This is a genomic window from Streptomyces sp. NPDC020422 (assembly GCF_044386705.1).
Lineage (GTDB): Bacteria > Actinomycetota > Actinomycetes > Streptomycetales > Streptomycetaceae > Streptomyces.
This window is the reverse complement of sequence record NZ_JBIRVJ010000015.1, coordinates 1-57,191: the sequence shown is the minus strand read 5'-3', so window position 1 is coordinate 57,191 and position 57,191 is coordinate 1. Positions and strand designations below refer to the sequence as shown.

Annotated in this window: 51 protein-coding genes (1 of these 51 running past the window's edge); 26 read left to right on the top strand and 25 right to left on the bottom strand. The window is 72.4% G+C overall.

Features of this window, described 5'->3' with window-relative positions; translation table 11 throughout:
• A protein-coding gene (locus ACH414_RS32010) for a Maf family protein (RefSeq protein WP_386568070.1) crosses the window boundary here: on the top strand, positions 1–143 show its 3' portion. Its footprint begins 463 nt before the window's first position; only the last 143 of its 606 coding nucleotides appear in the window; its start codon lies off the left edge, out of view; it ends in the stop codon at positions 141–143.
• A gap of 9 nt (positions 144–152) precedes the next feature.
• Here ACH414_RS32010 and ACH414_RS32005 read toward each other — a convergent pair whose 3' ends face one another.
• Positions 153–578, bottom strand: coding sequence for a hypothetical protein (locus ACH414_RS32005; protein WP_398944549.1), 426 nt, complete (start codon positions 576–578; stop codon positions 153–155).
• 374 nt (positions 579–952) lie between these two features.
• On the opposite strand from ACH414_RS32005, the gene ACH414_RS32000 reads away from it, so the two are divergent.
• On the top strand, positions 953–2,707 hold the full coding sequence (locus ACH414_RS32000) for an acetyl/propionyl/methylcrotonyl-CoA carboxylase subunit alpha (RefSeq protein ID WP_382548593.1): 1,755 nt from the start codon (positions 953–955) through the stop codon (positions 2,705–2,707).
• A 98-nt stretch (positions 2,708–2,805) separates the two neighbouring features.
• Entirely contained in the window at positions 2,806–3,351 is a 546-nt protein-coding gene (locus ACH414_RS31995; RefSeq protein WP_382548591.1) for a TetR/AcrR family transcriptional regulator, read from the top strand.
• 39 nt (positions 3,352–3,390) lie between these two features.
• Here ACH414_RS31995 and ACH414_RS31990 read toward each other — a convergent pair whose 3' ends face one another.
• Together ACH414_RS31990 and ACH414_RS31985 are read right to left on the bottom strand one after the other, a co-directional pair.
• A complete protein-coding gene (locus tag ACH414_RS31990) occupies positions 3,391–4,314 on the bottom strand; it encodes a DeoR/GlpR family DNA-binding transcription regulator (RefSeq protein ID WP_382548683.1) in 924 nt (307 codons plus the stop codon).
• Positions 4,315–4,550: 236 nt separating this feature from the next.
• Complete coding sequence (locus tag ACH414_RS31985; protein ID WP_382548589.1) at positions 4,551–5,990, bottom strand: NAD(P)H-quinone dehydrogenase; 1,440 nt, start codon at positions 5,988–5,990, stop codon at positions 4,551–4,553.
• A 194-nt stretch (positions 5,991–6,184) separates the two neighbouring features.
• Here ACH414_RS31985 and ACH414_RS31980 point away from each other — a divergent pair, with 194 nt between their 5' ends.
• The 6 genes from ACH414_RS31980 (at position 6,185) to ACH414_RS31955 (ending at position 18,176) form a co-directional block, all read left to right on the top strand.
• Entirely contained in the window at positions 6,185–6,622 is a 438-nt protein-coding gene (locus ACH414_RS31980; RefSeq protein WP_382548587.1) for a gamma-glutamylcyclotransferase, read from the top strand.
• A gap of 243 nt (positions 6,623–6,865) precedes the next feature.
• Positions 6,866–7,669, top strand: coding sequence for a purine-nucleoside phosphorylase (locus ACH414_RS31975; protein WP_382548585.1), 804 nt, complete (start codon positions 6,866–6,868; stop codon positions 7,667–7,669).
• Between the two features lie 208 nt (positions 7,670–7,877).
• A complete protein-coding gene (locus tag ACH414_RS31970) occupies positions 7,878–9,533 on the top strand; it encodes a phospho-sugar mutase (protein ID WP_382548583.1) in 1,656 nt (551 codons plus the stop codon).
• A gap of 321 nt (positions 9,534–9,854) precedes the next feature.
• Complete coding sequence (locus ACH414_RS31965; protein WP_398944545.1) at positions 9,855–11,036, top strand: hypothetical protein; 1,182 nt, start codon at positions 9,855–9,857, stop codon at positions 11,034–11,036.
• A 148-nt stretch (positions 11,037–11,184) separates the two neighbouring features.
• The gene (locus ACH414_RS31960) at positions 11,185–14,586 is read left to right on the top strand and encodes a FlgD immunoglobulin-like domain containing protein (RefSeq protein ID WP_386568063.1); all 3,402 of its coding nucleotides are present in this window, start codon (positions 11,185–11,187) and stop codon (positions 14,584–14,586) included.
• A 284-nt stretch (positions 14,587–14,870) separates the two neighbouring features.
• On the top strand, positions 14,871–18,176 hold the full coding sequence (locus tag ACH414_RS31955; protein ID WP_398944543.1) for a hypothetical protein: 3,306 nt from the start codon (positions 14,871–14,873) through the stop codon (positions 18,174–18,176).
• Positions 18,177–18,263: 87 nt separating this feature from the next.
• Here ACH414_RS31955 and ACH414_RS31950 read toward each other — a convergent pair whose 3' ends face one another.
• The 3 genes from ACH414_RS31950 to ACH414_RS31940 form a co-directional block, all read right to left on the bottom strand.
• Positions 18,264–18,911, bottom strand: a complete 648-nt coding sequence (locus ACH414_RS31950; protein WP_382549050.1) for a PH domain-containing protein — start codon at positions 18,909–18,911, stop codon at positions 18,264–18,266.
• 34 nt (positions 18,912–18,945) lie between these two features.
• Entirely contained in the window at positions 18,946–19,587 is a 642-nt protein-coding gene (locus ACH414_RS31945) for a class F sortase (protein WP_382549048.1), read from the bottom strand.
• Positions 19,588–19,679: 92 nt separating this feature from the next.
• Complete coding sequence (locus ACH414_RS31940) at positions 19,680–21,194, bottom strand: hypothetical protein (RefSeq protein ID WP_398944542.1); 1,515 nt, start codon at positions 21,192–21,194, stop codon at positions 19,680–19,682.
• Positions 21,195–21,457: 263 nt separating this feature from the next.
• Here ACH414_RS31940 and deoC point away from each other — a divergent pair, with 263 nt between their 5' ends.
• The 3 genes from deoC to ACH414_RS31925 are packed head-to-tail and all read left to right on the top strand — an operon-like array spanning position 21,458 to position 24,742.
• Positions 21,458–22,417 (top strand): deoxyribose-phosphate aldolase, encoded by a 960-nt coding sequence (deoC, locus tag ACH414_RS31935; RefSeq protein WP_382549044.1) that lies wholly within the window; start codon positions 21,458–21,460, stop codon positions 22,415–22,417.
• Positions 22,418–22,422: 5 nt separating this feature from the next.
• Positions 22,423–23,859 carry an aldehyde dehydrogenase family protein gene (locus tag ACH414_RS31930; RefSeq protein WP_382549042.1) on the top strand — a complete coding sequence of 479 codons (1,437 nt, stop codon included), beginning with the start codon at positions 22,423–22,425 and terminating at the stop codon, positions 23,857–23,859.
• Positions 23,852–24,742, top strand: coding sequence for an aldehyde dehydrogenase family protein (locus ACH414_RS31925; protein WP_382549040.1), 891 nt, complete (start codon positions 23,852–23,854; stop codon positions 24,740–24,742). The genes ACH414_RS31930 and ACH414_RS31925 overlap by 8 nt, the downstream gene beginning before the upstream one ends.
• A 73-nt stretch (positions 24,743–24,815) precedes the next feature.
• Here ACH414_RS31925 and ACH414_RS31920 read toward each other — a convergent pair whose 3' ends face one another.
• Positions 24,816–25,208: a hypothetical protein gene (locus ACH414_RS31920; protein WP_382549038.1), complete on the bottom strand. Its 393-nt coding sequence runs from the start codon at positions 25,206–25,208 to the stop codon at positions 24,816–24,818.
• Positions 25,209–25,264: 56 nt separating this feature from the next.
• Between ACH414_RS31920 and ACH414_RS31915 the strand changes: the two genes are divergently transcribed.
• Positions 25,265–25,960: a uridine kinase gene (locus tag ACH414_RS31915; protein WP_382549036.1), complete on the top strand. Its 696-nt coding sequence runs from the start codon at positions 25,265–25,267 to the stop codon at positions 25,958–25,960.
• Positions 25,961–26,076: 116 nt separating this feature from the next.
• On the opposite strand, the gene ACH414_RS31910 is transcribed toward ACH414_RS31915, so the two are convergent.
• A complete protein-coding gene (locus tag ACH414_RS31910; protein WP_123954574.1) occupies positions 26,077–26,799 on the bottom strand; it encodes a SigE family RNA polymerase sigma factor in 723 nt (240 codons plus the stop codon).
• Positions 26,800–26,968: 169 nt separating this feature from the next.
• On the opposite strand from ACH414_RS31910, the gene afsQ1 reads away from it, so the two are divergent.
• The 5 genes from afsQ1 (at position 26,969) to ACH414_RS31885 (ending at position 30,806) form a co-directional block, all read left to right on the top strand.
• Complete coding sequence (gene afsQ1, locus ACH414_RS31905) at positions 26,969–27,646, top strand: response regulator transcription factor (protein WP_205628185.1); 678 nt, start codon at positions 26,969–26,971, stop codon at positions 27,644–27,646.
• On the top strand, positions 27,643–29,184 hold the full coding sequence (locus tag ACH414_RS31900) for an ATP-binding protein (RefSeq protein WP_382549033.1): 1,542 nt from the start codon (positions 27,643–27,645) through the stop codon (positions 29,182–29,184). Before afsQ1 ends, ACH414_RS31900 begins: the two co-directional genes overlap by 4 nt.
• Positions 29,181–29,804, top strand: coding sequence for a hypothetical protein (locus tag ACH414_RS31895; RefSeq protein WP_386568051.1), 624 nt, complete (start codon positions 29,181–29,183; stop codon positions 29,802–29,804). The genes ACH414_RS31900 and ACH414_RS31895 overlap by 4 nt, the downstream gene beginning before the upstream one ends.
• A gap of 197 nt (positions 29,805–30,001) precedes the next feature.
• Complete coding sequence (locus ACH414_RS31890) at positions 30,002–30,517, top strand: VanZ family protein (protein ID WP_382549030.1); 516 nt, start codon at positions 30,002–30,004, stop codon at positions 30,515–30,517.
• Positions 30,518–30,605: 88 nt separating this feature from the next.
• Positions 30,606–30,806 carry a PspC domain-containing protein gene (locus ACH414_RS31885; protein WP_132912694.1) on the top strand — a complete coding sequence of 67 codons (201 nt, stop codon included), beginning with the start codon at positions 30,606–30,608 and terminating at the stop codon, positions 30,804–30,806.
• A gap of 119 nt (positions 30,807–30,925) precedes the next feature.
• On the opposite strand, the gene ACH414_RS31880 is transcribed toward ACH414_RS31885, so the two are convergent.
• Both ACH414_RS31880 and ACH414_RS31875 read right to left on the bottom strand, forming a co-directional pair.
• Positions 30,926–31,366, bottom strand: coding sequence for a hypothetical protein (locus ACH414_RS31880; protein ID WP_382549028.1), 441 nt, complete (start codon positions 31,364–31,366; stop codon positions 30,926–30,928).
• 138 nt (positions 31,367–31,504) lie between these two features.
• Positions 31,505–32,659 carry an adenosine deaminase gene (locus ACH414_RS31875; RefSeq protein ID WP_386568049.1) on the bottom strand — a complete coding sequence of 385 codons (1,155 nt, stop codon included), beginning with the start codon at positions 32,657–32,659 and terminating at the stop codon, positions 31,505–31,507.
• 186 nt (positions 32,660–32,845) lie between these two features.
• Between ACH414_RS31875 and ACH414_RS31870 the strand changes: the two genes are divergently transcribed.
• Both ACH414_RS31870 and ACH414_RS31865 read left to right on the top strand, forming a co-directional pair.
• Positions 32,846–33,649, top strand: a complete 804-nt coding sequence (locus ACH414_RS31870) for a GNAT family N-acetyltransferase (RefSeq protein ID WP_382549024.1) — start codon at positions 32,846–32,848, stop codon at positions 33,647–33,649.
• Between the two features lie 194 nt (positions 33,650–33,843).
• Positions 33,844–34,521 (top strand): alpha/beta hydrolase, encoded by a 678-nt coding sequence (locus ACH414_RS31865; RefSeq protein ID WP_382549052.1) that lies wholly within the window; start codon positions 33,844–33,846, stop codon positions 34,519–34,521.
• A gap of 16 nt (positions 34,522–34,537) precedes the next feature.
• On the opposite strand, the gene ACH414_RS31860 is transcribed toward ACH414_RS31865, so the two are convergent.
• A complete protein-coding gene (locus ACH414_RS31860; protein ID WP_398944535.1) occupies positions 34,538–35,491 on the bottom strand; it encodes a LysR family transcriptional regulator in 954 nt (317 codons plus the stop codon).
• Positions 35,492–35,553: 62 nt separating this feature from the next.
• On the opposite strand from ACH414_RS31860, the gene ACH414_RS31855 reads away from it, so the two are divergent.
• The 3 genes from ACH414_RS31855 to ACH414_RS31845 all read left to right on the top strand — a co-directional run bounded on the left by ACH414_RS31855 (position 35,554) and on the right by ACH414_RS31845 (position 38,652).
• Complete coding sequence (locus tag ACH414_RS31855) at positions 35,554–36,813, top strand: MFS transporter (RefSeq protein WP_398944534.1); 1,260 nt, start codon at positions 35,554–35,556, stop codon at positions 36,811–36,813.
• Positions 36,814–36,903: 90 nt separating this feature from the next.
• Complete coding sequence (locus ACH414_RS31850) at positions 36,904–37,599, top strand: L,D-transpeptidase family protein (protein WP_382549019.1); 696 nt, start codon at positions 36,904–36,906, stop codon at positions 37,597–37,599.
• Positions 37,600–37,689: 90 nt separating this feature from the next.
• Entirely contained in the window at positions 37,690–38,652 is a 963-nt protein-coding gene (locus ACH414_RS31845; RefSeq protein ID WP_382549017.1) for a sigma-70 family RNA polymerase sigma factor, read from the top strand.
• A 3-nt stretch (positions 38,653–38,655) separates the two neighbouring features.
• Here the strand turns inward: ACH414_RS31845 and ACH414_RS31840 are convergent, their stop codons facing one another.
• The gene (locus ACH414_RS31840) at positions 38,656–38,925 is read right to left on the bottom strand and encodes an STAS domain-containing protein (protein ID WP_382549015.1); all 270 of its coding nucleotides are present in this window, start codon (positions 38,923–38,925) and stop codon (positions 38,656–38,658) included.
• A gap of 70 nt (positions 38,926–38,995) precedes the next feature.
• On the opposite strand from ACH414_RS31840, the gene ACH414_RS31835 reads away from it, so the two are divergent.
• Positions 38,996–39,652 (top strand): HAD family hydrolase, encoded by a 657-nt coding sequence (locus ACH414_RS31835; RefSeq protein ID WP_386568042.1) that lies wholly within the window; start codon positions 38,996–38,998, stop codon positions 39,650–39,652.
• A 54-nt stretch (positions 39,653–39,706) separates the two neighbouring features.
• Here the strand turns inward: ACH414_RS31835 and ACH414_RS31830 are convergent, their stop codons facing one another.
• The 11 genes from ACH414_RS31830 to ACH414_RS31780 form a co-directional block, all read right to left on the bottom strand.
• On the bottom strand, positions 39,707–40,984 hold the full coding sequence (locus tag ACH414_RS31830; RefSeq protein ID WP_382549012.1) for a thymidine phosphorylase: 1,278 nt from the start codon (positions 40,982–40,984) through the stop codon (positions 39,707–39,709).
• A 92-nt stretch (positions 40,985–41,076) separates the two neighbouring features.
• Positions 41,077–41,466 (bottom strand): cytidine deaminase, encoded by a 390-nt coding sequence (locus tag ACH414_RS31825; protein ID WP_386568039.1) that lies wholly within the window; start codon positions 41,464–41,466, stop codon positions 41,077–41,079.
• Positions 41,463–42,728, bottom strand: a complete 1,266-nt coding sequence (locus tag ACH414_RS31820) for an ABC transporter permease (protein WP_382549008.1) — start codon at positions 42,726–42,728, stop codon at positions 41,463–41,465. Before ACH414_RS31820 ends, ACH414_RS31825 begins: the two co-directional genes overlap by 4 nt.
• The gene (locus ACH414_RS31815) at positions 42,725–43,843 is read right to left on the bottom strand and encodes an ABC transporter permease (RefSeq protein ID WP_382549006.1); all 1,119 of its coding nucleotides are present in this window, start codon (positions 43,841–43,843) and stop codon (positions 42,725–42,727) included. Before ACH414_RS31815 ends, ACH414_RS31820 begins: the two co-directional genes overlap by 4 nt.
• On the bottom strand, positions 43,840–45,552 hold the full coding sequence (locus ACH414_RS31810) for an ABC transporter ATP-binding protein (RefSeq protein WP_382549004.1): 1,713 nt from the start codon (positions 45,550–45,552) through the stop codon (positions 43,840–43,842). Before ACH414_RS31810 ends, ACH414_RS31815 begins: the two co-directional genes overlap by 4 nt.
• A 184-nt stretch (positions 45,553–45,736) precedes the next feature.
• On the bottom strand, positions 45,737–46,795 hold the full coding sequence (locus ACH414_RS31805) for a BMP family protein (RefSeq protein ID WP_382549002.1): 1,059 nt from the start codon (positions 46,793–46,795) through the stop codon (positions 45,737–45,739).
• 264 nt (positions 46,796–47,059) lie between these two features.
• On the bottom strand, positions 47,060–48,301 hold the full coding sequence (locus ACH414_RS31800) for an amidohydrolase (RefSeq protein ID WP_386568036.1): 1,242 nt from the start codon (positions 48,299–48,301) through the stop codon (positions 47,060–47,062).
• A gap of 116 nt (positions 48,302–48,417) precedes the next feature.
• Positions 48,418–49,581 carry a hypothetical protein gene (locus ACH414_RS31795; RefSeq protein ID WP_398944528.1) on the bottom strand — a complete coding sequence of 388 codons (1,164 nt, stop codon included), beginning with the start codon at positions 49,579–49,581 and terminating at the stop codon, positions 48,418–48,420.
• Positions 49,578–50,471: an N-acetylneuraminate synthase family protein gene (locus tag ACH414_RS31790; protein WP_382548996.1), complete on the bottom strand. Its 894-nt coding sequence runs from the start codon at positions 50,469–50,471 to the stop codon at positions 49,578–49,580. The genes ACH414_RS31795 and ACH414_RS31790 overlap by 4 nt, the downstream gene beginning before the upstream one ends.
• Positions 50,472–50,480: 9 nt before the next feature.
• A complete protein-coding gene (locus ACH414_RS31785) occupies positions 50,481–51,680 on the bottom strand; it encodes a cytidylyltransferase domain-containing protein (RefSeq protein WP_398944526.1) in 1,200 nt (399 codons plus the stop codon).
• Positions 51,680–52,978: a DUF6716 putative glycosyltransferase gene (locus tag ACH414_RS31780; protein ID WP_398944524.1), complete on the bottom strand. Its 1,299-nt coding sequence runs from the start codon at positions 52,976–52,978 to the stop codon at positions 51,680–51,682. The genes ACH414_RS31785 and ACH414_RS31780 overlap by 1 nt, the downstream gene beginning before the upstream one ends.
• 199 nt (positions 52,979–53,177) lie before the next feature.
• Here ACH414_RS31780 and ACH414_RS31775 point away from each other — a divergent pair, with 199 nt between their 5' ends.
• A complete protein-coding gene (locus tag ACH414_RS31775; protein WP_386568031.1) occupies positions 53,178–54,167 on the top strand; it encodes a glycosyltransferase family 2 protein in 990 nt (329 codons plus the stop codon).
• On the top strand, positions 54,164–55,465 hold the full coding sequence (locus ACH414_RS31770; protein ID WP_382548989.1) for an alpha-2,8-polysialyltransferase family protein: 1,302 nt from the start codon (positions 54,164–54,166) through the stop codon (positions 55,463–55,465). The genes ACH414_RS31775 and ACH414_RS31770 overlap by 4 nt, the downstream gene beginning before the upstream one ends.
• Before the next feature lie 32 nt (positions 55,466–55,497).
• Here ACH414_RS31770 and ACH414_RS31765 read toward each other — a convergent pair whose 3' ends face one another.
• Both ACH414_RS31765 and leuE read right to left on the bottom strand, forming a co-directional pair.
• A complete protein-coding gene (locus ACH414_RS31765) occupies positions 55,498–56,319 on the bottom strand; it encodes a MerR family transcriptional regulator (RefSeq protein WP_386568029.1) in 822 nt (273 codons plus the stop codon).
• Positions 56,320–56,356: 37 nt separating this feature from the next.
• Positions 56,357–57,010: a leucine efflux protein LeuE gene (gene leuE, locus ACH414_RS31760; RefSeq protein WP_382548985.1), complete on the bottom strand. Its 654-nt coding sequence runs from the start codon at positions 57,008–57,010 to the stop codon at positions 56,357–56,359.
• Positions 57,011–57,191: the final 181 nt, after the last annotated feature.

The following is a 57,191-nucleotide window of genomic DNA, read 5'->3' as shown; positions in this document are numbered from 1 at the left end:
GCGCCTTCACCCTCGACGGCCGCTCCGCCCCCTTCATCGAGGGCATCGACGGCGACCCGGGCAACGTCATCGGCCTGTCCCTGCCCCTCCTGCGCACCCTGCTCGGCAAGCTCGGCGTCTCGATCACCGACCTCTGGGCCTGAGCCTCGTCCTCACGCGGCAGCCGCCGCCCCCCGTGCCTCGCCCCGTCCCTCCCCGTACGCCACCAGCGTGAGCACGATCAGCGCGACGACCGTCATCAGGAAGGCGAACGAGGGCCAGCCCAGCAGGCCCACCGCGACCGCGCCGAGGATGCCGTGCACCACCGCGCAGCCGATCAGGAGGGCCCGGCCCGCGCGGCCCGGGCGGCGGTCGCGGAGGGCGGCGGTCAGGGGGACGAGGGCGCACAGGAGGAGGAGGGCGCCGGAGGCGAGGCCGAGGGCCCAGGTGCCGGCGTACATGAGCTCCGGGTCCATGCCGTCCAGGGACATCGACTGGGCCTTGACGAAGCGCGCCATCACGGCGTTGACGGCGACGATGCCGGGCGCTTCGAGGAAGAGCACCGCGGCCGTCACGAGCGCTATCGGTCTGCGGGCCACCTCGGCCACCCCCTGGGGTACGGCTGTTACCAACGGTACGTGCGACAGGGCGAAGGCTACTGGCCGGTAAAACCCCGGACAAGGGTTCGTGCCGCGCCGGGGAACGACGGCGCTCGGGCAAAGAATGATTGAGCCATTCGTAGGGACTCCACAAAGAAACCCGTTTGGCGACTGGTCCCACGAACAGAGACCTGCGCCACACCTCGGAGCTACTGTGCCGTAAAGAAACCCTGCGTACCGTGGTGCGACAAGGGATTTCACGACCCGAGCAGGCCTCGTATCACGCTCCGTGTGGGCAAGCTCACCACTGGGGACGGGTCGAAAGGCCGTGTCGGCAGTCCCTAAACTCAGCTTGTTTCAAGGAGGGAGCCATCGTGCGCAAGGTGCTCATCGCCAACCGTGGCGAAATCGCTGTCCGCGTCGCCCGGGCCTGCCGGGACGCCGGGATCGCCAGCGTAGCCGTCTACGCCGATCCGGACCGGGACGCTCTGCACGTCCGCGCGGCCGACGAGGCGTTCGCCCTGGGCGGTGACACCCCGGCCACCAGTTATCTGGACATGGCCAAGGTGCTCCAGGCCGCGGCCGACTCCGGTGCCGACGCGATCCACCCGGGCTACGGCTTCCTCTCCGAGAACGCCGACTTCGCCCAGGCCGTCCTCGACGCCGGTCTCATCTGGATCGGCCCGCCGCCGCAGGCCATCCGCGACCTCGGTGACAAGGTCGCCGCCCGCCACATCGCGCAGCGCGCCGGCGCCCCGCTGGTCGCCGGCACCCCGGACCCGGTCTCGGGTGCCGACGAGGTCGTCGCCTTCGCCGAGGAGCACGGCCTGCCGATCGCGATCAAGGCCGCCTTCGGTGGCGGTGGCCGCGGTCTGAAGGTCGCCCGCACCCTCGAAGAGGTGCCGGAGCTCTACGACTCGGCCGTCCGCGAGGCCGTCGCCGCCTTCGGCCGCGGCGAGTGCTTCGTCGAGCGCTACCTGGACAAGCCGCGGCACGTCGAGACCCAGTGCCTGGCCGACAGCCACGGCAACGTCGTGGTCGTCTCCACCCGTGACTGCTCGCTCCAGCGCCGCCACCAGAAGCTGGTCGAGGAGGCCCCGGCCCCGTTCCTGTCGGAGGCTCAGAACGCCCAGCTGTACGCGGCGTCCAAGGCCATCCTGAAGGAGGCCGGCTACGTCGGCGCCGGCACCGTCGAGTTCCTGGTCGGCCTCGACGGCACCATCTCCTTCCTGGAGGTCAACACCCGTCTCCAGGTGGAGCACCCGGTCACCGAAGAGGTCACCGGCATCGACCTGGTCCGCGAGATGTTCCGGATCGCCGACGGCGAGGAGCTCGGCTACGGCGACCCCGAGATCCGCGGCCACTCCTTCGAGTTCCGCATCAACGGCGAGGACCCGGGCCGCAACTTCCTCCCGGCCCCCGGCACCGTCACCGCCTTCGCCGCGCCCACCGGCCCCGGTGTCCGCCTGGACGCGGGCGTCGAGTCCGGCTCGGTCATCGGCCCCGCCTGGGACTCGCTCCTCGCGAAGCTGGTCATCACCGGCGCCACCCGTGAGCAGGCGCTGCAGCGCGCCGCCCGCGCGCTCGCCGAGTTCAAGGTCGAGGGCATGGCAACCGCCATCCCGTTCCACCAGGCCGTCGTGGTCGACCCGGCGTTCACCGCCGACCCGTTCCGCGTCCACACCCGGTGGATCGAGACCGAGTTCGTCAACGAGATCAAGCCGTTCGCCCCGGCGGGCGCCGAGGCCGAGGAGGACGAGGCCGGTCGCGAGACGATCGTCGTCGAGGTCGGCGGCAAGCGCCTCGAGGTCTCCCTGCCGTCCTCGCTCGGCATGTCGCTGGCCCGCACCGGTCTCGCCGCCGGCGCCAAGCCGAAGCGTCGCGCCGCGAAGAAGTCCGGCCCGACCGCCTCCGGCGACACCCTCGCCTCCCCGATGCAGGGCACCATCGTCAAGGTGGCCGTCGAGGAGGGCCAGGAGGTCAAGGAGGGCGACCTGATCGTCGTCCTGGAGGCCATGAAGATGGAGCAGCCGCTGAACGCGCACCGTTCCGGCACCATCAAGGGCCTGACCGCCGAGGTCGGCGCCTCGATCACCTCGGGCGCCGCGATCTGCGAGATCAAGGACTGAACCGGCCCCCGGTCACCGGGGTACGGTACGAAGGGCCCGCAGGCATCCACCGCCTGCGGGCCCTTCGCGGTGGCAGGCAGCGGGCGGGAGGAGTACGGATGCGAGCCGATGCGCGCCGGAACCACGAGCGGCTGCTCGCCGAGGCCCGCGCCGCCTTCGCCGCGCACGGCACGGACGCGTCCCTGGAGGACATCGCCCGGCGCGCCGGGGTCGGCATCGGCACCCTCTACCGCCACTTCCCCAACCGGGAGGCGCTGCTCGGGGCCGTCTTCCAGGACGCCCTGGCCGCGCTCCTGCGCTACTCGGCGGAGCTCGCCGGAGCGCCCGATCCGTGCGCGGCGCTCGTCACCTGGCTGCGCACCCTGATCGCCCATGCGGGCGAGTACCGCGGCCTGTCCATCGCGCTCATGTCCGCGTCGTACGACCGGAGTTCGGCGCTCGCCGAGTGCAGCGAGCCGCTCCGGGCGGCGGGCACCCGTCTCCTCGCCCGCGCCAAGGAGGCGGGCGCGGTGCGCGGGGACGTGTCGATCGGCGACCTGATGCAGCTCACCAACGCCATCGCCCTGGCCGCCGAACGCTCGCCGGAGGAACCGCAGTTGGCGGACCGGCTGCTCTCGCTGACGCTGCGCGGCATCAAGAGCTGAGCGGCGGGACGAGCCGGGTGGCCGCGCCCCTCCGGCCGCTCAGCGCCGGCGCATGTCCGCGACCCGCACCGGGCGTTCGGGCGCGAGCACCTCGCCGGCCAGACCGCCGGGGCCGCCCCGGAACTGCCCCGCCGGGACCCGGCCGCGCTGCCCCGGCAGCGGGACGTCACGGCGCGGGCGGCCGCCTGGGGGGTGCGCCTCGCCTCCGTGCGCCGCGCCCGTGCCGGCCACCGCGATCTGCACGCCCTGGTCGGCCAGGGCCTGGAGCTCGGTGGCGGCCCGCTCGTCGTGGGCGGGGGGCTCGTCGGTGACCAGGCGGGTGATCACGTCCGTCGGCACCGTCTGGAACATGGTGTCGGTGCCGAGCTTGGTGTGGTCGGCGAGGACCACGACCTCCGCCGCCGCCTGCACCAGCGCCCGGTCCACGCTCGCGGAGAGCATGTTGGACGTGGACAGGCCGCGCTCGGCGGTGAGACCGCTGCCGGAGAGGAAGGCGCGGGAGACCCGCAGTCCCTGGAGCGACTGCTCGGCCCCGCTGCCCACCAGCGCGTAGTTGGAGCCGCGCAGGGTGCCGCCGGTCATGACGACCTCCACCCGGTTGGCGTGGGCGAGGGCCTGGGCGACGAGCAGCGAGTTGGTGACGACGGTGAGCCCGGGCACCCGGGCGAGCCGGCGGGCCAGCTCCTGCGTGGTGGTACCCGCGCCGACGACGATGGCCTCGCCCTCTTCGACGAGGCTCGCGGCCACGTCGGCGATGGCGGTCTTCTCGGCGGTCGCGAGATGGGATTTCTGCGGGAAGCCGGACTCGCGCGTGAATCCGCCCGGCAGCACCGCACCGCCGTGGCGGCGGTCGAGGAGTCCTTCTGCCTCGAGCGCCCGCACGTCTCGCCGTACGGTCACTTCTGAGGTCTGGACGACGCGGGCGAGCTCACGGAGCGACACAGCTCCATTGGCCCGCACCATTTCGAGGATCAACTGGCGACGTTCTGCAGCGAACACGAAACTGACAGTAACGTGGACGGCCGATACTTTTCAGCACTATGCGCCGAATTGCAGAAGATGCACACAGGCGGGGCCCCCAAGTGGTATGGGAGGCCCCGCCGTTGATCCACTGCGTGCCAGGACATGCCCCGCCTTGCCGGGGGTTGTCCGAGTCGGCGAACCGTTCCCGCAGGCGGGAGCGGTGCCGGGCCCCGGCCTCAGGCCTCGCCCGCGACCTTTCGGGTGTGCAACTGCCGTGCCACTTCCGCGATCGAGCCCGACAGGGAGGGGTACACGGTGAAAGCATTTGCGATCTGTTCGACGGTCAGATTGTTGTCGACCGCGATCGAGATCGGGTGGATCAGCTCGCTCGCACGGGGGGCGACGACACAGCCGCCGACCACGATCCCGGTGCCCGGGCGGCAGAAGATCTTGACGAAGCCGTCCCGGATGCCCTGCATCTTCGCGCGGGGGTTGCGCAGCAGCGGCAGCTTGACGACCCGGGCCTCGATCGTGCCCGCGTCCACGTCGGCCTGGGTGTAGCCGACGGTGGCGATCTCGGGGTCGGTGAAGACGTTCGAGGAGACCGTCTTCAGGTTGAGCGGGGCCACCGCGTCGCCCAGGAAGTGGTACATCGCTATACGGCCCTGCATGGCGGCCACCGAGGCGAGCGCGAAGACGCCGGTGACGTCACCGGCCGCGTACACGCCGGGGGCGGAGGTGCGGGAGACCCGGTCGGTCCAGATGTGCCCGGAGTCCTTCAGCCGGACCCCGGCCTCCTCCAGACCCATTCCGGCCGAGTTCGGGATGGCGCCGACGGCCATCAGGCAGTGCGTGCCCGAGATGACCCGGCCGTCCGAGAGGGTGACCTCCACCCGGTCGCCGACCCGCTTGGCGGACTCCGCGCGGGAGCGGGCCATGACGTTCATGCCGCGGCGCCGGAAGACGTCCTCCAGGACGGCGGCGGCGTCGGGGTCCTCGCCCGGGAGCACGCGGTCGCGGGAGGAGACGAGGGTGACCCGGGAGCCGAGCGCCTGGTAGGCGCCGGCGAACTCGGCGCCGGTGACGCCGGAGCCGACCACGATGAGCTCCTCGGGGAGCTCCTTGAGGTCGTAGACCTGGGTCCAGTTCAGGATCCGCTCGCCGTCCGGCTGGGCGTCGGGCAGCTCGCGCGGGTGCCCGCCGGTGGCGATCAGCACGGCGTCGGCGGTGAGCGTCTCCTCGGTGCCGTCGGCGGCGGTCACGACCACCTGGCGGGAGCCGTCCATGGCCTGCCGCCCGGAGAGCCGGCCGCGGCCGCGCAGCACCCGGGCGCCGGCCCGGGTGACGGAGGCGGTGATGTCGTGCGACTGGGCCAGGGCGAGCCGCTTCACACGCCGGTTGACCTTGCCCAGGTCGACGCCGACGACGCGGGCCGCCTGCTCGATGTGCGGGGTGTCGTCCGCGACGATGATGCCCAGCTCCTCGTAGGAGGAGTCGAAGGTGGTCATCACCTCGGCGGTGGCGATCAGGGTCTTGGAGGGGACGCAGTCGGTCAGGACGGATGCGCCGCCGAGGCCGTCGCAGTCGACGACGGTCACCTCCGCGCCGAGTTGGGCGCCCACGAGGGCCGCCTCGTAGCCGCCGGGTCCGCCGCCGATGATCACGATCCGGGTCACTGGGATCTACGCCTCGCGCTCTCGTTCTGCCGGGGGGTCCCCCGCTGGGCTGCAGTGCGTACGCCATTGTCCCGCACGCTTCAAGTGCGTACCCCATTGTCCCGTACGCGCGGCCAAGCCACGCGCCGGGGGCCGCCAAGCCCGCCACCACGGACTTCGTCATCCACCCCGCCCCCTCCCGTACCCTCGATCCCATGTCGCTCTACGCCGCCTACGCCGGCAACCTCGACGCGCGGCTCATGACGCGCCGCGCTCCGCACTCGCCGCTGCGCGGCACCGGCTGGCTGAACGGCTGGCGTCTGACCTTCGGCGGGGAGCAGATGGGCTGGGAGGGGGCGCTGGCCACGATCGTGGAGGCCCCGCGCTCCCAGGTCTTCGTCGCGCTGTACGACGTCGCGCCCATGGACGAGGACTCCATGGACCGCTGGGAGGGCGTCGGCCTCGACATCTACCGGCGGATGCGGGTGCGGGTGCACACCCTGGACGGCGAGGAGCCCGCCTGGGTGTACGTGCTCAACGCGTACGAGGGCGGTCTGCCCTCCGCCCGCTACCTGGGCGAGGTCGCGGACGCGGCCGAGTCGGCCGGTGCGCCGCACGACTACGTGATGGAGCTGCGCAAGCGCCCCTGCTGACGCCGGGCGCCGGCCGCGCCGCCTCCGGCGGCCTTCGTCGGCTCCTTCGGCGGCTTCCCCGTCGCTCGGTCCGCGGCTCCCGCGTCGGGCCGGTCGGGGACTTCGTCTGAAACGACAAGACAACGATCGCAGCTCCGTCCGCAACGTCATCTACGCGCGTAGGGATTCTCCGGCTAGGCTGCTGCGCGTAACAAATCCGTCCGGGGCTCCCCTCGGACCCCCCTCCCCGAGGCGAGAGAGTCAGTGAACGCAACTGCCACCCCGTACGAGGCCGCCGAGGCCGCTGCCGCGCGCCTTCGCGAGCTGACCGGAGTCGAGAACCACGACGTCGCCCTGGTCATGGGCTCCGGCTGGGCACCGGCCGTCGACGCGCTGGGCGCCCCCGAGGCCGAGTTCCCGGTCACCGATCTGCCCGGCTTCCCGCCGCCGGCCGTCGAGGGCCACGGCGGCAAGGTCCGCTCGTACAAGATCGGCGAGAAGCGCGCCCTGGTCTTCCTCGGCCGCACCCACTACTACGAGGGCCGCGGCGTCGCCTCCGTCGTCCACGGCGTGCGCACCGCCGTCGCCGCGGGCTGCAAGACCGTCGTCCTGACCAACGGCTGCGGCGGTCTGCGCGAGGGCATGCGCCCCGGCCAGCCGGTCCTGATCAGCGACCACCTCAACCTGACGGCCGCCTCCCCGATCGTCGGCGCCAACTTCGTCGACCTCACCGACCTGTACTCGCCGCGGCTGCGCGCGCTGTGCAAGGAGGTCGACGCGACGCTGGAGGAGGGCGTGTACGTCCAGTTCCCCGGCCCGCACTACGAGACCCCGGCCGAGATCAACATGGTCCGCGTGCTGGGCGGCGACCTGGTCGGCATGTCCACCGTCCTCGAGGCCATCGCGGCCCGTGAGGCCGGCGCCGAGGTCCTCGGCATCTCCCTCGTGACCAACCTGGCCGCGGGCCTGTCGGGCGAGCCGCTGAACCACGAGGAGGTCCTCCAGGCGGGCCGCGACTCGGCGGCGCGCATGGGCGAGCTGCTGACGCGGGTCCTGGACCGGATCTGAGCCACTCCCCCACCCCGCCCCCTCCCGAGGCCGGGGCTCCGCCCGGGACCCCGCGCCTCGACACGGCCGCAGGCCGTTCGGGGGCCTGGGGCCCGCCCCCCGTTCGGGAAGGTGCGGGGTGGGGAAGGAGAACGCCCGCAAACGCCCGCGGACGCCAGCGACCGCCCGTGGGCGCCCGCCCCCGCCCCACCCTGAAAGGCACATCACCGTGACGACGCAGGACGACCTCCTCGCCCGGGCCCAGGCGTGGCTCGCCGAGGACCCCGACCAGGAGACCCGCGACGAGCTCGGCGCGCTGCTCGACCGCGGCGCCACCGCCGAGATCGCCGAGCGCTTCGCCGGCACGCTGCAGTTCGGCACCGCCGGCCTCCGCGGCGAGCTGGGCGCGGGCCCGATGCGGATGAACCGCGCCGTGGTCATCCGCGCGGCAGCCGGCCTCGCCGCGTACCTGAAGGCGAAGGGCCACTCCGGCGGTCTCGTCGTCGTCGGCTACGACGCCCGCTACAAGTCGGCCGACTTCGCCCGCGACACCGCCGCCGTGATGACCGCCGCCGGGCTGCGCGCCGCGCTGCTGCCGCGCCCGCTGCCGACGCCCGTCCTCGCGTACGCCATAAGGCACCTGGGCGCGGTCGCGGGCGTCGAGGTGACCGCGAGCCACAACCCGCCGCGCGACAACGGCTACAAGGTGTACCTGGGCGACGGCTCGCAGATCACGCCGCCCGCCGACGTGGAGATCGCCGCCGAGATCGACGCCGTCCGCTCCCTGAACGACGTGCCCCGCGCGTCCGAGGGCTGGGAGGTGCTCGGCGACGAGGTCCTGGAGGCGTACCTGGCGCGCACGGACGCCGTGCTGACCCCCGGCTCCCCCCGTACCGTGCGGACCGTCTACACGGCCATGCACGGCGTCGGCAAGGACGTCCTGACGGCGGCCTTCGGCCGGCACGGCTTCCCGCCGCCGGCACTGGTCGCGGAGCAGGCGGAGCCGGACCCGGCGTTCCCGACGGTCGCGTTCCCGAACCCGGAGGAGCCGGGCGCGATGGACCTCGCGTTCGAGGCCGCCCGGGCCGTGGACCCCGACATCGTCATCGCCAACGACCCGGACGCCGACCGCTGCGCGGTGGCCGTGCCGGACGCGGGCGTCGAGGGCGGCTGGCGGATGCTGCGCGGCGACGAGGTCGGCGCGCTGCTCGCGGCGCACCTGGTGCACAAGGGCGCGACGGGCGTGTTCGCCGAGTCGATCGTGTCGTCCTCGCTGCTCGGCCGGATCGCGGAGGCGGCGGGCGTCGGCTACGAGGAGACGCTGACCGGCTTCAAGTGGATCGCCCGGGTCGAGGGCCTGCGCTACGGCTACGAGGAGGCGCTGGGCTACTGCGTCGACCCGGAGGGCGTGCGCGACAAGGACGGCATCACGGCGGCGCTGCTCGTCGCCGAGCTGGCCTCGGAGCTCAAGGAGCAGGGCCGCACCCTGACCGACCTCCTGGACGACCTGGCGGTGGCCCACGGGCTGCACGCGACGGACCAGCTGTCGGTGCGGGTGCAGGACCTGGGCATCATCGCCGACGCGATGGCCGCCCTGCGCGCGAAGCCGCCGGTGCACCTGGCGGGCCTGACCGTCGTCTCGGCGGAGGACCTGGCGAAGGGCACGGAGTCGCTGCCGCCGACCGACGGCCTGCGCTACCACCTGGAGGGCGCCTACAAGGCCCGGGTGATCGTCCGTCCCTCGGGCACCGAGCCCAAGATCAAGTGCTACCTGGAGGTCGTGGTCCCGGTCGCCGACGCGAGCGAGCTGGCGACGGCCCGCGCGACCGGCGCCGACGTGCTGGCCGCGCTGAAGAAGGACCTGGCGGAGGCCGCAGGCCTGTAGCGGCCGCTCTGCGGCAGCCGCTTCGGCGGCAGCGGCTTCCGGGAGAGTCGCTCCCGGCGGCAGCCGCTCCCGGAACAGCCGCTCCCCGGACAGTTGCCGAGGGCCCGTACGGAATCGTTTCCGTACGGGCCCTCCGGCTTTCCCGACCCTCCGGCTTTTCCGGCCCCCGGCTTTCCGGCCCCCGGCTTTCCCGACCCTCCGACCTTCCCCGCCCTCCGGCCTTCCCGGCCCTCCGCGCGCGCTCCCCTTTCGAGTGAACCGGGTACGGCAGGTGACGTAACGCGCGCCCCGCGCCCGGGTGCCCGGGGCGAGGGTGACCCGGTGTCCCCCGTGCCCTCCCAGCTGACGCCCCGCCGTGCCGTCCCCGCCGCGCGCGGGCCCTCCCCCGCACCGTCCCGGCGGCTGCCGCGCCCGCTGCGGCAGGCGGCCCCGGCGCTGCTCGGCTATCTGGCGGTACGGCTGCTCGGCCTGCTGGTCCTCGCCCGCTGGGCGCACCTGAGGGGCCACGGGGTGTGGCCGACGCTGGCGACCTCCTGGGACTCGGGCTGGTACCTGGGGATCGCCGACCACGGCTACGACGCCGAGCTCGGCACCCGCACCAACCACAACAACCTGGCGTTCTTCCCGCTGTACCCGGTCCTGGTCAAGGCCTTCGCGGCCGTCACCCCCGGCTCGCGCGCCTCCGTCGGCCTGGTGCTCGCGTGGGTCTGCTCGCTGCTCGCCGCCTGGGGGGTCTTCGCCGTGGGCGAGCGGCTGCACGGGCGCCGTACGGGCACGCTCCTCGCGGTGCTGTGGGGGGCGACGCCGGTCGCGCTGGTGCAGTGGATGGGCTACACCGAGTCGCTGTTCGCGGCGCTGGCCGCCTGGGCGCTGTACGCCGTCCTGACCGGCCGCTGGGCGTGGGCGGCGGGCCTGGCGGTGGCGGCGGGGCTCACCCGGCCGACGGGGGTCGCGGTCGCGGCGGCGGTGGCGGCGGGCGCCCTGCTCGCCGTCCGGCGGGGTGAGCGCCGGGCGCTGCCGGCCGCCCTCGCGGCCCCGCTGGGCTGGCTGGGCTACGTGGCCTGGGTCGGGGTGCGGCTCGGGCGCTGGGACGGCTACTTCGCGGTGCAGCGGACGTGGACCAACCAGTGGGACGGCGGCGCGGAGACCCTGCGGCAGCTGCGCGAGCTCCTGGTCTACGCCCGCCATCCGCATCTGTTCCTGGTGGTGGTGTCGGTCGTCCTCGTGGTGTCCGCCGGCCTCTTCCTGCTCTGCCTGGCGGACCGTCAGCCGCTGCCGCTGCTGGTCTTCTCGGGGGTGCTGCTCCTGGTGGTCCTGGGTAGCGGCGGTGTCTACTTCCCGCGCGCCCGCTTTCTCGTTCCCGGCTTCCCGCTGCTCCTCCCGGTGGCCCTGGCGCTGGCCCGCGCGCGGCGCCCGGCGGCGGGTCTGGTCCTGGCGGGGGCGGCGCTGTCGTCGGCCTGGCTGGGCGGCTACATGCTGCTGGTCTGGCCGGGGCCGCCGTGACGGCAGTGACGGCAGTGACGGCAGCTGTCACAGGACTGTGACAAAGGGGACGAGGTTGTGACGGCTGCAGAAGGTTCCTGACACGGACGGAGGTTTTAACCTCGGAGGGTTGACACGTGAACCACTAGTGACTCTGAGGGGGGACACGTTGCGTGACACACGAACAAGCGGGGCCCTGAAGACCGCGGGCGGCAGACGCCTGACGGCGACCGCGGTCGCCATGACGGCGGCCGTCGCCACGCTCGCACCGCTCACCGGGGGGACGGCGGCAGCGGCGGAGGCACCCACGGCGCAGGCGCCGCTGACGATTCCGGCGGAGCACTTCCGGGACCCGGGCAAGCTCCGTTTCGCCGGCGCCACCGGCTTCCTGCACGAGGACACCTTCGGCGTCTCCTGGGTCTCGTACGCGGACGGCAAGGCCACGAAGCTCGGCTCGGAGGGCCAGTTCGCGGTCCACGGCGGCGGCGGAGACGTCATCGCCCGCGAGTACGCCGCGAAGGTCGTCCTCCAGGACGGGCCCACCGGCGCCCAGCGGACCGTGACGATCCCGCAGGGGCAGCACTTCCACAGCGTCCAGGCCGGCCGCGTCATCACCTCGGGCAGCAGCACGCACGTCCTGTCCATCGAGAACGGCGTCCAGAAGGACCGCGTGGTGGTGGCCCCGGCCGGTGCGGCCTGGGCCTCCCCGATCATGCTGGACGAGCGGCAGGGCAACGGGCAGGGCTTCTTCATGGCCTACTCCCTGAACGGCAAGACGCTCGTGGGGTGGGTCGACGACTTCACCGATCCGGTGATCAAGCCCACCGCCATCCCGTGGGACCAGACCGGCCACGGGCCGGGCGTCTCCGGAACCCGCGCCTTCTTCTGGGACTACCGGGCCAAGCGCGTGAGCGTCTGGGACCTGACCGGCGACCTGACCAAGCCGGTGGCGGAGATCGCGGTGGACGACGGCTACCCCAAGGCCGTGGTGGGCCAGGACGTGCTGGTGGAGAGGGCCAGGACGGGCAACAGCCCGTACGTGCTCTACCCGTTGTCGGGCGGCGAGCCCCGGCCGGCCTTCGAGGCGGTCGACGTCGCCACCCTGGCGGACGGCAGTGTGCTCGCCACGGTCAGCGGCGCGGAGAAGGAGGCCGCCGTCCACAAGGTCTCCTTCCCCACGGACGGTTCGGCGCCCACCCTCACCAAGGTGTACGACGTTCCGGAAGCGGTCTGGCAGACGCGGCGGTTCGCCCTCGCCCAGGGCGAGCTGCACGCCGCGGAGCACTCCGGGCTCCGCGACGACTACTACGGGCGGGTCACCAGCCGGAAGCTCACCCTCAGCGGCGAGCTCGCCGCGGGCCCGAAGACCGACCGGGGCTTCGAGCACGAGAGCCCCACCCCGGGCTACTGCAACCCGGACTGCGTCCCGGTCCTGCCCACCGGTGACGGCCGGCTGGTCTTCTACGCGTACCCGGGCTACCTGCACGTGGTCGACGAGGGCCAGGGCATGGACGACGGCACCTACGCCGGTTCCGAACCCGACTGGTACTACACGGGATACCAGGCCTCGGGCCGGTACACCGCCTACAAGGTCAAGGACCAGTACACGTCGAAGCCCGGCCTGCACGAGGTCTACGACCTCGACGCGAAGAAGATCGCGTTCAGCCCTGTGCTCGGCGACCGAAAGACGTCGCTGAACGGCGGCACCCTGTGGGCCGAGTCCACCACCACCGGCACCGTCGACGCCATCGACGTCCGCACCGGCGCGACCAGGCGCTCGGTGAAGGTGGCCGGCTGCGACCTCACCGGGCTCCAGGTCGTGGGCTCCTTCGCGTACTGGAAGTGCGCCACGGGCGCCGGGGTGAAGAACCTCGACACCCTGGCGGACGTCACCCTGCCCGCGCACACCAGCGCGCTGCTCGGTGACGGTTACGTGGCCCACGAGAAGGGCGGCACGCTCTCCGTCACCCCGCTGCGGGGCGGCGGCGCGACCCGCGCGATCGGGACCGTGGCCGACTCCCGGCCGGACTACGGCTGGACGGTCGACAAGTTCGGCGGTCACGTCGGCTACGTCGACGCCGACCAGGCCGTCCACGTCGTGCCGACCGGAGTGCCCGCCTCGCCGCTGGGCCTGCTGGACGCCGAGGAGTCCCCGATCGTGGACCGCAAGGCGGAGAAGCCGGTGTGGGCCGCGAAGTGGTGGCTGAACAAGCCGGCCGCCTCCTGGCGGATGGACATCCGCGACAGCGCGGGCACGGTCGTGCGCACCCTCCAGGGCGGCGAGACCCGCGGTGTCGTCAAGCCCGCCTGGGACGGCAAGGACGCGCAGGGCAACGCCCTGCCCGACGCGCTCTACTCCTGGTCGCTGACGGCCGCTCCGGCGGACGGGGCGGGCCCGGCGCTCACCCGGGCCGGCGATGTCGCCCTGGTCCGCGGGCAGTCCACGCTGGCCACCGGGCGGTACGAGCCGGTGACGCCGACGCGCGTGATGGACACCCGCTCCGGCACCGGTGTCGCGAAGGCGAAGCTCGGCGCGGACAAGACGGTCACGCTGACGGTCGCCGGCCGGGGCGGGGTGCCCGCGAAGGGCGTCTCGGCCGTGGTCATGAACGTGACGGCGACGAACGCGACGGCGTCGACGTTCGTCTCGGTCTACCCGTACGGGACGACCCGGACCAGCGCCTCCAACCTCAACGTGGTGGCGGGACAGACCGTCCCCAACCTCGTCGTGGTGCCCGTCAAGGACGGCAAGGTCACCTTCTACAACCGCAACGGCTCGCTCGACCTGATCGCCGACGTCGCCGGCTACTACACGCTCGCGGGGACGGGCTCGCTGTACGAGCCCGTGACACCCACGCGCGTGATGGACACCCGTGACGGCACCGGTGTCCCGAAGGCCAAGGTCGGCGCGGGCGAGACGGTCTCCCTGACCGTCGCGGGCGCGGGCGGCGTCCCGGCCACGGGCGTCACGGCCGTGGTCATGAACGTGACCGCCACCAACCCGACGGCGTCGACGTTCGTCTCCGTCTACCCGTACGGGACGACCCGGACCAGCGCCTCCAACCTCAACGTGGTCGCCGGACAGACCGTCCCCAACCTCGTCGTCGTCCCCGTCAAGGACGGCAAGGTCACCTTCTACAACCGCAACGGCTCGCTCGACCTGATCGCCGACGTCGCCGGCTACTTCACCAGCGGGACCTCCGGCTCGCTGTACGAGCCGGTGACCCCGTCGCGGCTGATGGACACCCGCTCCGGCACCGGCGTCCCCAAGGCCAAGGTCGGCGCGGGCGCGACGGTCTCGCTGACCGTCGCGGGCAAGGGCGGCGTCCCGGCCGCCGGGGTCACGGCCGTCGTCCTCAACGTCACGGCCACCAACCCGACGGCGTCGACGTTCGTCTCCGTCTACCCGTACGGGACGACCCGGACCAGCGCCTCCAACCTCAACGTGGTCGCCGGACAGACCGTCCCCAACCTCGTCGTCGTCCCCGTCAAGGACGGCAAGGTCACCTTCTACAACCGCAACGGCAGCGTCGACCTCATCGCCGACGTCGCCGGGTTCTACGGCCCCTGACCCACCCCTGAGCCGTAGCGCCGTCATCCCGAGGGCCGGGTGCGCACCCTGTGGTGCGTACCCGGCCCTCTGACGATATGTCACACGTTGACGACTGAACCACTGTTAGTGTCGGGGCAGTTGAGGCGGGTGGGGAGACGGACCGGGGGGTCCCGCGCCCAGCGCAGCCACCGCCTCCGCGCAGACTCGTCTGGGGAGGGACTCTTCTTTTGAGACAGACAACAACACGCCGCCGTGCGCGTGTCGCGGCGATCGCCGTCACGCTGACGGCAGCACTGGCCACCGTGGCACCGCTCGGAGCGGGCACGGCGGCGGCAGCACCGGCCGCTTCGGCGGAGCTGGTGATTCCGGGCGAGCGCTACGCGGCGCCGGACGCCGGACGGATCCAGCTGGCGGGCGCCACCGGCTTCCTCAGGGGCGACGGGGACTCCGGGCTCAAGTGGGTCCCGTACAGCGGCGGAACGGTCGGCTCGTACGCGAATCCCGACGGCAACCGGCTCTTCGGCACCGGCCGCGACCTGATCGCCCGGCTGGGCAACGCGCAGGACAGGGTCGACTTCACGGACGTCCAGGGCGAGACCACGATGACCGTGGCCATCCCCGCGGGCCATCGCTTCGCGACGGTGATGGGGACCGAGGTCATCACGGAGGAGATCAAGGACGGCGCGGTCGTCGCGGTGCACGCGCTGACCGTCGTCGACGGGGTCGCCAAGGACCGCACGGTCTGGGGCTTCCCGCAGGGCAGCACCGACATCGCGGTGTGGGACGGGGACAACGCCAAGGGCTTCCTCCTCTCCTACCGGGTGGACGGGGTGAAGAAGACCGCCTGGATCAAGGGCACGAACCTCGGCGTGTGGACGCTGGAGAACGTGCAGGACGTGAGCGCGAAGGGCGACTTCCTCTTCACCGTCTCTCCGGAGAGGCAGCTCAGGGTCTGGGGCATCGACGCCCCGCCCGGACAGGGCCTCCTCTACCAGCGGGACTGGCCGGAGGGCCTGGCCGCCCCGATCGGCATGGTCGGCAAGCACGTGATCGCCCGGTCGGCCTTCGACCCGGACGAGGCCACGCTGACGGACTACAACGCCGACGGCGGGGACGGGCGCACCATCCTCTCCCAGGTGCACGGCGACACCCGGATCACCCCGAACGGGCGCCTGCTGGCGGTCCGGTTCGGCACCGAGAACGCCCGCACCGTCCACTCGCTGCGGAGCGAGATCAGCGGGGGCGCGCTCTACGCCGACGCGATCCACAACATCCCGCAGGTCCCCACCGCCCGCCACCGCATCGCGGTCGCCCAGGGCGAGCTGACCTCCGTGGACCAGGTCCCGTGGGAGCAGCCCCGTCTGCGGGGCACCCGGCTCTCCGTCACCGACCCGATCACCGCCGAGGCGCCGCAGGACCGGGGCACCGGCAGCGACTTCGGCGCGCACTGCGCGCTGGAGTCCGACTGCCCGGTGCCCGTGCCGACGGGCGACGGGCGGGTCGTCTACCCGAACGCGCGGCAGGACCTGGTCCTCCTCGACGCCGGACAGCAGCTCCCCGGCGCGACCGTCGTCACCGGCGGCGTCGTCGACGACGTCGAGGCCTCGGGCCGGTACGTCTCCTTCCGCTCGCTGAACGGCACCCAGAAGGTCTTCGACCTCGACTCCCGGAAGATCGTCTTCGACCGCGGCGGGTTCACCGGACAGGCGACCTCACTGGAGGGCGGAACGCTCTGGTCGGAGGGCGCGACCCCCGGCACCGTCGACGCCGTCGACGTCCGCACCGGCGCGACCCTGCGCTCGGTGAAGGTCGCCGACTGCCACCTGAAGGACCTCCAGGTACGGCGCGACGCCGCGTACTGGAAGTGCGACACCGCCTCCGGCGTCACGGATCTGGGCGCCAAGACCACCCAGCCCCTGCCCGCGCACGACACCGCGGTCCTCGGTGACGGCTACGTGGCCCACGCCCTGGACGGCACCCTGTCGCTCACCCCGACCCGGGGCGTCGACCGGGCGACCCGGACGATCGGCCGGCCGGCCGACGCGCGGCCCGGCTTCGGCTGGGCGGTGGACCGCTTCAGCGGCCATCTCGCCTGGGTGGACGAGCTGCAGCGCACGCACGTGACGCCGAGCGGCGTCCCGGCGCCGGACGTCTTCGTCCTCGACTCGGTGCAGCCCACCGAACGCCTGGACCGCAGGGCGGCCGAGCCGCAGAAGTGGTCGGCGAAGTGGTGGTTCTCCAAGCCGGTCCGCCACTGGACCCTCACCTTCGTCGACGACACGAACACCCAGTCGCGCACGCTGCACGGCTGGCAGGTCCGCGGCGCGGCGGAGGTGACCTGGGACGGCACGGACTCGACCGGGCAGCCGATGCCCGACGGCGTGTACCGCTGGACGCTCGACGCGGAGCCCGAGTACGAGATCGGCGGTCCCGTCCTGCACCTGTCCGGGGAGGTGGCGCTGACCCGCCTGAGCTCGCTGGCCTCCGGCCGCTACCAGCCGGTGACGCCGTCGCGCGTGATGGACACCCGCTCCGGCACCGGCGTCCCCAAGGCCAAGGTCGGCCCGGGCGGGACGGTCAGCCTCCAGGTCACCGGCCGGGGCGGCGTCCCGGAGTCGAGCTCCGTCACCGCCGTGGTCCTCAACGTCACGGCCACCAACCCGACGGCGTCGACGTTCGTCTCGGCCTACCCGTACGGGACGACCCGGACCAGCGCCTCCAACCTCAACGTGGTCGCCGGACAGACCGTCCCCAACCTCGTCGTCGTGCCGGTCAAGGACGGCAAGGTCACCTTCTACAACCGCGCCGGATCCCTGGACCTGATCGCCGACGTCGCCGGCTACTACTGGCCCGGGCGGACCGGCTCGCTGTACCAGCCGGTGACGCCGTCGCGCGTGATGGACACCCGCTCCGGCACCGGCGTCCCCAAGGCCAAGGTCGGCGCGGACGGGACGGTCAGCCTCCAGGTCACCGGCCGCGGCGGCGTCCCGGAGTCGAGCTCCGTCACCGCCGTGGTCCTCAACGTCACGGCCACCAACCCGACGGCGTCGACGTTCGTCTCGGCCTACCCGTACGGGACGACCCGGACCAGCGCCTCCAACCTCAACGTGGTCGCCGGACAGACCGTCCCCAACCTCGTCGTCGTGCCGGTCAAGGACGGCAAGGTCACCTTCTACAACCGCGCCGGATCCCTGGACCTGATCGCCGACGTCGCCGGCTACTTCACCAGTGAGACCTCCGGCTCGCTGTACGAGCCGGTGACCCCGTCGCGGCTGATGGACACCCGCTCCGGCACCGGCGTCCCCAAGGCCAAGGTCGGCGCGGGCGAGACGGTCACCCTGACCGTCGCGGGCCAGGGCGGCGTCCCCGCCACCGATGTCACCGCCGTGGTCCTCAACGTGACCGCGACGAACCCGACCACGTCGACGTTCGTCTCGGTCTACCCGTACGGGACGACCCGGACCAGCGCCTCCAACCTCAACGTGGTCGCCGGACAGACCGTCCCCAACCTCGTCGTGGTACCGGTCAAGGACGGCAAGGTCACCTTCTACAACCGCGCCGGCAGCGTCGACCTCATCGCCGACGTCGCCGGGTACTTCGGCTCCTGAGCCGACCCGACGGCGGAAAGACCCGAGGGCCGGGTGCGCACCCCACGGTGCGCACCCGGCCCTCGGGCGTAGGGGCGTACGGGCGGCTCAGCCGGTCGCGGAGAGCACGATGAGCAGCACCAGACCGGCCGCGGCGGGCGCGAGGATCTCGTACGCCCAGCGGATCTGCGGCGCGCCCTGCGCCTCGGGGCTGCCGGCGCGGCGCTCGGCCAGGTCGCGCAGGTCGGCGACGGTCTGGTCGGCGGGGGCGACCCGGGCCTTGGAGTCGGTGACGTCGGCGGTGACCGACGAGCGGCCGTGCGGGTCGTCCTGCGAGGCGCGCGCGGCCTGGCGGGCGGCGCGCTTGCGCTGGCGGAGCGAGACCGGGATGGCCCAGAGCTGGTACTTGGCGCCGTCCTGCGTGAAGACCTCGCTGGAGTAGCCGGCGCGGAGGTCGGCGACCGAGCCCCAGGGCAGCACGATGGTGCGGAACGGGTTGCGGATGCGCAGCCGCTCGTCGTTGGCGAAGACGGCGGGCCGGATCGTGAAGGCGACGATCAGGGGGACCACCAGGACGAGACCGGCGAGCGCCATCCACGGGACGCGGCCGTCGCCGCGGAACAGCGAGTCGCCGCCGAGGAGGGCGGCGAGGACGAGCAGGGTGACCCCGCCCGCGATCCCCATGGAGGACCGGTAGACGCGGTCGGCGTGGGCGGGCTCGGAGGAGGGCGGGGTAGGCGGCTCGGGGGTCGTCATGGGGCCGATTCTGCCTCAGCGCTCCCCGTTCGGCTCATCCGGCTCGGGTGAGCAGATCGGCGTACACGACGATGTTGTCGGGGCGGTGGCCGTCGACCAGCTCACCGCCGCAGGTGATCAGCCGCAACTCGGGCCGCTTGGTGTCCCCGTACACCTTCCGGGTCGGGAAGGCCTTCTTGTCGACCTGTTCCAGCTCGCGCACCCGGAAGACGGCGTCGGTGCCGTCGGCGCGGGTGACGGTGATGCGGTCGCCGACGTGGATCTTCGCGACGTCCTTGAGCACGGCGGGCCCCTCGGCGGTGTCGAAGTGGCCGATGAGGACGGCGGGGCCGGTCTCGCCGGGTGTGACGCCCTTGTCGTACCAGCCGATCCGGTCGGCCTGGGCGACCGAGGGCACCTGGACCGTGCCGTCCGCTTCGAGGCCGAGGTCGAGCAGCGGCGCCGCGTCGACGCCGGCCGCCGGCACCCGCACCCGTACGGGCTTCGAGCGCGGCATCGGTGCGGTGGCGAGCTGCGCGGCCGGCGCGGGGGCGGCGGTCGCCGAGATCCGCGGGGCCGGTGCGGCGGTCCCGTTCGGCGCCTCGCCCCCGGGCGCGGCACAGCCGGCCAGAGCGACGGCGGTGACGGCGGTGGCGGCGAGGGTGACCAGGAGGGGGCGGCGGCTGCGGCGGTTCATGGGGGTGCTCCGGGAAACGGGGTGCGGCGGGCCGCCGAGGAGGAGAGGCGGCCCGCCGCAGGGGTGTAGGGGTGTGGGGTCGCGCGCGGGTGTCAGCCGCGGGCGGCGGCGCGGCGGCGCAGGGCGGTGAGGCCGAGCCCGGCGACGACCACGGCGGCACCGGTGCCGGAGGCGGCGAACAGCGCGGTGTCGTTGCCCTGCTCGACGCTGCCGAACTCCGCACCGGCGGCGACCCCGCCCTTGGGCACGACGGAGGTCTGACCGCCCTGGGTGCTGGTGCCGGTCCCCGTGCCGGTTCCGGTCCCCGTGCCGGCGCCGGGGGTCTTGCCGCAGTCCTTCGGGAGCTTCGGGAAGTCGTTCCAGCGGTAGGGCGTGTCGCCGCCCTGGGTGCGCTGCCCGAACCGCGGGGTGGGGGTGTCGCCGCGCTCGATCTTCAGACCGTTGCGGGAGTCGAGGGGGTGCGCGCGGTCGACCGTGGAGACGGTCTTGCCCCGGGCGTCCTTCAGGACCGCCTTCGGGCCCTTCTTCAGGTCGTTGGTGAGGGTGACGCGCCAGGCGTCGCCGTACGACGAGGCGATGACCTCGGTGACGGTGCAGGTGCCGACGACGGTGGGGCCGCTGATGATCTTCGCCGGCGGCGGGGTGGTGCCCTGCCCGCCGGGCTTCACCTGCACGCAGCCCCGGGGGACCAGCGGGAAGTCGTTCCAGCGGTAGGGCGTGTCGCCGCCCTGGGTGCGCTGCCCGAACCGCGGGGTGAGGGTGTCGCCGCGCTCGATCTTCAGACCGTTGCGGGAGTCGAGGGGGTGCGCGCGGTCGACCGTGGAGACGGTCTTGCCCCGGGCGTCCTTGAGAACGGCCTTCGGGCCCTCGGCGGAGTCGTTGGTGAGGGTCACGCGCCAGCCGTTGCCGAAGGAGGAGCGGATGTCCTCGGTGACGGTGCAGATACTGGTGACCGTCGGGCCGCTGATGATCTCGGCCGGCGGCAGGGGCTGCTGCGGGTTGGCCTTGGCGCCCAGGTAGACGGGGGCGGCCTGCTTGGCGGTGCCGGGGACGTACGCGGCGAGCTCACCGCCGTGGCTGGCCAGGACGACGACGGACTTCCCGTACGTCCACACCGACCGGACCGGGTGGTACGCGTAGGTGAAGCCGTGGCCCGTGCCGGCCTTGTCGACCAGCTGGAGGCCCAGGCGGCCGTCCTTCGGGTTCTTGCCGAGCTCCACGACGGTGCCGTCGGCCAGCCGGTAGAGGCCGAGCGGCGTCTTGTAGGCGACGTTGCCCAGCCACGAGACCGTGCGGCCGTCCTCGAAGAGGACCAGGAAGCCGCCGTTGTTGTTGCCGGCGGCCGCCCGGCCGTTCGCCTCGACGGAACCGATGAAGGCGCCGGAGGCGTAGCCGTCCGCGCGGTACCAGGTCGGGCCGAGCTTGTAGACCTTGACGAGGGTGCCGTCGGAGAGGGTCTCCGTACGAACGAGGGTGCCGGTCGCCGGCGCCTCCGCGGCCGCGACGGGCTGCTCCGCCGCGAAGGCGGTTCCGGTGGCGACGACCGGGGTGAGCGCCAGGCCCGCGAGGAGGGCGGTGGCGACGGCGGTGCGGAGGGCGATGCGCATAACGACTCCTGAGGACAGTCAGGTGGCGGGTGGGAGAGTCGCATGCCGCTGACATCTCGTTCGGGTGGGGCCGGAGAGTTCTCGCTGGCTGCAGAAGAAACGTTACGGATCTTGCTTCAGGGAGTTGTCCGCTCCATGTCACGAGCATGTGACAGAGCTCACCGGAACCACACCTTCCCCTGACCCACCTGCGCTTTCGTCCGCTCGGACGAGCGGCCCCCTGTACAGGCCGCTACGCGCGTAGATATGCTCGACTGGTGACCATGCCCACCACTGCAACCGCAGCACACGCTTTCGCCGACGTGACCGCGTCCGACAGCACGCTGCGCCGCTTCCTCCACGGGCTGCCCGGCGTCGACGCCGTCGGCCTGGAGGCGCGCGCCGCGTCCCTCGGTACCCGCTCGATCAAGACCACGGCCAAGGCGTACGCCATCGACCTGGCCATCTCCATGATCGACCTGACGACGCTCGAAGGCGCGGACACCCCGGGCAAGGTCCGGGCGCTCGCCGCCAAGGCCGTCAACCCCGATCCGACCGACCGCAGCACCCCGAAGACCGCCGCCGTCTGCGTCTACCCCGACATGGTGGCCACCGCCAAGGCCGCCGTCGCCGGCTCCGGCGTCAAGGTCGCCTCGGTCGCCACCGCCTTCCCGGCCGGGCGCGCCGCGCTCCCCGTGAAGCTCGCCGACACGGCCGACGCCATCGCCGCCGGCGCCGACGAGATCGACATGGTCATCGACCGTGGCGCCTTCCTCGCCGGCCGCTACCTGGAGGTGTACGAGCAGATCGCCGCGGTCAAGGCCGAGTGCGGCGACCGCGCGCGCCTCAAGGTGATCTTCGAGACCGGCGAGCTGTCCACGTACGACAACATCCGCCGCGCCTCCTGGCTCGGCATGATGGCCGGGGCGGACTTCATCAAGACCTCGACCGGCAAGGTCGCGGTCAACGCCACCCCCGCCAACACGCTCCTGATGCTGGAGGCCGTGCGCGACTTCCGCGCCCAGACCGGCGTCCAGATCGGCGTGAAGCCCGCGGGCGGCATCCGCAACACCAAGGAAGCCATCAAGTTCCTGGTCCTGGTCAACGAGACCGTCGGCGAGGACTGGCTGGACAACCACTGGTTCCGCTTCGGTGCCTCCAGCCTGCTCAACGACCTGCTGATGCAGCGTCAGAAGCTGGCGACCGGCCGCTACTCCGGCCCCGATTACGTGACGGTGGACTGATCAACATGGCATCTGCATTCGAGTACGCGCCGGCGCCCGAGTCCCGGTCCGTCGTCGACATCGCGCCCTCCTACGGGCTCTTCATCGACGGCGAGTTCGTGGACGCCGCCGACGGCAAGGTCTTCAAGACCGTCTCCCCGTCCACCGAGGAGGTCCTCGCCGAGGTCGCCCAGGCGGGCACCGAGGACGTCGACCGCGCGGTGAAGGCCGCCCGGCGGGCCTTCGAGAAGTGGTCGGCACTGCCCGGCTCCGAGCGCGCCAAGTACCTCTTCCGCATCGCCCGGATCATCCAGGAGCGCAGCCGCGAGCTGGCCGTCCTGGAGACCCTGGACAACGGGAAGCCGATCAAGGAGACCCGCGACGCGGACCTCCCGCTGGTCGCCGCGCACTTCTTCTACTACGCGGGCTGGGCCGACAAGCTCGACCACGCGGGCTACGGCGCGAACCCGCGCCCGCTGGGCGTGGCCGGCCAGGTCATCCCCTGGAACTTCCCGCTGCTCATGCTGGCGTGGAAGATCGCCCCGGCCCTCGCGACCGGCAACACGGTCGTCCTGAAGCCGGCCGAGACCACCCCGCTCTCCGCCCTGTTCTTCGCGGACATCTGCCGCCAGGCGGGGCTGCCCAAGGGCGTCGTCAACATCCTCCCCGGGTACGGCGACACGGGCGCGGCCCTGGTCGAGCACCCGGACGTGAACAAGGTCGCCTTCACCGGTTCGACCGCGGTCGGCCGGGCCATCGCCAAGTCGGTGGCCGGCACGGACAAGAAGCTCACCCTGGAGCTGGGCGGCAAGGGCGCCAACATCGTCTTCGACGACGCCCCCGTCGACCAGGCGGTCGAGGGCATCGTCAACGGCATCTTCTTCAACCAGGGCCAGGTCTGCTGCGCGGGCTCGCGCCTGCTGGTCCAGGAGTCGGTCCACGACGAGGTGCTGGACTCCCTCAAGCGCCGCCTGAGCACCCTGCGCCTGGGCGACCCGCTCGACAAGAACACCGACATCGGCGCCATCAACTCCGAGGAGCAGCTGGCCCGGATCACCTCGCTCGTCGAGCAGGGCGAGGCGGAGGGCGCCGAGCGCTGGACGGCCGCCTGCGAGATCCCCACGGCCGGCTACTGGTTCGCCCCGACGCTCTTCACGAACGTCACCCAGGCGCACACCGTCGCCCGTGACGAGATCTTCGGCCCGGTCCTGTCGGTGCTGACCTTCCGTACGCCCGACGAGGCCGTCGCCAAGGCCAACAACAGCCAGTACGGCCTGTCGGCGGGCATCTGGACGGAGAAGGGCTCGCGGATCCTCGCGGTCGCCAACAAGCTCCGCGCCGGGGTCGTCTGGGCCAACACGTTCAACAAGTTCGACCCGACCTCGCCGTTCGGCGGCTACAAGGAGTCGGGCTTCGGCCGCGAGGGCGGCCGTCACGGTCTGGAGGCCTACCTCGATGTCTGATGCGACGCGCCTCAGTGTCTTCAAGACCTACAAGCTGTACGTGGGCGGGAAGTTCCCGCGTTCCGAGAGCGGCCGGGTGTACGAGGTGACCGACTCCAAGGGCAAGTGGCTGGCCAACGCCCCGCTGTCCTCCCGCAAGGACGCGCGTGACGCGGTCGTCGCCGCGCGCAAGGCCTTCGGCGGCTGGGCGGGCGCGACCGCGTACAACCGCGGCCAGATCCTCTACCGGGTCGCCGAGATGCTGGAGGGCCGCAAGGGCCAGTTCGTCCACGAGGTCGCGGACGCGGAGGGCCTGTCGAAGAGCAAGGCGGCCGTGGTCGTCGAGGCCGCGATCGACCGCTGGGTCTGGTACGCGGGCTGGACCGACAAGATCGCCCAGGTGGTCGGCGGCGCCAACCCGGTGGCCGGCCCGTACTTCAACCTGTCGACCCCCGAGCCGACCGGTGTCGTCACCGTCCTCGCCCCGCAGGACTCGTCCTTCCTGGGCCTGGTCTCGGTGATCGCCCCGGTCATCGCGACCGGCAACACGGCGGTCGTCGTCACCAGCGAGAAGGCCCCGCTCCCGGCCCTCTCCCTGGGCGAGGTGCTCGCCACCTCCGACCTGCCGGGCGGTGTGGTCAACCTGCTCTCCGGCAAGGCCTCCGAGATGGGCCCGCACCTGGCGGCCCACCAGGACGTCAACGCGATCGACCTGACCGGCGCGGACGCCGACCTGGCGCGCGAGCTGGAGATCGCGGCGGCGGACAACCTCAAGCGCGTCCTGCGCCCGCGCACCGAGGACTTCACCGAGTCCCCGGGCACGGACCGCATGACCGCGTTCCTGGAGACGAAGACGGTCTGGCACCCGACGGGCTCGCTGGGCGCGTCCGGCTCGGCCTACTAGCCGCAGGCCCCGTCACGCCGTCGGCACCCGGGCCCGGGTGCGGCCCCCGAGGCCGCGCCCGGGCCCGCCGCCGTCACGGCAGGAGCGACTGGGTCAGCGGCCCCGCGACCGGCAGATCGGCCACCGCCCCGCCCTGCGTGAGGTGATCGGTGACCAGACCGGTGCCGACCGGCTTGAAGTCGGCGACCTGGGTGCCGACGCCGTTGTCGATCGGGTCGACACCGGTCTTGGCCAGCGGGTCGAGCTGGAGCCGGGTCAGCGGGGCGACCCCCTGGCCCACGCCCTCCAGGGCGGCCTCGCCGTCCGTCTGGGTCAGCGTGTCCACCGGGAGCGGTACGCCCACCCCCTCGGCGGCCTGCGCCGCGGCGCCCGCGCCGAGCAGGGCGGCGCCGGCCGCCGTGACGGTGAGCCCCGCCTTCAGCAGAGCGCTGCGGCGGGAGGATCGGGAAGCGGCGTGACTCGCCATGGGGAGAGGTCCTTCCGAAGGGTGATCGAGCGGGCACCGACAGTAGTGGAGGTGTGATGCTCGATACCAACGGGCCGCCTGGGTGGTCCCCTACACGGGGGAATGCTTCACACTGGTGTCCCGTGAGTTCCCAACCGATCCCGACCCGGGTCGTCCTGCTCGCGGGCCCCTCAGGCTCCGGCAAGTCGTCCCTCGCCGCCGTCACCGGACTGCCGGTGCTGCGCCTCGACGACTTCTACAAGGAGGCCGACGACCCCTCCCTGCCGCTGGTCGAGGGCAGCGCGGACATCGACTGGGACTCCCCACGCTCCTGGGACGGGGACGCGGCGGTCGCCGCGATCGTGGAGCTCTGCCGCACCGGCCGCACGACCGTCCCCGTGTACGACATCTCCACCAGCTCGCGCGTGGACCACGAGACGCTCGACATCGAGCGGACCCCGCTCTTCGTCGCGGAGGGCATCTTCGCGGCCGACATCGTGGCGCGCTGCCGTGAGCTCGGCGTCCTCGCCGACGCGCTCTGCCTGCGCGGCCGCCCCTCGACGACCTTCCGCCGCCGGCTGCTCCGCGATCTGAAGGAGGGCCGCAAGTCGGTCCCGTTCCTGCTGCGCCGCGGCTGGCGCCTGATGCGCGCGGAGCGCTCCATCGTCGCCCGGCAGACCGCCCTGGGCGCCCACCCCTGCGCCAAGGACGAGGCCCTGGGCCGCCTGGCCGCCGCGGCGGCCGGCCGCTGCCGCGTCCCCGCGGCGCGCTGACCCGAACCGAACGCGCCGAGGGCCGGTCAGGAATCCCCCGATCCCGACCGGCCCTCGCCGTTTTCCCCCGTACCCCCGTACGTTCCCCCGTGCTCCCCCGTTCCCCCGTGACGCCCTCAGGCGACAAGCTCGCCGAAGGACTCCTCCTCGTCACGGCCGAAGCTCAGCACCTCGTCCTCGCGCAGCCTTCGCAGGGAGCGCCAGATGCTCGACTTCACCGTGCCGACACTGATGTCCAGGATCTCCGCGATCTCCGGATCCGTACGGCCCTCGTAGTAGCGCAGCACCAGCATCGTGCGCTGGAGCTCGGGCAGCCGGGCCAGGGCCTGCCACAGGACCGCGCGCAGCTCCGTACCCCGCATCGCGTCCGTCTCGCCCACCGTCTCCGGGAGCTCCTCGGTCGGGTACTCGTTGAGCTTGCGCCGGCGCCAGGCGCTGATGTGCAGGTTCGTCATCGTGCGCCGCAGATAGCCGCCGACCGCGGCCTTGTCGCTGATCCGGTCCCAGGCCCGGTACGTGGAGAACAGCGCGCTCTGCAGCAGGTCCTCGGCCTCGAAACGGTCACCGGTCAGGTGGTAGGCGGTGGCGTACAGGGAGGCCCGGCGCTCCTGCACGTAGGCCGTGAACTCGGCCTCCGAACAGCCGGAGCGCTCCCCCGTGACCTCCCCGTACACCGCTGCCCCGTCAGCCACGGCGACCATGTAGGGCGCCTTGTGCTGACGCCCGACGCTGCGAACGCACCCCCGTCCGTTCACCGCGCCGGACTTCTCGGTGCTCCGCGTGACGTCGTGGAGACGCGTGACAACTGCGCTTGAGGTGGTGCTGTGCAGTGCGTTCATCGTGCGCCCCCCGTCGGTGGAGTCCGTAGGTCCTTGATGTCGAAAAGCCTGCCCGGCCGACTTCATGGCGGTGTCCGCCGACTGTCACAGGCGTGTCACAGGCGGGGGGTCGCACGGTCGAGCGTCCCGACGGTCGAACTCGGACGGCCGCATGGGACAGAATGAGGCCGTGCCTTTCCTGTTGCTGATCGAGGACGACGACGCCATCCGCACGGCCCTCGAACTCTCCCTGTCCCGCCAGGGCCACCGTGTGGCCACCGCGGCGACGGGAGAGGACGGTCTGAAGCTGCTCAAGGAGCAGCGCCCCGACCTGGTCGTACTGGACGTGATGCTGCCCGGCATCGACGGTTTCGAGGTGTGCCGCCGGATCCGGCGTACGGACCAGCTGCCGATCATCCTGCTCACGGCCCGCAGCGACGACATCGACGTGGTCGTGGGCCTGGAGTCCGGCGCCGACGACTACGTGGTCAAGCCGGTCCAGGGCCGGGTGCTCGACGCCCGGATCCGGGCCGTGCTGCGCCGCGGCGAGCGGGAGTCGACCGACTCGGCGAGCTTCGGCTCGCTGGTCATCGACCGCTCCGCGATGACCGTCACGAAGAACGGCGAGGACCTCCAGCTCACCCCGACCGAGCTGCGGCTGCTCCTGGAGCTCAGCCGGCGGCCCGGACAGGCCCTGTCGCGCCAGCAGTTGCTGCGCCTGGTGTGGGAGCACGACTACCTGGGCGACTCGCGCCTGGTCGACGCCTGTGTGCAGCGGCTGCGCGCCAAGGTCGAGGACGTGCCGTCCTCGCCGACCCTGATCCGTACGGTGCGGGGCGTCGGCTACCGACTGGACGTCCCTGCGTGAGCAAGGGGATCATCGCGGGGCTCCGGCTCACCAGCCTGCGGCTCCGCCTCGTCGTCGTGTTCGCCCTCGTGGCGCTCACCGCTGCCGCCGCCGCCTCCGGCATCGCGTACTGGCTGAACCGCGAGGCGGTCCTCACCCGTACCCAGAACGGGGCGCTCAACGACTTCCGGCAGGAGATGCAGAACCGGGCGGCGACCCTCCCGGTGCGGCCCACCGAGGAGGAGCTGCGCCGCACCGCCGAGCAGATGGGCGGCGGCAGCGCCGGCTACAGCGTGCTGCTGATCGGCGAGCGGGACGCGGGCAAGCCGATCGTCGGGGCCTCGAACCCGGACGTGTTCACCCTGGCCGACGTGCCCCGTTCGCTGCAGACCGCGGTGGAGACCAAGCGTCCCGTGACGGACGCCAACGACTTCCCGTACCACCTGTTCTGGCAGCGGACCCAGCGCGGCTCGACGCCGTACCTGGTCGGCGGGACGAAGATCGACGGCGGCGGGCCGACCGGCTACATGTTCAAGTCGCTCGCCGCGGAGAAGGCCGACCTCAACTCGCTGTCCTGGTCCCTCGGGATCGCGACCGGGCTCGCCGTGATCGGCTCGGTGCTGCTCGCGCAGGTCGCGGCGGCCACCGTGCTGCGGCCGGTGCACCGGCTCGGCGAGGCGGCCCGCCGGCTCGGCGAGGGCAAGCTGGACACCCGGCTGCAGGTCTCCGGCACCGACGAACTGGCCGACCTCTCCCGTACGTTCAACAGCGCCGCCGAGTCGCTGCAGAAGCGGGTCGACGACATGAGCGCCCGGGACGAGGCGAGCCGTCGCTTCGTCGCGGACATGTCCCACGAGCTGCGCACCCCGCTGACCGCCCTGACGGCCGTCACGGAGGTCCTGGAGGACGAGCAGGACTCGCTGGACCCGATGATCGCCCCGGCGGTCGCGCTGGTGGTCAGCGAGACCCGGCGGCTCAACGACCTGGTGGAGAACCTGATGGAGGTGACCCGCTTCGACGCGGGCACCGCCCGGCTCGTCCTCGACGACGTGGACATCGCCGACCAGATCACCGCCTGCATCGACGCGCGCGCCTGGCTGGACGCGGTGGACCTGGACGCCGAGCGCGGCATCGTGGCGCGCCTCGACCCGCGCCGGCTCGACGTGATCCTGGCGAACCTGATCGGCAACGCGCTCAAGCACGGCGGTTCGCCGGTGCGGGTGTCGGTGCGGACGGAGGAGACCGACAGCGGAGAGGACCTGGTGATCGCGGTGCGCGACCACGGGCCCGGCATCCCGGTGGAGGTCCTGCCGCACGTCTTCGACCGCTTCTACAAGGCGAGCGCGTCCCGGCCGCGGTCCGACGGCAGCGGTCTCGGCCTGTCGATCGCGATGGAGAACGCGCTGATCCACGGAGGTTCGATCACGGCCGCCAACTCGGCGGACGAGGAAGGCCGGGTCGACGGCGCGGTGTTCGTGCTGCGGCTGCCCCGGGACGCCTCCGGGATCGCGCGGGAGCTGCAGACCCGCAGCAGCCAGGGCGAGGTGGAGGAGAGTTGAGACGTCGCCGTACGGGCGCCCTGCTGGGCCTGGGCATGGCGCTGGTCGCCGTTGTTGCCTCCGGCTGCGGGATCAGGACGACCTCGGTGCCGGTGGACGCCGGCGCCGCGCCCTCGCGGGTGCCGTGCACCATGACCGGGGAGGCGGACGGGGCCGGGAAGCAGGGGGTGCGGCTGCGCGTGTACCTGCTGTGCGGGGCGCAGCTGGAGGCGGTGGAGCGCCGCTCGCCGCTGCCGGAGGAGAAGGCCGTCGGCGATCCGGTGCGCACCGCCTCGGCGCTGCTCGCGCAGCTGGAGAGCGAGCCTTCGCCGGACGAGCGGGAGGCCGGGTTCACCACGGCGGTGAAGAGCCCGCTGAACGTGGTCGGCGGTCACGGCGGCGACCCGAAGGGGACCCTGCGGCTGAGCCGTCAGCCGGAGGACCTGCCGCCGACGGCGCTCGCGCAGATCGTGTGCACCTTCGCGGAGAGCGCGGCGGGCGCGGGGAGCGGGACGGTGGTGCTCGGCGGCCCCGGCGCGTACGAGCCGCGGCGCTACCGGTGCACGCAGGAGCTGAAGGAGCGCCCGGACTCGGCGGCACCGACGGTGCCGTCGGCGTCGGCGGCTCCATCGGCTCCGTAGGCGTCGACGGCCCGGTCGCCGTGATCGGCCCGGTCGCCGTGATCGGCCCCGTCGCCGTGATCGGCCCCGTCGGCGTGATCGGCCCCATCGGCCTCCTGAGGGCTTTCGGCGGAACCGATTCCGCCGGGGCGCGCGTCTTGGGGGGCGTGCAACCTCAAGGTTCGGATGGTTCCGGCGGTTCCTGCGGCAGTGCCGCGATGAGCGTTCGTGTGGCGGGGCTCGTCCTTCTCCTCGCGCATCTGGTGCTCGTCGCCTGGGTGACGCTCCGCCCACGGGACGTGGCCTGGGTGACCGCGCCGAACCTCACCCCGCTGGCCGGGCTCAGGATCGATCTGGCGCTCGGCCCGGCCGAGGCGGCCCGGCGGATCGGCGGGGGTCTGCTGCTCCTGGCCCCGCTCGGGGTGCTGCTGCCGATGGCGGACGGACGGCTCGCGGTCTCCCCCTGGGCGTCGCTGGCCCGGACGACGGCGGCGGGCGCCCTGGTGTCGCTGGCGATCGAACTGCTGCAGACGGCGGTGCCGGGGCAGGTCGTGGACGTGGACTCGGTGCTCCTGAACACCGCGGGGGTGGCGCTCGCGCATCTGCTCGTGGTGCCGGCCGGGCGGGCGCGGCTGCGCCGGGGGTCCAAGGCGGGGTCATCCTCGGGGAGGAGACGCGGGCGCGCCCCGCAGGGGGCGACCCCGACGATTCCCAGGGTCGGGATCGCCCCGTAGACCGACGTTTTGTCCTCGGGCCCCGGCGAGGATGGAGTCACAGGGGCCCGATCGAGCGGGCCCCGCGAGACTCCCGAAGGAGCCCACCATGGCCGCACTTGCCCGCCCCCGTGACGGACGCATGATCGGCGGAGTGTGCGCGGCGCTGGCACGGCGCTTCGGCATCTCCGCGGGAACGATGCGCGTGATCTTCCTGGTGTCGTGTCTGCTGCCCGGCCCGCAGTTCCTGCTCTATCTGGCGCTGTGGGTGCTGCTGCCGGCGGAGAAGTCGCCGAGCGCCGCCTGGTAGCCGCCGGCGACGCAGCACGCCTGAGGGCGCCCATCCCGATCCGGGGTGGGCGCCCTCAGGCGTGGTACGGGGCGCGTACGGGTTGCGTACGGGGGTGCCTCGGGGGTGCGTTACGGAGATCAGAGCCCGAGGCCGGCGGTCGGCAGGCCACCGGTGGGCAGGCCGGCGGGCAGGGCGCCGACCGGGAGGCCGCCGAGGAGGCCGGTGATCTGACCGGCCGGGGTGTGGGCGAGGCCGGTCTGCACGCCGTCCATCGGGACCTTGGTGGCCTGCTCGGTCACCGTCGGGAGGGCCTTGTCGGCCTGGTCGGCGATCTGCGGGAGGGTCCCGATGCCCTGGTCGGCGCCGAGGTTGAGGGCGTCCTGACCGGCTCCGAGGGTCTCGGCGACACCGGAGGGCAGCTCGGTCACGTCCTCGCCGAGCGGCACGACGTTGGTGACCGTGCCGAGCGCGTCGGGGCCGAGCGGCAGCGCGGTGGCGGAGGCCGTGCCGGCGGCGGCAGCGGCGAAAGCGGCACCGAGGGCGGCGACACCGAGCGTCTTGGCAGCAGACTGCTTCATCAGAAAATCTTCTCTCGGGGTTCTCGGGGAATGCAGAGTGGGTTCGCAAACTAATCAGCGAAAGCCCCGGCCGCAAATACCGAAATGCGGCCGGGCGTGGTGGGCCCGGCCGCATTCAGCGTCCCGCGAGCGGCGAGGTCAGCCTGCCTGCCGGGAAGAGTCGCTGGTGGTGGCAGTCTGCTGGAACAGCCATTCGGACTTCAGCTCGGCATATCCGGGCTTGATGACATCGTTGATCATCGCGAGGCGTTCATCGAAAGGAATGAACGCTGATTTCATCGCATTGACCGTGAACCACTGCATGTCGTCGAGTGTGTAGTCGAATGCCTCGACAAGGAATTCGAATTCCCGGCTCATGCTGGTGCCGCTCATCAGCCGGTTGTCGGTGTTGACCGTGGCCCGGAAGTGCAGCTTGCGGAGCAGCCCGATGGGGTGCTCCTTGTACGAGGCGGCGGCGCCGGTCTGGAGGTTGGAGGTGGGGCACATCTCCAGCGGGATGCGCTTGTCGCGCACATAGGCGGCGAGCCGGCCGAGGCTGACGGAGCCGTCGTCGGCGACCTCGATGTCGTCGATGATCCGCACGCCGTGGCCGAGCCGGTCGGCCCCGCACCACTGGAGGGCCTGCCAGATCGACGGCAGGCCGAAGGCCTCGCCGGCGTGGATGGTGAAGTGGTTGTTCTCCCGCTTCAGGTACTCGAAGGCGTCGAGGTGCCGGGTGGGCGGGAAGCCCGCCTCGGCGCCCGCGATGTCGAAGCCGACGACGCCGGTGTCGCGGTAGCGGTTGGCGAGTTCGGCGATCTCCAGGGCGCGGGCGGCGTGCCGCATCGCGGTGAGCAGGGCGCCGACCCGGATGCGGTGGCCGTTCTCCCTGGCCTGCCGCTCGCCCTCGCGGAAGCCCTCGTTGACCGCCTCGACGACCTCTTCGAGGGTGAGGCCGCCCTCCAGGTGCTGCTCGGGGGCGTAACGGACCTCGGCGTAGACGACGCCGTCCTCGGCGAGGTCGACGGCGCACTCGGCGGCGACCCGGACCAGGGCCTCCCGGGTCTGCATGACGGCGCAGGTGTGCGCGAAGGTCTCCAGATAGCGCTCCAGGGAGCCGGAGTCGGCGGCCTCCCGGAACCAGACGCCGAGCTTGTCGGGTTCGGTCTCGGGAAGGCTCTGGTAGCCCTGGGCGCGGGCGAGTTCGATGATCGTGCCGGGGCGCAGTCCACCGTCGAGGTGGTCGTGGAGGAGCACCTTGGGGGCACGGCGGATCTGGTCCGCGGTGGGGGTGCTGGGGATCTGGCTCGTCATTGCCGCACTCTAGCCCCTACGCGCGTAGAACGCGCCCCTCGGCGCGGGATTTTCCACCCGCCCACCCCGGCCCGCCCCGGCCCTCCGCGGACCGGCGCCCCCGCCCCCGCCGCCGCCACTCGCGCCTCACGAGTCGCGGGCGCCCGCCCGGCCCGCACGGACGGGGCGGACGTCTAGCCTGGACGCATGTCCCCCGCCGAGCCCCGCCCGCCGCGCGCCCCCGACGGCTCGGCCGATGCCGAACTGCGCCGGATCCACGCCTTCGTGGCCGCCTTCACCCGCCGGAAGGCGCGGCGGACGGTCGAGGTGCCCGGCGGCTTCGCCGCGCTCGACGACGCGTACGCGCTCTCCCGTGGCGACAACCACGTCCTGATCGAGGGCCCGACCGACCCCGGGGCGCTGCCCGCCCGGGTGGACGAGGTGCTGTCCCACCTGCCGCACCGCGCGGTGTACGTGCTCGACGCGGCGACCGGTGAGGCGTGCCGGGAGCCGTTCGCCCGGGCGGGGTACGCCTGCGCGACCGTCGTCCTGATGCGCCACACCGGTCCGGTGCCGGAGCTCGGCGGCGCCCGCGAGGTGGAGCTCGCCGCGCTGCGCGAGCCCGTCGCCGAGAGCTGGCGGCGCTTTCTGCCGGACGTTCCGCAGGACGTGGTCGACTGCCTGGTGGAGCGGCGGGAGGCGCGCCGCCGGGGCGCTCCCGACGTGCGCTTCCTCGCCTCGCACGACGAGTGGGGCCAGCCGGCCTCCTGGGCCGACCTGTATCTGGATCCGGACTCCGGACTCGCCCAGATCGAGGACCTGGTCACGGCCGGGTCCCACCTCGGCCAGGGGCACGCGGGCGTCGTCCTGGACACCGCACTGCGGACGGCCGCCGAGGCCGGCTGCCCGACCCGCTTCCTGGCGGCGCTCGCCGACGACTGGCCGCGACACTGGTACGAGCGACGGGGCTTCGTCCCGGTCGGCAGCGTGCACTGCTTCGAACGGGCATAAGGGAAAAGGCCGTTCAGTCGAGCGTGGCACACCAGCGATACGTAACAGAGACCGCGCGTACGGATGGCGTACACCTCGGCTTCTGAGACTGTTCTGCCATGGCGCACTACGCACTCGTAGGGACGGCCGGCTCCCGGAGACCCCGGCTCGGGCGGCCCGCAGGAGCGACGAACCCGGTCACCGAGGCGGGCGGGGTGGTCCTGTTGCTGCCCGACGGCGAGCCCTCCTCCGCGCGGGGGCCCTCGCCGCTGGCCCATGCGACGGCTCTGCCGCTGGCGCGGCGGCTCGCCCGGGCGGGGCGGGCGGACGGGCTCGTCGCGCATGTGGTCCGCTACCGGGGCCGCGGCTGGAACGGCACGGACGCCCAGCTCGCCGGGGACGCCTCCTGGGCGGTGTCGGAGGCGGTACGGCGCTACGGCGACGTCCCCGTCTGCCTCCTGGGACGCGGGATGGGGGGACGGGCGGCGCTGCGGGCCGCCGGGCACACGGCGGTGACGGCGGTGCTGGCGCTCGCGCCCTGGCTGCCGGAGGAGGACCGGGCGGCCGAGCCGGAGCCGGTGCGGCAGCTGGTGGGGCGCCGGGTGCTGATCGTGCACGGCACCAACGACGCCAGGACCGATCCCGAGCTGTCCTACCGCTTCGCCGAGCGGGCGAAGAAGTCCAACCGGGACACCTGCCGCTTCGAGGTGCACGCGGACGGGCACGGGCTGCGCCAGTACCACGAGGAAGTCGGCGCGCTGGCGGCCGACTTCGTGCTCTCCGCGCTCTTCGCGCACGCCCCCAGCCGTCCCCTCGCGGACGCGCTGGCCGCGCCGCCGCCGCTGGGGCTGCGGATGCCGTTGGCGGCGGGCTTCGGGAGGTCGCTGCGGTAGCGGGGCGCGGCCGCCGTCACTCCGGCAGCAGGGTGCCCCGCTTGCCCAGCAGGAACTTCTTGAAGGCGGCGACCGGGGGCGTGTCGGGGTGGCCGTCGAGCCAGGCCACCCCGATCTCGCGGACCGCCCGCGGGGAGGTCACGCCCAGTTCGACGACGCCCGGGCGGGCGACCGCCGGCGGGGGCAGGAGGGCGACGCCGAGGCCCGCGGCGACCAGGCCGCGGAGGGTCTCGGCCTCCTCTCCCTCGAAGGCGATCCGGGGCGTGAACCCCGCCTGGGCGCACAGGTCGTCGGTGATGCGGCGCAGCCCGTAGCCGGGCTCCAGGGTCACGAAGGTCTCGTCGGCGGCCTCGGCGAGGCGGATGCGCTTGCGGGTCGCCAGGCGGTGGTCGTCGGGGACCACCAGGCGCAGCCGCTGCTCGTCGAGGCGGCGGGCGACCAGGTCGGGGGCGTCGGGCACCGGCGAGGTGAGGCACAGGTCGAGGTCGCCGGCGCGGAGGCGTTCGATCATCGCCTCGCCGTAGTTCTGCACCAGGGTGAAGCGCACCCTGGGGTGGTCGACCCGGAAGGCGCGGATGAGGCCGGGGACGGTCTCGGAGCCCATGGTGTGCAGGAAGCCGAAGGCGACCCGCCCTGCGGTGGGGTCGGCGTCCGCCCGTACCGAGTCCGCGGCCTTCTCGACCTCGGCCAGCGCCCGCTCGGCGGAGGCGAGGAAGCGGCGGCCCGCGGGGGTGAGCGAGACCGTGCGCCCGCGGCGGGCGAAGAGCGCGACGCCGAGGTCCTCTTCGAGCCTGACCATGGCCCGCGAGAGGGTCGACTGGGGCACTCCCATCTCGCCGGCGGCCCGGGTCACGTGCTCGTGCCGGGCCACGGCCGCGAAGTACGCGAGCCGGGGCGCGAGCAGCAGTCCCATGTCTTCTTCGTTACTGTTCGGTGACAGGCGAGGCTGTGACCTGTACTCATGCGCCATGGGAACGATTACAGCAGTTCCGTGCATTGGACGCATGAACCGGGGCGTCCTACGTTCGTGGCATGCCTTCCGCCAGTACCAAGGCGGCCGTCACCAGCGCGGCCGCCGACTCCCGCCTCTCCCCCGGTGCCCCCGGCCACCGCCGGATGAGCCTCGCGCTGTTCGCCGCCGGAGTGGCCACCTTCGCCCTCCTCTACTCCACCCAGGCCCTTCTGCCCGCCGTCTCGGCCGAGTTCGGCGCCACCGCTTCGGCCGCCTCCTGGACGGTCTCCGCCGCGACCGGCGCGCTCGCCCTGTGCGTCCTTCCGCTCAGCGCCCTGTCCGAGCGCTTCGGGCGGCGCTCGATGATGACGGCCTCGCTCGCGGTCGCCGTGGTCGTCGGACTCCTCGTCCCGCTCGCCCCCAGCCTGGAGGTCCTGATCGCGCTGCGCGCGGTGCAGGGCGCGGCGCTGGCCGGCGTGCCGGCGTCGGCGATGGCCTTCCTCGCCGAGGAGGTGCGGCCGAAGGCGCTGATCGCCGCGATCGGCCTGTTCGTGGCGGGCAACTCCATCGGCGGCATGAGCGGGCGGATCGTCACCGGCTGGGTCGCCCAGCTGTGGGGCTGGCGGGCGGGCCTGGCGGCCGTCGGTCTGATGGCCGTGGTCTGCGCCGTCGTCTTCCGGGTGCTGCTGCCGAAGGCCCGGCACTTCACGCCCGGCTCGCTGAACCCGAAGGCGCTCGCCCGGACCGTCCGCGGGCACCTCGGGGACCCGCTGCTGATGCGCCTGTACGCGATCGGCGCCCTGTTCATGACGGTGTTCGGCGCGGTGTACACGGTGATCGGCTACCGGCTGGTGGAGGCGCCGTTCTCGCTGCCGCAGGGGGTCATCGGCTCGATCTTCCTGGTCTATCTCGTCGGTACGGTCTCCTCGGCCGCCGCCGGGAAGCTGGTCGGGCGGATGGGCCGGCGCGGGGCGCTGTACCTCGCCGTCTCCACGACCGCCGCCGGTCTGCTGCTCTCCCTCGCCGACGCGCTGCCCGCCGTGCTGGCGGGGCTGGTCCTGATCACGGCCGGCTTCTTCGCCGGGCACGCGGTCGCCTCCTCCTCGGTGAGCCGTACGGCGAAGACGGGCCGCGCCCAGGCCTCGGCGCTCTACCAGTCCGCGTACTACCTCGGCAGCAGCGCGGGCGGCACGCTCGGTGCGATCGCCTTCCACGCGGGCGGCTGGGCGGGGACGGTCCTGATCGGTCTGGTGGCGGTGCTCGGCGTCGTGTCGGTCACGCTGTACGGGACGCACAGCGCCCGGGTCGAGGCGCGGCGCCACCGGCTCGCGGCGGCGTAGTTTTCGTGACGATTCCGTCATCTGGCGCCGCGAACCGTCCGGCTCCCCCGCCCGTCTGAACGTTTAGGACTCGAGGGGGAGTTGACGATCATGAAGACAGTTCGGAGAAGGGCCGCCATCGGCCTCGCCGTCACCTCGCTGGCGGTGCCGATGACGGTGGCGCTCGGCGCCGCCCCGGCGCAGGCGGCGTCCTGCAACGTGACGACCGGCCCGTACCAGAAGCAGGTGGAGAAGTTCCTCGGCCGGCCGGTCGACGGGCGGCAGTCGCTCGCCGACTGCAAGGCCATCCAGGCCTTCCAGGCCAAGCACGGCATCACGCCCACGGCCGGCTACGCCGGCGTCGTCACCTGGCGGACGATGTCGACGATGCTGGCGCAGAAGGCGGCGGGGACCAACCCCAACAAGGACCGCAAGTGCCCGACGAACAAGGGCCGGATCGCCTGCGTCGACCTGACCCGGCAGCTGAGCTGGATCCAGGACGGCTCCCGGCTGAAGTACGGCCCGGTGCCGGTGCGCACGGGGCGGGACGGCTCGGAGACCCGAACCGGCGCGAAGAAGATCTACTGGCGCAACATCAACCACTGGTCGACGCTGTACCACGTGTCGATGCCGTACGCGCAGTTCTTCGACGGCGGGCAGGCCTTCCACTCCGTCACCAAGTCGATGTGGAACCCGCCGGGTTCGGCCGGCTGCGTGAACATGACGCAGAAGGACGCCAAGGCGTACTGGAGCCTGCTGCGCAACGGTGACGACGTGTACGTGTACGGGCGCAAGCCGGGCACCTGACCGGAACCGGCCCCGGTTGTCAGCGGGCTGCGCTAGCTTCACCTCATCGGCGTCGAACGGGCGCCGGTGAGGGGCGAGCGGGGTGGACCGATGGCTGCGCAGATGACCGAGGACCTGGAGAAGTACCGTACGGAGCTGACCGGGTACTGCTACCGGATGCTGGGCTCCGCCTTCGAGGCGGAGGACGCGGTGCAGGACACGATGGTGCGCGCCTGGCGCGCGTTCGACTCCTTCGAGGGCCGCTCCTCGCTCCGTTCCTGGCTCTACCGCATCGCCACGAACGTCTGCCTGGACTCCCTGAACGCGGGCAACCGGCGGGCCCGTCCGATGGATCTGACGGACCCGACGCCGGTGGCGCAGGCCCGGCTGAACGAGCGGCCGGAGATCACCTGGCTGGAGCCGGTGCCGGACGGCAGGGTGCTGCCCTCGGTGGCCGACCCGGCGGAGACGGCGGTCTCCCGGGAGACCGTGCGGCTCGCCTTCGTGGCGGCGCTCCAGCATCTGCCGCCGAAGCAGCGTGCGGTGCTGATCCTGCGCGAGGTCCTGGCGTGGAAGGCGAGCGAGGTGGCCGAGCTGCTCGGCACGACGGTCGCCTCGGTCAACAGCGCGCTGCAGCGGGCCCGGGCGACGCTGTCCGAGCAGGCGCCCGCCGCCTCGGACCCGGCGGATCCGCTGGACGAGGAGCAGAAGGCGCTGCTCGACCGCTATGTGGCGGCCTTCGAGGGCTACGACATGCAGGCGCTGACGGCGCTGCTCCACGAGGACGCGACGATGTCCATGCCGCCGTACGACCTGTGGCTGCGCGGCCACGAGGACATCGTGGGCTGGATGCTCGGCGTCGGCGAGGTGTGCCGGGGCTCGAAGCTGGTGCCGACCGTCGCGAACGGCTCGCCGGCCTTCGCGCACTACCACCCGGACCCGGAGGGCGGTTTCGCCCCGTGGGCGCTGATCGTTCTCCAGCTGCACGACGGGCGGATCGGCGGGATGGACTTCTTCCTGGACACCAAGCGCTGGTTCCCGCTGTTCGACCTGCCGGAGCGGCTGCCGGCCTGACCGTCACAGCAGGTCGCCGAGGCCGGCGAAGTCCAGCAGGGCACGCAGCTCGGGTCCGGCTCCCCGGAAGGTGAGCCGGTGCCCGCGGCGCCGGGCGGCCAGTCGCAGCCGGGCCAGGGCGTCGACGGCGGCGAGACCGGCGCCGTCGAGCCCGCCGATCTCGCAGAGCACGTCGCCGGGCTCGGCCGCGTCGAGCAGGGCGCAGAGCCGGGCGACCTCGTCGGGGGCGGGGCGGCCGGAGAGCCGCAGGTCGAGGGTGCGAGAGGTGTCCACATCAGAAGGACCGCGAGCGCACCCGTAACTCATCGCGGGGCTTCTCGCGGCCTGCCCTAGGCTCGCCCCCATGACTGATGATCGTGTCGAACTGGTGATCTTCGACTGTGACGGTGTTCTGGTCGACAGCGAGCGCGTCTACTGCCGGGTGGACCGGGAGGTCTTCGCGGAGGTGGGCGCGGAGTTCACCGAGGCCGAGGTCACGGAGCTGTTCGTCGGCGTCTCCCACACGCGCCTCACCGCGCTCGTCGCGGAACGGGCCGGCCGGGCGCTGGCCCCGGACTGGCAGAGCCCGTTCCGGCAGCGCTACGAGGACGCGCTGGACGCGGAGCTGACGGTGGTCGAGGGGATCACGGACGTCCTCGACGCGCTCGACGTCCCGTTCTGTCTCGCCTCCAACGGCAGCCCCGAGAGCATCCGCGCCAACCTGGGCCGCACGGGGCTCCTCGACCGCTTCGAGGGCCGGCTCTTCAGCGCCCGGCACGTCCCCCACCCCAAGCCGGCCCCTGACCTCTTCCTGCACGCCGCCGCCACGATGGGCGTGCCGCCCGAGCGCTGCGCGGTCGTCGAGGACAGTCCGTACGGCGTCCAGGCGGCCCGCGCGGCGGGGATGCGCGCCTTCGGCTACTGCGGCGGCCTCACCCGCGCGGACCGGCTGACCGGCCCCGGCACGGTCGTCTTCGACGACATGCGGGAGCTGCCGAGGCTGCTCGGGGCGCGCGTCTGACACGCGGAACGGGACCGGTGGAGCTCCGCCGGTCCCGTTCGGTCGCTCGCGCTGTTACGCGATGCGGTCCAGCACGATCGGGTTCGCCGTGAAGGACGTGCCCTCGGGGGCGATGTCCCAGGCCGAGCCCAGGGACTTCAGGGCGTAGTCGAACTTCTCCGGGGTGTCCGTGTGCAGGGTCAGCAGGGGCTGGCCCGCGGTGACCGTGTCGCCCGGCTTGGCGTGCAGCTCGACGCCGGCGCCGGCCTGCACCGGGTCCTCCTTGCGGGCGCGGCCGGCGCCCAGGCGCCAGGCGGCGATGCCGATGTCGTAGGCGTCCAGGCGGGTCAGGACGCCCGAGGACGGGGCGGTGACGACGTGCTGCTCGCGGGCGACCGGGAGGGTGGCGTCCGGGTCGCCGCCCTGTGCGGCGATCATGCGGCGCCAGACGTCCATCGCGGAGCCGTCGGCCAGGGCCTTGGCCGGGTCGGCGTCCTTGATGCCGGCCGCGGCCAGCATCTCGCTCGCCAGGGCGACGGTGAGGTCGACGACGTCCTTCGGGCCGCCGCCCGCGAGGACCTCGACCGACTCGCGGACCTCGAGCGCGTTGCCCGCGGTGAGGCCGAGCGGGGTGGACATGTCGGTGAGCAGCGCGACCGTCTTCACGCCGCTGTCGGTGCCGAGCTGCACCATCGTGGAGGCGAGCTCCCGGGCGTCCTCGATGTTCTTCATGAAGGCGCCGGTGCCGACCTTGACGTCGAGGACCAGCGAGCCGGTGCCCTCGGCGATCTTCTTCGACATGATCGAGGAGGCGATCAGCGGGATGGCCTCGACCGTGCCGGTGACGTCGCGGAGCGCGTAGAGCTTCTTGTCCGCGGGGGCCAGGCCGTCGCCGGCCGCGCAGATGACCGCGCCGGTGGTGTCGAGGACGTGCAGCATCTCCTCGTTGGAGAGCAGCGCACGCCAGCCGGGGATGGACTCCAGCTTGTCCAGGGTGCCGCCGGTGTGGCCGAGACCGCGGCCGGAGAGCTGCGGCACGGCCGCGCCGCAGGCGGCGACCAGCGGGGCGAGCGGCAGGGTGATCTTGTCGCCGACGCCGCCGGTCGAGTGCTTGTCGGCGGTGGGGCGGGAGAGCGAGTCGAAGTTCATGCGCTCGCCGCTCGCGATCATGGCCGCGGTCCAGCGGGCGATCTCGTCGCGGTTCATGCCGTTCAGCAGGATCGCCATGGCCAGGGCGGACATCTGCTCGTCGGCGACCTCCCCGCGGGTGTAGGCGTCGATGACCCAGTCGATCTGCTCGGGGCTCAGCTCGCCCTTGTCCCGCTTGGTGCGGATGACGGAGATGACGTCCATGGTGGAGCCTCTTTCTACGCGCATAGAGCGTGGTACGGGGAGGGAAGGCGGGAGCGGCCCCTCCATGGTGGCGGAAGGGCCGCTCGGTGGTGCTACTTGCTCAGGTGGTCCGGGCCGAACGCCTGCGGGAGCATCTCCGCCAGCGTGGTGAATCCGGCGGGCGTCTCCAGGACGAGTTCGGCGCCCCCGAACTCGTACAGCAGCTGCCTGCAGCGGCCGCACGGCACCAGCGGGCCGCCGCTGCCGTCCACGCACACGAAGTGCGTGAGCCGGCCGCCGCCGGTCGCCTGGAGCTGCGAGACGAGGCCGCACTCGGCACACAGGCCGAGGCCGAACGAGGCGTTCTCCACGTTGCAGCCGGAGACCACCCGCCCGTCGTCGACCAGCGCCGCCGCACCGACCGGGAAGCCCGAGTACGGCGCGTAGGCGTGCGACATCGCCTCCCGGGCCACCTTCCGCAGAAGGTCCCAGTCGGGCGTCACTTGCCCTGGCCCTTCCGGTACGGCAGGCCGTCCGCCTTCGGCATCCGCAGCCGCTGCGCCGACAGCGCCAGCACGAGCAGCGTGGTGACGTACGGGGCGGCGTCGACGAACTGGCTCGGGACCTCGTCCGTGAACGCGTACCAGAGGAAGAAGCCGACGGCGAAGACCGCGGAGATCGCCGTGACGACCCACTTCTTCCTGTACAGCTGCCACAGCGCGGCGATCACCAGGAGCAGCGCGACGAGCAGCAGCAGCGCGTGGACGTTCTCGGCGCCGCCGCGCAGCTTGAGGCTGTCGGTGAAGCCGAAGAGGCCGGCGCCCATCGCCATGCCGCCGGGCATCCAGTTGCCGAAGATCATCGCGGCGAGACCGATGTAACCGCGGCCGCCGGTCTGGCCCTCCTGGTAGATGCCCGTGGAGACGATCGCCAGGAACGCGCCGCCGAGACCCGCGAGGCCGCCGGAGATCACGACGGCGATGTACTTGTACTTGTAGACGTTGACGCCCAGGGACTCGGCCGCGACCGGGTTCTCACCGCAGGACCGCAGCCGCAGGCCGAAGGCCGTGCGCCACAGCAGCCACCAGGTGGCCGGGATCAGCAGGACGGCGACGACCGTCAGCAGCGACAGGTTGGTCACCAGTCCGCCGAGGATGCCGGCGAGGTCCGAGATCAGGAACCAGTGCTTCTGCTGGAGGTCCTGCAGCCAGTCCGAGAGCCCCGGGATGGTGATCTGGGTGATCTGGTCGATGCGCGGGGACTGCTTGGAGGAGCCGCCCTCGGCCTTGTCGAAGGTGAAGTTCGACAGGTAGCGGGTGAAGCCGACCGCGAGGATGTTGATCGCCACACCGGAGACGATGTGGTTCACGTTGAACGTGACCGTGATGATCGCGTGCAGCAGACCGCCGACGGCGCCGCCGAGGATGCCGACCGCGACACCCGTCCACGGGCCCCACTGGTAGCCGGCCCAGGCACCGAACCAGGTGCCGAGGATCATCATGCCTTCGAGACCGATGTTGACGACGCCCGCGCGCTCGGCCCACAGACCGCCGAGACCGGCGAGACCGATCGGCACGGCGAGCTGGAGCGCGCCGGAGACCTGGCCCACGGAGGTGAGGTCGTCGGCCCCGGAGACGACCCGGACCAGCGAGAAGAGCACGAGACCGGCCGCGACGATCAGCAGGATCCAGGGCCAGGTCAGCTTCCGGCCGCCGGCCGCCTTCTTGGGCGCGGCGCTCGGCTTGGCAACGGTGCCGGTGCTCATGCCGCCACCTCCTTGTCGGTCTTGATGGCGCCGCCGGCGGCCAGCTGCTCGCCGACCTTCTGCTGCTGGCGGCGGAGGCCGTAACGGCGGACGAGCTCGTAGGAGACGACCACGGCGATCACGATGATGCCCTGCATGATCTGCGTGATCTCCTTCGGGTATCCCGCGACGTCGAGGTTGCTGGACGCCTTGTCGAGGAACGCGAAGAGCAGCGACGCGAACAGGATCCCGACCGGGTGGTTGCGGCCGAGCAGGGCGATGGCGATGGCGGTGAAGCCGACGCCGACCGGGAAGTCGAGGCTGTACGTGTGGGTCTCGCCGAGCAGCGTCGGCATGCCGGACAGACCGGCGAGCGCACCCGAGATCAGCATCGTGGTGAGGATCATCTTCTTGGCGTCGACGCCGCTGGCCTGCGCGGCCGACTCGCTGGCGCCGGTGGCGCGCAGGTCGAAGCCGAACTTGGTGCGGTTGAGCGCGAACCAGTAGACGACGCCCAGCGCGAGGGCGACGAAGGTGAAGCCGTAGATCTCGCCGCTGCCCTCGCCCAGGTCGATGCCCGGGAACCAGCCGGACTCGGCGATCTCACCGGTGGTGAGGTTGTTGGAGCCGGCGGCCTGCTCACCGAAGTTCTTCGGCAGCAGCAGCCACGCCACCAGCGAGGTCGTGATGGCGTTCAGCATGATCGTCGAGACGACCTCGGAGACACCGCGGGTGGTCTTCAGGATGCCCGCGATACCGGCCCAGAAGGCACCGGTGAGCATCGCGACCAGCACGATCACCAGGATGTGCAGCGGGCCGGGCAGCTCGATGGAGGCGCCGACCACGGCCGAGATCATCGCGGCGAGGCGGTACTGCCCGTCGACACCGATGTTGAAGAGGTTCATCCGGAAGCCGACGGCCACGGCCAGGGCCGCCAGGTAGTAGATCCCGGTCTGGTTGACGATCAGGACCTGGATGTCCGAGTACCCGGCGTTCTCGACCATCAGCCGGATCGGCTCGATCGGGTCGAGGCCCGTGGCGAGCAGCACCAGCACGGTGAGGACGAACGAGGTGACCAGGGCGAGCACGGGGCCGGCGGCCCCGATGATCAGCTTGTCCTTGTCGAATTTCATCATCGGGCGTCACCGTCTTCGGGGTGCTCTTCGGCGCCTTCGAGGTGGCCGGTGGCGGCGCCGGTCATGGCGGAGCCCAGCTCCTCGGGCGTGATGGTGGCGGGGTCGGCGTCGGCGACCAGCTTGCCGCGGTACATGACCTTGAGGCTGTCGGACAGGCCGATCAGCTCGTCGAGGTCGGCGGAGATCAGCAGCACGGCCAGGCCCTCGCGGCGCGCGTCGCGGATCGCGTCCCAGATCTGCGCCTGGGCGCCGACGTCCACACCGCGGGTGGGGTGGGCGGCGATCAGGAACTTGGGCGCGTGGCTCATCTCGCGGCCGACGATCAGCTTCTGCTGGTTGCCGCCGGAGAGGGAGGCCGCGGTGACGTCGATGCCGGGCGTGCGGACGTCGTACTCGCGCACGATCCGCTCGGTGTCCTTGCGGGCGGCCTTCGGGTCGAGGATGCCGCGCTTGGAGTTGGGCGCCTCGGTGACGTGGCCGAGGATGCGGTTCTCCCAGAGGGGGGCCTCCAGCAGCAGGCCGTGGCGGTGCCGGTCCTCGGGGATGTAGCCGATGCCGCCCTCGCGGCGCTTGCGCACCGAGACCTTGGTGATGTCGACGCCGTCGAGGGTGATGACGCCCGCGTCGGGGGCGTTCATGCCCATGAGGGCCTCGATGAGCTCGGTCTGGCCGTTGCCCTCGACGCCGGCGATACCGAGGATCTCGCCCTTGTGGATGGTCAGGGAGACGTCGTCGAGGAGCTTGCGGCCCGCGGCGACCTCCTGCAGCCCGACGGAGCCGGACGGGTCCGGCGGGGCGGCGGTGGTCAGCGGCGCCGCGGCGGCGGCGCCTGCCTCGGTCAGCGTCAGCCCCTCCACGCGGAGCATCGCCACGTCGGTGACCGTCGACTCGCGGGTCTCGGGCGAGGGCAGCTCGGTGCCGACCATCAGCTCGGCGAGCTGCTTGGTGGTGGCGGTCTTCGGGTCGGCGGTGCCGACCGTGGTGCCGCGCCGGATGACGGTGATGTCGTCGGCGACCTTCAGGACCTCGCCCAGCTTGTGCGAGATGAAGATGACGGTCAGGCCCTCGGACTTGAGCTCGCGCAGGTTGTCGAAGAGCGCGTCGACCTCCTGCGGGACGAGCACGGCGGTCGGCTCGTCGAGGATGAGGATCTTGGCGCCGCGGTAGAGGACCTTGAGGATCTCCACGCGCTGCCGGTCGGCGACACCGAGGTCCTCGACCAGGGCGTCGGGGCGGACGCCGAGGCCGTACGCGTCGGAGATCTCCTGGATCTTCCGGCGGGCCTTGGCACCGATGCCGTAGAGCTTCTCGCCGCCGAGGACGACGTTCTCCAGGACGGTGAGGTTGTCGGCGAGCATGAAGTGCTGGTGCACCATGCCGATGCCGCGCGCGATGGCGTCACCCGGGCTGGAGAACGAGACCTGCTCGCCGTCGACGGCGATGGTGCCCTCGTCCGGCTTCTGCATGCCGTAGAGGATCTTCATCAGGGTGGACTTGCCGGCACCGTTCTCGCCGATGAGGGCATGCACGGTGCCCTTGCGGACGGTGATGGCGATGTCCTTGTTGGCGACGACGCCGGGGAACCGCTTGGTGATGCCGTGGAGTTCTACGGCAGGGGGGCTGGACGCGTTGATGGCGCACTCTCCTTGGCCGGAAGGAGCGGGAGCGGAGGGGCAGGGCGGGGCGAAGCTATCGTGCCAGGGAGACATCTACACGCGTAGCGCTGCCGAAAATTGAAAACCCGTACGGGAATGGGGGCGGGCCCTGCCGTCAAGGTGGCTTCGTCCGCCCCAAGGGCGGGCGCCAGCCTCGACGGCAGGGCCCGGAGGGCCCGGCTCCGGTGGACTGCCACCGTCGCCGGGCCCGCGGGCTCAGGTCGTGACCCGGGTGCCGTTACGGCGTGGTCTTGACCGTGATCTTGCCGTCGACGATGTCCTTCTTCGCCTTGTCGACAGCGGCGATGAGGTCGGTCATCTTCTTGTACTCCGGGTTGGAGTCGGCCAGGCCGACGCCGTCCGTGGCGAGGCCGTAGCGGATCTCACCGGTCTGCGGCTTGCCGTCCTTGACCGACTTGATCAGGTTGTAGACGGAGTCCGAGACGTCCTTGGTGACCGAGGTGAGGATGTTGGCCTTGTAGGCGGCCAGACCCTTCTGGTTGTACTGGTCGGAGTCGACGCCGATGGCCCACTTGCCGGCCTTCGAGGTGGCCTCGATCGCACCGGAGCCGGCGAGACCGGCGGCCGCGTAGATCACGTCGGCGCCCTTGTCGAGCTGGCCCTGCGCGGCGGCCTTGCCGAGGTCCGGCTTCGAGAAGCCGTCGAAGTTCGGCGGCTGGGTCAGGTACTGGGTGAGCACCTCGGCCTTGGGGTTGGTGGCCTTGACGCCCTGGACGAAGCCCGCCTCGAACTTCTTGATCAGCGGAACCTCGACACCGCCGATGAAGCCGACCTTGCCGGTCTTGGACGCCTTGGCGGCGGCGACGCCGGCCAGGTAGGAGCCCTGCTCCTCGTTGAAGACGAGGTTGGCGATGTTGGGGCCGGTCTTCGAGGTGTCGTCGATGAGGCCGAAGGTGGTCTTCGGGAACTGCTTGGCGACCTTCTCGATGGCCGGGGCGTAGGAGAAGCCGACGCCGATGACCGGGTTGTTGCCGGCGCGGGCCAGCGAGGTCAGGCGCTGCACCTTGTCGGCGTCGCCCTCGCCCTCGGACGGCTCGGCCTCGGCGCCCTTGACACCGAGGTCGCTCTCGGCCTTCTGCAGACCGGCGTAGGCGGCGTCGTTGAAGGACTGGTCGCCGCGGCCGCCGATGTCGTACGCGATGGCGGCCCGGGTGGCACCGGCGCTGGAGCTGGAGCTCGAACCGGAGTCCGTCGACGACTTGCCACAGGCGGTGGCGGACAGGGCGAGGGCCGCGGAGGCGATGCCTACCGTGGTGATCCTGGTGATCCGGCGCAAGAGGAGGGTCCCTTCGAGACTGACCGAAAGCGCCTCTTCCGGCGCTGGTTTCGCGGCGATCGTAACGCGCGTAGATGTCAGTTAAAGACCCGTTCATGAGTCGTTATCGGATCGACGCGAACCAGCCAAAGGGCAACCCGTGGCGTCCGGCCCGACACGGCCCGTCATACACGCTGGTACGGGGCCACGGGTCCGGCCCGGAACCGACACGCCGGGGACAGGGCCGGACGGATGAACCACGCCCGTCCGGCCATTAAGTCGTACTTAAAGTCCGGGATTCGGCGTTTTCGCGTGGAGCAGCGCGGCCGCCGTGAAGAGCTCCACCGCGACCCCGATGGCGCGCTCGTCCACGTCGAAGTCGCCGGCGTGCAGATCGCGCACCCGGGTGTCGCCCGGGACCCGGACGCCGAGCCGGGCCATCGCGCCCGGGACGTGCTCCAGGTACCAGGAGAAGTCCTCGCCGCCGAGGGACTGCTCGGTGTCCTCGATCGCGAGCGGGCCGCGACGGGCGGTCATCGCGTCGCGGAGCAGCTCGGCGACGGCCGGGTCGTTGACGACCGGGGGGACGCCGCGGACGTACTCGACCGTGGACTTCGCCCGGTGCAGGGTGGCGATCTCGTCGATCGCCGCGTGCACCAGGTCGGGGGCCTCGCGCCAGGTGGGCAGGTCGAGGCAGCGGACCGTGCCGGAGAGCTCGGCGTGCTGCGGGATGACGTTCGGGGCGTGCCCGGCCTCGATCCGGCCCCAGGTGACCGACAGGCCGGAGCGGGCGTCGATCCGGCGGGCGAGCACGGCCGGGACGTCGGTGGCGACCCGGGCGGCGGCCGTGACCAGGTCGGTGGTCAGATGCGGGCGCGCGGTGTGGCCGCCGGGGCCGTCGAGGGTGACCTCCAGGCGGTCGCAGGCGGAGGTGATGGGGCCGGCCCGCAGCCCGATCCGGCCGGCGTCGACCCGCGGGTCGCAGTGCACCGCGATGATCCGGCCCACCCCGTCCAGCACCCCGGCCTCGACGGCGTCGGCGGCGCCGCCGGGCAGCACCTCCTCGGCGGGCTGGAAGACCAGGCGCACCGCGCCGGGCAGCCGGCCCTGCCGGTCGAGCTCGGCGAGGACGAGTCCGGCGCCCAGGACGGAGGTGGTGTGGACGTCGTGGCCGCAGGCGTGGGCGCGGTCGGGCATGGTCGAGCGGTACGCGACGGACTTGGTGTCCGGGATGGGCAGCGCGTCGATGTCGGCGCGGATCGCCAGCATCGGGCGCCTGGGGTCCCAGGTGCCGACGTCACACACCAGACCGGTGCCGCTGGGGAGCACCCTCGGCGCCAGGCCCGCCCGCTCCAGGCGTTCCTTGATCGCGGCGGTGGTCCTGATCTCCTGGTTGCCGAGCTCCGGGTGCATGTGCAAGTCCCTGCGGAACGCGATCAGTTCGCCACGCAGGGGGTCGGACAGCGTTCCGGGCAACGGTTCGGGCGCCGCGTCGGGGCCGGGCTCACGGGACTTCAACTGGTTCACCTTTTGAAGGGTAGGCCCCCGGAGAGATCAACTGCCCGTTGATCACGAAAAGTTCAGCCCGATAGGGGAAAGAAATCTCGTTCCGTAGGCATGACGGTCACCCTCTGTGGGTACGCTTACCCGAATTCGAGCCTTTCGGTGAGGGTCGCGGTGCCCGCGACGCCCGCCAGGAAGCCCTGGGCGCGCGGTGAGGCGTTCTCCCGCAGCCACTCGGGGGCGATCTCGCAGACGGCCACCTTCACGCCCGTGCCGGCGAGGGCCAGGGGCAGCGTGTGCACGACCGTGGACGGAAAGCTGACCACCGTGCGCCCGATGGGGCCGCGCCGGGCGATCAGCTCCAGCGGCAGATCGGGGCGGACCACCTCCAGACCGGTCTCCACCGCTATCCGGTGCAGCTTCTCGGCGCTCTCCCGGCGGTGGGCGAAGTAGCGGGTGGCGCCGTGGGTGCGGGCCAGGACCTGCACGGCCCGCAGGTACTCGTCGGGGTCGACGACGCCCGTCTCCACCAGGGAGGTGCCGACCAGGTCGGCGCCGCGGGTCAGCCGGGGCGGACCGAAGGCGGACCGGGTCCAGGCGAAGTCGTTGGCCAGGACGGTGGTGCCCGGCGGCGGCTCGACCGGCAGCGAGGTGAAGATCTCCACCGTGCGCCGGGGGCCCGGGGCGAGCTTGCGGCGGGCCAGCCAGGTCACCGGGGCGAGGACCAGCTCGCGCGGGCCCCGGCTGCCCCGCCGGTGCCAGCGCACCAGGCGCTCGCCACGGGCCAGTTGGGCGGCGAACTCCATGGTGGCGGTGCCGTCGTCGACGACGGTGACCCGGCGGGGGCCGAAGAGGGTGAGCAGCAGCTGGACGTAGCGCGAGAAGGGGTCCCCGATGATCACCCGCTCCGCCGCGCGCAGCGGCCCGGCGAGCTCCCGGAGCGTCCGCGGCAGGGCTCCCCTGCCCTGGCGGGCGTCCTGCCACTTCACGCTGGCGCCTTCGTCCCTGGCCAGCTGCGCCATGCGCCGCAGCTGGCCGCGGGACATGGGGTCGGTGGGCGAGAGGACGACCACGGTGAGGCCGGCCAGCGGGTGGGGGGCGGCGGGGCCGCCTTCCCGGCCCTCGGGCGCCGGTGCCGGTGCCGACGCCGGTGCCGAGGCCGACGCCGGTGCCGGTGCGCGGCGGTTCGGCTGGGGTGGGATCGCCTGCAGGCGGGGCGGGTCCTGGAGGGCCTTCGCATGGGCCCATTCCAGGACGTTCAGAAGCTGGACCGGGCTCTCGACGAACGCCAGCTGCCCGGTCATGCGGCGACGAGCCCCTGGACCCGGCGGAGCTTCTTCATCGGGCCGAGCTCCGACTCGTAGACCTTCTTGACCCCGTCGCCGAGGGCGGTCTCGATGGTGCGGATGTCGCGGACCAGGCGCTGCAGGCCGCCCGGCTCGACGGAGGCGGCCTGGTCGGAGCCCCACATGGCGCGGTCGAGGGTGATGTGGCGCTCGACGAAGGTGGCGCCGAGGGCGACCGCGGCGAGCGTCGTCTGCAGACCGGTCTCGTGGCCGGAGTAGCCGATCGGGACGTTCGGGTACTCCTCCTGCAGGGTCTGGATGACGCGCAGGTTGAGCTCCTCGGCCTTGGCCGGGTAGGTCGAGGTGGCGTGGCAGAGCAGGATGTTGTCACTGCCCAGGACCTCGACCGCGTGCCGGATCTGCTTCGGGGTGGACATGCCGGTGGAGAGGATCACCGTGCGGCCCGTGGCGCGCAGTTCGCGCAGCAGCTCGTCGTCGGTGAGGGAGGCGGAGGCCACCTTGTGGGCGGGGACGTCGAACTTCTCCAGGAAGGCGACGGCCTCGGTGTCCCACGGGGAGGCGAACCACTCGATGCCGCGCTTCCTGCAGTGCTCGTCGATGGCGCGGTACTCGTCCTCGCCGAACTCCACGCGGTGGCGGTAGTCGATGTAGGTCATCCGGCCCCAGGGGGTGTCGCGCTCGATGTCCCACTGGTCGCGCGGGGTGCAGATCTCGGGGGTGCGCTTCTGGAACTTGACGGCGTCGCAGCCGGCCTCGGCGGCCGCGTCGATCAGGGCGAAGGCGTTGTTCAGGTCGCCGTTGTGGTTGATGCCGATCTCGCCCGTGATGTAGACGGACTGGCCCGGGCCTGCGGTCTTGCTGCCGAGGGTGCGGAGGCGGGTGCTCATGATCGTTCCTTACGGGTTGGGCGAGGCGGGGGTGTGGAGTTCGGGTCCGAGGAGCCAGGCGGCGATCTCGCGGATCGCTCCGAAGCCGCCGGCGGTCTCGGTGACCGCGCGGGCGGCGGCCCGTACGGAGTCGTGTGCGCTGCCCACCGCGACGGGCCAGCCGACGAGGTGGAAGCAGGGCAGGTCGTTGACGTCGTTGCCGGCGTAGAGCACCCGCTGCGGGTCGATGCCCTGCTCGTCGCACCACTGCTTGAGCGCGAGGTCCTTGCGGTCCACGCCGTGCAGGACGGGGATGCGGAGCTTGCGGGCGCGGGCGGCGACGACGGGGTTCTGCTCGGTGGACAGGATCAGCAGGGGGACGCCGGCCTTGCGCAGGGCGGCGATGCCGAGTCCGTCGCCGCGGTGGACGGAGACGAACTCGCGTCCCTCGGCGTCGATGTGGACCCGGTCGTCGGTCTGGGTGCCGTCGAAGTCGAGGACGACGGCGTCGACGTCGTCGAGGGTGGGCGCGGCCGTCGCGTCGAGCAGCGGGGCGAGGACGCGGGCCCGGGCCAGGTCGTGCGGGTCGTCGATCTCCAGGACCCGGGCGGGGTCGGTCAGGACGAGGGCGGTGCGGCCGAAGAAGCGGTGCCGGTGGGTGCGGAAGCCCTCGGCGGCCATGGCGTAGACGGCGCCGGTCTCCAGGTACTCGGGCTCGCGGTCCTGGCGGCGCGGCCGGTGCGCCTTGTCGTGGTTGACGCCGATGGCGCCGTCCGGGGTCGAGCGCCACAGGAAGCCGTGCGCGGGGGCGGCGGTGAAGGCCGTGTCGGCCTCGCCCGAGGTGATCCTGGCGACCGTGCCGTCGACCTCGTCCGGGGTGAGGAAGGGGCTCGTGCACTGGACGAGCAGGACGACGTCGGGGCGGCGGCCCGTGGTGGCCTCGAAGGCGTCCAGGGCGTGCAGGACGGCCGACTCGCTGGTGGCGGTGTCGCCGGAGAGGGCGGCGGGGCGCTGGACCGCCTCCGCGCCGAAGGAGCGGGCCGCCTCGGCGATGCCCGCGTCGTCGGTGGAGACGACGACGTCGGTGACGCGCGGGGCGCCGAGGCAGGCGCGGACGGCGCGGGCGACCAGGGGCAGTCCCGCCACCGTGGCCAGGTTCTTGCCGGGGACGCCCTTGGAGCCGCCCCGGGCGGGGATCACGGCGAGGACGGTCGGCGTCGGCGGTGTCATCAGATCTCTCCCAGGCGGCGGATGACGGGGGCCACGCGCTGGACGCCGTGGCGGTAGGCGCCGCGCGCCGCCTCGCGGACGATCCGGCGCACCCCGCTCTCGCGGGGCTCGGGCGCGCTGGGGTCGAGCCGGTGGCGGGCGAGGACGGTCGGCAGGTAGCCGCCGGCGGTCTCGGGCGTGTAGTAGGGGGCGATCGGCGGCAGCGGGGGCCCGTCGAGCAGCTCGGCGACCCGCTCGCGCGCCGCGTCGAAGGCGGTCTCGTACGCGCGGTCGGCGGCGACCCCCTGGCGGGCCAGCCACCGCTCGTCGGGTCGCGGTACGGCCCGGGCGTCGAGGCGGTCGAAGGAGGTGAGCAGGCCCGAGCCGATGAAGTGGTGGTTGCCGAGCGCCTCGCGGACGCCGAGGTCGGTGAGGACCGCGGTGGGGATCCGCCGGTGCAGGGCTTCGAGGGCGGCCGTGGAGGAGACGGTGACCAGCAGGTCGGTGCGGTCGAGGACCTCGCCCATGTGCCCGTACACGAGGCGGAAGTTGGGGGGCGGCTCGGACAGCCCGCGCACCAGCTTCTGGTACGGGAACTCCTCCAGGTGCGTGGTGTGTTCGCCGGGCTTGGAGCGCAGCTTGAGCAGCACCTCGCGGTGCGGGTGCAGCCGGGCGTGCGCGACGAGCCGGCGCAGCACGTAGGCGCGTTCGGCCTTGGTGACGGGCACGGAGGGCTGGGCGGCGAAGACCAGGGTGTCGCGGCCGGGTTCGGGGGCGTGCCGGGCGCCGCCGAGGAAGGGCAGGGCGGCCTCGACGACCGCGCCCGGGTCGGCGCCGACGCCCTCGTAGACCGCGCGGAACCGCTCGGCGTCGTGGCGGGAGTTGGCGAGGACGACATCGGCGCCGTGGCGCAGCAGCAGCCCGTCGGCGAGCTTCTCGTAGACGACGCCGACATAGCCGGTGACGATCACCGGGCGCCGGTCGAGGGCGAGTTCGGCCAGGCCCTGGAGCATGGCGCGGACGGTGCCGCCCACGAGGGCGAGGACGATCACGTCGTAGCCGCCGTCGCGCACCTCGCGCAGGAACTCCGTGCCCGTCACCTCGCGCGGGGCGAGGTCCGACACACCGGTCTCGGCGAGCTGGCGCCCGGTGGGGGTGGCCCGGCCGCGCAGTACGAAGCCCGTGGGAGCCTCGGACGGGGTGTCTTCCGCGGTCTTTCCGTTGGTGATTCTGCGGGCGGTGAGCACGCCCCATTTCCACCGGGTGTCGGAGTCGGCGAGAACGGCGACGCGCGCCGTTCGATCGGTACGTGATGGCACGTCGAGGACGCTAGGAGTACCGGGGGATTCGCGGCCCAACTGGGCGGCAACAAATGGTTAACAGCATCATGACGCATTGCGGGAAACGGACAGAAAGGGGAAGGGGTCCGGGGTGGTTAAGGGCCCCGCCGCTTCGTGTTCACCGGGCATCCCTCTGTCGGTCAGGACGAATGCCGGGCCGGCGCCTAGCGTCGCCTCCGTGGTCAAGCTCTCCGTCGTCGTGCCGTTCTTCAACGTGCAGACATACGCCCCCGACACCCTCAGAAGCCTGCGGGCCAACGCCCGCGAGGACTTCGAGTTCCTGCTGGTCGACGACTGTTCGACGGACGGGACCGCGGAACTCCTCGAACGGGCCGCGCGCGAGATCCCGGGCGCGGTGCTGATCCGGCACCCGCGCAACGAGGGCCTCGCCACGGCCCGCAACACCGGGCTCGACGCCGCCCGCGGCGAGTACCTGGCCTTCCTGGACGGGGACGACTGGCTGGCGCCCGGCCACTACGGGCGCCTGGTCGCCGCCATGGACGGGCTCGGCTGCGACTTCCTGCGCACCGACCACGTCCGGGTGACCGGGCGCAACCGCTCGGTGCGGCGGGTTCCGGTGGGGCGGCGCGGCGAGGTGCTGCGGCCGCGGGACGCGATCCTGCCGGCGGACCGGACGACCTCCGTGGACTATCCGTACGCGTGGGCCGGGCTCTACCACCGGCGGCTGCTCGACCGGGGCCTGCTGCACTTCCCGCACGGGCTGCGGACGGCGGAGGACCGGCCGTGGATCTGGCGGCTGCACCGGCGGGCGGATTCCTTCGCCGTCATCGGTGACCTGGGAATCTTCTACCGGCGCGGGGTCGCCACCTCGCTCACCCAGATCGGCGATGAACGGCAGCTCGATTTCCTTCGCGCATTCGACCAGGTGATCGAGGAAACGATGAACGATCCGGATGCCGACCGACTTCTCCCGAAGGCGGTCCGCACCTATTGCGCGGTGATTTCCCACCACATCGGGAACACCTCGAAATTCGAACCGGAAGTGGCGCGGAAATTGCGGGCGATGAGCGCGGGGGCGCTGCGCCGGCTCCCGCAGGACGTCCTCGACGAGGCCCTCACCGCGATGGGCGACGAGCGGTCGAGGGCGCTGCGCCGCCTGAGGCGCCGCCGCCCGGCGGCAGCGACGCGGGAGGCGGGCGCCGCGTGAGCACCACCCGGATCCTCTACGCCTCCACCCTCTACGGCGCGGCCACCCTCGCCGCCGCCCTGGACAGCGGCTGCTTCCGCCCCGCCGACCGCACGCTGCTGCTCGTCTCCACCAACGCGGCCGTCCCCGAGACCACCACCCCGCTCGACCGGATGCCCGGCTTCGAGCGGCTGCGCGGCCGCTTCGACGGGGTCCTGGACTGGAACGCGACCATCGAGCCGCTCCACCCCGGCGGCTGGACCCCGCGCGCCGACGACCTGCCGATGCTCGAACGCCATCTGCGGCTGCTCTGGGGGCTCGGCACCGACCGGGTCGAACTCGCCGTCGAATCGATCCAGGTGGCACCCGCCCTCACCCTCGCCCGGCTCTTCCCCGACGCCCCCGTCGACGTCTACGCGGACGGGCTGATGAGCTACGGGCCGACCCGCAACAAGATCGACCCGCTGGTCGGCGAGCGGGTGCGCCGGCTGCTCCACCTCGATCTGGTGCCCGGCCTCGCCCCGCTGCTGCTCGCCGAGTTCGGCGCCGTCGCCGAGACCGTGCCCACCGAGGCCTTCACCAAGGTCGTCGAGGAGCTGGCCGGCCCCGCCGCCCCGCAGGAGGGCCCGGCGCTGCTGCTCGGCCAGTACCTGGCGGCGCTCTCGCTGCTCACCGCCGAGGAGGAGGGCGAACTGCACCTGCGGATGGTGCGCGGCGCCGTCGCCCGCGGCCACCGCCGGCTCGTCTTCAAACCGCACCCGACGGCCCCCGACGCCTGGTCGCGGGCCCTGGTCCGGGAGGCGGAGTCGCTCGGCGCCGAACTGACCGTCCTGGACCGGCCGGTGCTCGCCGAGGTGCTGTACCGGGAGCTGCGGCCCGCGCTCGTGGTGGGCTGCTTCTCCACGGCGCTGCTCACCGCGAGCGCCTTCTACGGGATCGAGACCGCCCGGGTCGGCACCCGCACCCTCCTCGCCCGGCTGTCCCCCTACCAGAACAGCAACCGGATCCCGCTGGCCCTGGTGGACGCGCTCGTCCCCGCCCTGGAGGACGGGGACGAGACGGCACCGATGACCACGCGGGAGCTCACCGGTCTGGTCGCCGCGGTCGGCTTCGCGATGCAGCCGAAGGTACGGGCGGACCTGCGGGAGGCCGCGGTGCGGCACCTGTCGGGCCCGCTCGCGGCCCGCACCCGCCACCACTTCACCCGGCGCCGCCTCACCTCCCTGGGCCTCCCCGGCGGCCTCCCGGTCCCCCGGCACCCGAGGATCCGCCGCCTGGCCCGCCGGGCGTTGAAGCTGAAGCGGAGGGCGCTGGGCTAGGACGGGCACGCCCCGCGGCCGGTGTTCTCGGATCAGAGCCGGGTGACCGGCTCCTGGAACTCGGTGACCCACCGCGTACGGTCCTGCGGGCACTCCAGGTACAGCTCGCGGGCGAAGCCGGTGGAGGTGTAGCCGTTGCCGTCGATCCAGGCGGCCAGGGTCTGCACGGTCGGCAGCACGGTGTCCATCGACCCCCGGTGCACGACGGTCGCCGCCTGCTCGATGCCGGGCAGCACCCGCACCTCCACGCCCTCCACGGCCGTGCCCTCGGGCACGGTCATGCCGGCGTGCACCACGACCGAGCCGTCGCCGCGCCCGGCGTCCTCGTAGTACGCGACCGCCGGGCCGAATCCGGCGACCCCGGCGCTCTCCAGCCGGCCGCACAGCTCGTCGTACAGCGGCCCGATGACCGGGCCGATGTGCTCGGGGCCGAAGCTCGCGGCGACCCCGCTCAGCTCGGCGATCCGGACGGCCGGGACCTTCTTGAGGATGACGTCCTGAGTGGACATGCGTCCCTCGCTCTCGATGGCTCGGAGCCGCGCGCCGACCTGGGCGAGCCGGGCCCGCGCCTGCTCCAGGGCCGCTTCCAGCTCGGCCTGGCGCAGCCGCAGCATCCCGCGCAGCTCCTCCGCGCCCACCTGCTCGTCGAGGATCGCCCGCACCTGATCGAGGGTGAAGCCGAGGTCCTTGAGGGCGATGACGCGGTTGAGCCGGGCGAGCTGCCCCGCCTCGTAGAAGCGGTGGCCGCTGTGCGGGTCGACCCGGGCCGGGCGCAGCAGTCCGATGGCGTCGTAGTGACGCAGCATCCGGACCGACACCCGCCCGTGCCGGGCGAAGTCTCCGATGGTGAACATGACGCCCCCTACGGAACGACCTCACACGGTGTGAGGGTCAAGCGCCGGCCATCGAGAGCTTCACGGCGAAGCCGAGGAAGAGCGCGCCGGCCGCGGTGGTGGCGCCGGCCGACAGGCGCTTGCGGCGGCGGAAGGCGGCGGCGAGGCGGGTGCCGCCGAATATCAGGGTCGTCAGGTAGAGGAAGCTGCCGAGCTGGAGCAGGGTGCCGAGGACCAGGAAGGAGAGTGCCGGGTAGGCGTAGGACGGGTCCACGAACTGCACGAAGAAGGAGATCAGGAAGAGGATCGCCTTCGGGTTGAAGAGGCTGATGATCAGCGCCCGGCGGTAGGGGTGCTCGGAGGGCCCGGCGTCCGGCTCGGCGGGGGCCTCGGCCACGGCCTCGTGCCGGGCGCGCCACATCGCCAGGGCGGCGCGCAGCATCCCGTACGCCATCCACGCCAGGTAGCCCGCGCCCGCGTACTTCACGATCATGAAGAGGAGCGGGGTGGTCTGGAGCAGCGACGCGGCGCCGAGCGCGGCGAGCGTCATGAGGACTGCGTCGCCGGTGAACACCCCGGCGGCGGCCTGGTATCCGGTCCGGGTGCCCTTGCGGGCGGCGACGGACAGCACGTACAGCGAGTTCGGCCCCGGCAGGAGGATGATGAGGACGAGCCCGGCGAGGTAGGTCGGCAGATCGGTGACACCCAGCATGAAGCGGAGTCTCGCACACCGGTGCGACACTCCGCTTTAAGTTTCAACTGGTGGAATCGGGTCAGAACGCGTCGGTCGGGACATAGGTGCCCCAGACGGCGCGCAGGGCGTCGCAGACCTCGCCGACGGTGGCGCGGGCCTTGAGGGCGGTCTTCATGGGGTAGAGCACGTTGTCGGTGCC

Coding starts and splice junctions, on each gene's coding strand:
- ACH414_RS31995 (WP_382548591.1), top strand. CDS start 2,806: ATGCGAGCCGATGCGCGCCGGAACCACGAGCGGCTGCTCGCCGAGGCC.
- ACH414_RS31990 (WP_382548683.1), bottom strand. CDS start 4,314: ATGGTGCGGGCCAATGGAGCTGTGTCGCTCCGTGAGCTCGCCCGCGTC.
- ACH414_RS31980 (WP_382548587.1), top strand. CDS start 6,185: ATGTCGCTCTACGCCGCCTACGCCGGCAACCTCGACGCGCGGCTCATG.
- ACH414_RS31950 (WP_382549050.1), bottom strand. CDS start 18,911: ATGACGACCCCCGAGCCGCCTACCCCGCCCTCCTCCGAGCCCGCCCAC.
- ACH414_RS31945 (WP_382549048.1), bottom strand. CDS start 19,587: ATGAACCGCCGCAGCCGCCGCCCCCTCCTGGTCACCCTCGCCGCCACC.
- ACH414_RS31940 (WP_398944542.1), bottom strand. CDS start 21,194: ATGCGCATCGCCCTCCGCACCGCCGTCGCCACCGCCCTCCTCGCGGGC.
- deoC (WP_382549044.1), top strand. CDS start 21,458: ATGCCCACCACTGCAACCGCAGCACACGCTTTCGCCGACGTGACCGCG.
- ACH414_RS31930 (WP_382549042.1), top strand. CDS start 22,423: ATGGCATCTGCATTCGAGTACGCGCCGGCGCCCGAGTCCCGGTCCGTC.
- ACH414_RS31925 (WP_382549040.1), top strand. CDS start 23,852: ATGTCTGATGCGACGCGCCTCAGTGTCTTCAAGACCTACAAGCTGTAC.
- ACH414_RS31920 (WP_382549038.1), bottom strand. CDS start 25,208: ATGGCGAGTCACGCCGCTTCCCGATCCTCCCGCCGCAGCGCTCTGCTG.
- ACH414_RS31915 (WP_382549036.1), top strand. CDS start 25,265: ATGCTCGATACCAACGGGCCGCCTGGGTGGTCCCCTACACGGGGGAAT.
- ACH414_RS31910 (WP_123954574.1), bottom strand. CDS start 26,799: ATGAACGCACTGCACAGCACCACCTCAAGCGCAGTTGTCACGCGTCTC.
- ACH414_RS31890 (WP_382549030.1), top strand. CDS start 30,002: ATGAGCGTTCGTGTGGCGGGGCTCGTCCTTCTCCTCGCGCATCTGGTG.
- ACH414_RS31885 (WP_132912694.1), top strand. CDS start 30,606: ATGGCCGCACTTGCCCGCCCCCGTGACGGACGCATGATCGGCGGAGTG.
- ACH414_RS31880 (WP_382549028.1), bottom strand. CDS start 31,366: ATGAAGCAGTCTGCTGCCAAGACGCTCGGTGTCGCCGCCCTCGGTGCC.
- ACH414_RS31875 (WP_386568049.1), bottom strand. CDS start 32,659: ATGACGAGCCAGATCCCCAGCACCCCCACCGCGGACCAGATCCGCCGT.
- ACH414_RS31870 (WP_382549024.1), top strand. CDS start 32,846: ATGTCCCCCGCCGAGCCCCGCCCGCCGCGCGCCCCCGACGGCTCGGCC.
- ACH414_RS31860 (WP_398944535.1), bottom strand. CDS start 35,491: ATGGCGCATGAGTACAGGTCACAGCCTCGCCTGTCACCGAACAGTAAC.
- ACH414_RS31855 (WP_398944534.1), top strand. CDS start 35,554: ATGCCTTCCGCCAGTACCAAGGCGGCCGTCACCAGCGCGGCCGCCGAC.
- ACH414_RS31850 (WP_382549019.1), top strand. CDS start 36,904: ATGAAGACAGTTCGGAGAAGGGCCGCCATCGGCCTCGCCGTCACCTCG.
- ACH414_RS31845 (WP_382549017.1), top strand. CDS start 37,690: ATGGCTGCGCAGATGACCGAGGACCTGGAGAAGTACCGTACGGAGCTG.
- ACH414_RS31835 (WP_386568042.1), top strand. CDS start 38,996: ATGACTGATGATCGTGTCGAACTGGTGATCTTCGACTGTGACGGTGTT.
- ACH414_RS31830 (WP_382549012.1), bottom strand. CDS start 40,984: ATGGACGTCATCTCCGTCATCCGCACCAAGCGGGACAAGGGCGAGCTG.
- ACH414_RS31820 (WP_382549008.1), bottom strand. CDS start 42,728: ATGAGCACCGGCACCGTTGCCAAGCCGAGCGCCGCGCCCAAGAAGGCG.
- ACH414_RS31815 (WP_382549006.1), bottom strand. CDS start 43,843: ATGATGAAATTCGACAAGGACAAGCTGATCATCGGGGCCGCCGGCCCC.
- ACH414_RS31810 (WP_382549004.1), bottom strand. CDS start 45,552: ATGTCTCCCTGGCACGATAGCTTCGCCCCGCCCTGCCCCTCCGCTCCC.
- ACH414_RS31795 (WP_398944528.1), bottom strand. CDS start 49,581: ATGACCGGGCAGCTGGCGTTCGTCGAGAGCCCGGTCCAGCTTCTGAAC.
- ACH414_RS31790 (WP_382548996.1), bottom strand. CDS start 50,471: ATGAGCACCCGCCTCCGCACCCTCGGCAGCAAGACCGCAGGCCCGGGC.
- ACH414_RS31785 (WP_398944526.1), bottom strand. CDS start 51,680: ATGACACCGCCGACGCCGACCGTCCTCGCCGTGATCCCCGCCCGGGGC.
- ACH414_RS31765 (WP_386568029.1), bottom strand. CDS start 56,319: ATGTTCACCATCGGAGACTTCGCCCGGCACGGGCGGGTGTCGGTCCGG.
- leuE (WP_382548985.1), bottom strand. CDS start 57,010: ATGCTGGGTGTCACCGATCTGCCGACCTACCTCGCCGGGCTCGTCCTC.